The organism is Nocardia sp. NPDC055002 (genome assembly GCF_053608825.1).
In genome coordinates this window covers 625,205-674,128 of sequence record NZ_JBSGWE010000001.1, presented here as the reverse complement: position 1 = coordinate 674,128, position 48,924 = coordinate 625,205, and the positions used below count along the sequence as shown (strand labels likewise).

Sequence of the window (48,924 nt, the reverse complement as noted above, 5' to 3'; positions counted from 1 at the left end):
CCACCCGCGGGCGTCAGCACTTCTTCGCCCGTCTCCTTCAGGGCCTTTCTGTTGTTGTGGGGGCGGGGGGGGCGGGCGCCGCGGGCGCCCCCCCCCCGCGACTCCGGACCTAGTGCGCGTTCGGCTCCGCGGCGATCGCCGCTTCCAGGGTGGCGTAGACGGCGAGCAGCTTGTCCAGCCCGGTCAATTCGATCGGTCGAGCCACCTCGTGGGAGGCGACCACGCGCAGCTGATAGGGCGCGGCCTTGGACACGACCAGCAACGCGCTGAGACCGGCCGAGCCGAGGAAGCCGACCTGGGTCATATCGACCACCAGTGTCCTGCCGCCCTGCTGTGCCTTCTCCAGCGCCGCTTGCAACTGGGGCGCCGAGGCCATGTCAACTTCACCGCGTACGGAAAGGATTTCGAAGTCGTCTTGTGCTCGTGTCTGCACGTCGAGGTCTCGGAAGCCGCCTTCTACACTCACCGAAGGTCTCCTCGGTTGCGATTCGCCACTTTTCTACCTCTTGCCTCTAGCTTCGCCGGGTCGGCGAATGTGCGAGCGATTCTTGCCCAAGCAACCTACCCCATCAGCTCGGGCCGCAAACCGTTGCGCCGCATCGGGGTACCCTGGCTCGGACGTATCCGCAGGGCTGCGGCGAGAGGGTTTTGTCACGCCCGGACGCGGCATATCCGGATACCGCAGGGGTACTGCCAATGGCGCGGGTGTTCTCGCGGATTCGTTGGACGTCGAGATGGAGAGGGAGGCATCAGGTGACGACGCACCCATCTCGGCAGCACAGCGCCGTGAAACCGTTCGAGATCGATTTCTCGGCAGAGGCCGCGCGGTTGGCCGAAGTACGCCACGCGCTGCAGGCCTGGCTGACCGAGGTGCCGGTCGACCCGGACCAGGCATACGACATTGTGCTCGCCGTCGGCGAGGCGTGTACCAACGCCGTCGAGCACGGTCACCGTGGCGGCGGCGGCACAATACGCGTCACTGCGGCGCTCACCGAGACTCACGTCCACACCGTCGTGATCGACGAGGGACGCTGGTCGACCCCTGACCCCGACGCCGATCAGTCACGTGGGCGTGGGATGGGCATCATGCGCGCTCTCAGCAGTGAGTTCGAGGTCAGCACATCGTCGGCGGGCACCGTGGTGGACATGCGGTTCGCTCGGGCGTGAGACGGCCCCGACCTCCTCGGTCGCGCTGAGCTCGCACTGCGTTCGCGACGTAATGCAGCAGCGCTCATTCGCGCAGGGTCTGGCTCGGTGGCTGACCGTAGCGTTGGCGGTAGGCCGTGGCGAAGCGGCCCGGATGGGTGAAGCCCCATCGGTAGGCGATGGTCGAGACCGTCTGACCGTCACCGGGCAGCGCGGCGCCGAGTTGCTCGTGCGCCGCGGCAAGGCGCAGTCGCTGCAGGTACTCGAGCGGCGTCGTGTTCAGGTGACGGCGAAAGGCGAGCTGCAGGGCGCGCGGCGTGACAAAGGTCGCCGCTGCGACGTCGCTGATCGCGATCCTGTCACCCAGATGCGACTCCAGATACGCGATGGCGCGGCGCACGGTGTGGGGGTGAGCGTCATGACGATCGGTGGCGCTGGGCTCGTGCTCGGCGGTCGTCGGCATGGTGGCCAGCACGGTCGCGGCGAGATAATCCGAGGCGGTCGTGACAGTGAGCGGGCTGCTCGCCGCGTCGGGGTCCGCGGCGATCTGCTGCAGATGAATGATCACCCGCCGCAGCCGCTGTCCGGCCGCGACAGTGACAGGTCGGTGCCCGTCCACGCGCACTCGGTTCCCGCCCGCGGCAGTGGCCATACGGTTCAAGATCGCGGGGTCGAACATGGTGATGTCGTAGCGGCTGGTTCGGATGACCCCCGAGTAGGGCAGGTCGTGGGGGGTGAGCAGACCTGTCTGCCCGGGGGTGAAGGTGTCGGTGCCGCTGTCGTGATAGTTCTCCTCGATCCGGCCACTGTGCACGGTGACCAGGCAGACCCGGCCGAGCGGGTCGGCATCGTAGGTCATGTCGAAACCCATCTCGAGCTGGTCGAAGTTGATCGAACCGAGCATCTCGCGACGGATCCGGGCGCGTACCTGATGCGGGCCGTGGTTGCCGATCTGCACCCGGGTGTAGGCGTTGTTGAGGAACTCCTCGGTCGCGGCGAGGTCGTCGCTCTCGAAATTCAGACCTTGCACGACGCTCCCTCCGTGGACACGCGATGAAGGGCACGGCGGCGAAGGCGGGGCGCCGGACGACCGCGCCCGTATGGTTACCGGCTCCATTTTACCGGCTCGGCAACAGGCGACGCACCCGTTGTCTCGCCCTCGGCACACCGCGTGTCGTCTCTGCGGCGCCCGGGCGCGGAGACGAAATGCGAAGGCCGATCACCGTGAATCAGGACCGATAGCGAACAACTGGATGCCAGGGCGGCGACGGGGCAAGGCAGTTGCCGGGCCGCGTGCTGGAATGGGGTTGTCAGCCCGATCTTGAGCACACAGGACAGTTGGCAGCGCACTGCTCTCCGGTGCTGAAGAATTGAGTCCGTTGAACAATCGTCCCGACGAAACCCGCTCGCCCGCAGTCGGCGACCCGGCTGCCGATCCCTGCCGCCGCTTGGGTGCCGAAGCGGAATCCGCAGGACAGGTCATCGTGCTGCATGCTCGTGGGGAGATCGACGCCTACACCCTGCCGCGCTGGCGGGGCCTGCTCGAGTCGGCTGTCCCGGCGTCCGCCGGCGACGGTCATCTCGTCGTCGATCTGGCCGAGGTCACGTTCCTGTCGGTACGTGCCATCATGGTCGTCGCCGACCTGGCGCAGCAGCTGGACCGCCGCGGCATCGGGACGCATCTCGCCGGCGGGCGGGCCGCCGCGACCGTCGCGCGCGTGATCGACCTCGCCGGGATGACCGAGTGGATTTCGATCCACCGGGACCTCGCCACGGCTCTGACCGCTACGACCGGTCCGCGCTCCGACGCCTGACGTAGGCGGGCCGCTGGCTGTTGGACCTACCGAATGCATCAAATGGAATTGATGGGTTCGGTGTATCCTTGGCGTATGACGTCGGCTCGTCACACTGTTCCATCGTTTGTTCTCCTGGCCGCTCATCCGCTGCGGTGGCGACTGCTGACCGAGCTGTCCGCCGGCGACTATCGCGTGCGCGAACTGGTAGCCCGTGTGGGCGAGCCACAGAATCTGGTCTCCTATCACCTGCGACTGTTGCGTGATGGTGGCGTCGTCACTACCACGCGCAGCAGCCACGATGGTCGCGACACCTACTACCACCTGGATCTCGACAGCGCCGCGCAACTGCTCACCACCGCAGGCGCGGCACTGCATCCAGCGCTTCACATGGCATCCACGCCACTACGATTCGCGCCCTCGGCGCGGCCGACGGTGCTGTTCGTGTGTACCGGGAACAGCGCCCGCTCCGTGATCGCCGAGTCCCTGTTGCGACTCCGTGCCGGTGGCGGAATCGATGTGTTCAGCGCCGGTACCCGTCCGAAGCCGGCCATGCATACCAATACGGTTCGGGTACTGCGTGCGGAATTCGGCATCGACCTCATCGACCGACGTCCTCGCCGTCTCGACACACTCACCGGCCGTCGCTTCGACGCGGTGATCACCTTGTGCGACAAGGCTCGTGAGAGCTGCCCCGACTTCGGCGACGACCCCCGGTGGATCCACTGGAGCATCCCCGATCCGGCGGCCTCGAGCGGTAGCGACGACGACAGCTACCCGAATTTCCTGGCCACCGCCGCCGAGATCGACACCCGCATCCGCTATTTGCTGCCGACCCTCACCGACCTCGGTCCCACGAAAAGGAGCGCATGATGCCAACATCCACCGAATACGCCAGCGTCCGTTACCTCGTCGCGGACGTGCAGGCAGCCGTCGACTTCTACACCGATCGTCTCGGCTTCACCCTGCACACCAGCGCTGCCCCCGCCTTTGCCGACGTGGTCCGCGGCTCGCTGCGACTGTTGCTGTCCGGTCCAGCCAGCTCCGGCGCTCGCGCCACCCCCGTCGAATGCGCCGGACCGGGCGCGAACCGCATCCACTTGATCGTCGCCGACCTCGACGCCGAGATCGGACGCCTTCGCGCGACAGAGACCGAATTCCGCAGCGGTGTCGTCAGCGGTCCGGGCGGCCGCCAGATCCTGCTCGCCGACCCGAGCGGCAATCTGATCGAACTGTTCCAGCCCGCTGGTTGATTCGGCGATGTCGATCCGCCGATCGGCGAGCTGTCGGAGGCGGGTGAGAAACGGCGACGCCGGCTACCTGGGCTGTTTCCGCAGCACCTCGGTCATTTGCTCGCCGATCGCCGGTGTCAACCTGCCCGTCAGCTCGAACCCGAGCTGGTTGGCGACGTCTCGGGCGTACAGGTCGATCGAGGCTTCCACGAGGTCCGCGTAGACACCCACCGCACGGCGGATCCGACGGCGTGACACCAGCAATGCCCACACTCCCGGCACGAGCGCCGGCCACCAGTACACACCGACTGCCAGGTAGGCCAAGCCCCACACCGGGGTGCGGGCGGCGGAGCCACATCGTTCCTGGACCGCTGTCACCTCGGTGCGCGCCGCGTCGGGCAGCACCAGCCACAATCGCGGCCACGTCGTGGTCAGGTCGAGACCGGTGCCGCGGCTGACGCGCTCGTCCACGCTCCGCAGCCGGTCGCCTGCCCACGTGGGGCAGGCCGGTTCGATCTCGGAGATCGCGTTGCGTCGCAGTACAGCTCGCTGCGCGGTGCTCTTCGCCCGGCGGTCCGATCGGTCAGCCAGCACCGCCTTGACCGCGGCGTCCGCCTTGACCGTGGCACGCCGCCAACGGCGGTGGCGCAGTGCGGCGAACGGTCTGCCGGCACCGGTGCCCGTGGCAGCCCACGCGGCGATCACGACGCCGCCGAGCGCGGTGACCGCCAACCCCACCACCGCGGTCGCGGCGAGGAACGCCGCGGCGGCCCACACCAGCGCGGGACCGGTCGACACCGTCGTCACCCGGGTCCACAACAGCTTGAAGTCGAGTGCGTGCTGATCGACGCCGCCGCCGACTTCGATGCCATCAAGCGGGGGCTGCACGAGCACGCGATCGCCCATTTCGCCTGCCACGGCCGGGCGGTCAGCTCGGCGAAGCATCCCGACCAGGGGGGACTGGTGCTCAGCGACGGGATGTTCGTGCCCTCGTTCGTGCACGACCTGCGCACCACGCGGGCACAGCTGGCGTTCCTGTCCGCCTGCGACACCGCGGGCCCCGACCCGGCTCTGCTCGACGAGCCGCTGAACTTGGCGTCGGCGTTCCACCTCGCGGGCTTCCGCGGGGTCATCGGCACGCTGTGGCACACCGCCGACAGCTCCCAGACCGCCGAGGCGGTCTACGCCGCGCTCACCGCGCACGGCACCCGGGCGCCCGACACGGCCGAGGCGGCGACCGCGCTCACCGAAACGTTGCGCAGCATGCGCAACGCCTATCCGGCCGTGCCGGCCAGGTGGGCCGCACACGTCCACGTCGGTGATTGACCTACCCACAGTTGGTGCAACACCTCGATTTCGGCTCGTGTCCCGGCTACGCGCATCCTCGTCGTCGACTCCTGGCCGCGTCCGCTGCGTCCAGACTCGGGTAAGTCACTGTGGCACAACACTATTCGATCAAGTATCCGAAGGCACGCACGGGCGTGGGACGTCGAAGGTGCCCTCTGGAACGAGGCCCCGGTCCGGTCATGGCCGGGAAACTGGGCAGAAACCCACAAGATCGGAGATCGGCGCCGTGGAGTCTCACGAAGCGCCGAATGTCCTGTGCGGCAACGTGATCGACGCCGTAGAATTGTCGGCAGAGCGACGTCGCTCCCTTCGACGACCGATCGCCGGACAATGGCGTTTTCGTGAACGGTCCGAGTGCAGGTGTTTGCCGACCGTACCCACATCGTCCCGGTCCCGTCGACGTGACCATCCACGGATCGTGACGTCCGAATCTCACTGTTTCAGCGCGATACCAGATCTACGGGCCACGACGCTACGTCTCTGTCGTTGCGGCAGACAGTAGCTGTGGCAGGACGCCGACGACTCCGCCTGAATCGTGCCAGCCCCCAGCGAACCATCAGCGGATCTCACCGCCCTATGGCCGCACCAAAGGAGTTCAGCGTTATGGACAATCCCGCGCTACCCGAAGTCCGCCGTCACGACGCTCGTCCGGCAGGTAACCCGCAGCACCAGGGCGAACCGGTCGCGCTGATGCTCAGACATCCGAGTGTGACTCAGCCGGTTGCCGAGCACCAGGGCTCCGCAACGCGCGAACTTCTTACGCTGGTCAACGCGCGCCTGTACGAAATCCTCATCAGCGGTAAAGGTTTCGACGACATCGGCAGGCACGTCCTCGCCACTCCTGGCAAGCGTGTGCGCGCACGTCTGGTTCTCGCGAGCGCAGGACTGCTTGCCCCCGTCGGGTCCGAACCCAGTCGCGCCGCCCTCGATCTGGCCTGCGCGATGGAGATGCTGCACGAGTCCTCGCTGGTGCACGACGATATCTGTGACGGATCGTTGCTACGCCGCGGCGCGACGTCGGTACCCGCCGCGTTCGGCGTGCGCATCGCGGCCAGAGCGGGGTTCCACATGGCAGGTGCCGCGGTGCAGGTGATCGCTGAGGTGCTTGCCGACAACCCGAGAATGTCCGCGTGCCTGGGGGAGGTGCCCGGTGTGACGTATTCCGACGGGCTGTCGGATCTGTCCTTCGGTCAGCTCATCGAAATGCTGCCGCCCGCGGTCGATGCGACCGCGCTGCGCCGTCATTACCGACTCGTCGCCGGCGCCAAGACCGGCACCTTGTTCCGATTGTCGTGCTCCTACGGCGGCACCGCCGGCGGTGCCGATCACGATCGCCTGCGGGCGCTGATGACATACGCCGATGAGCTCGCACTCGCGTTCCAGATCATGGACGACGTCCGTGATGTCGAGGGCGGTCCCGAGCTGGGCAAGGACGCAGGGGGTGACCTGGAACGACGGGTTCCGACCTGGCCGGTGATCGAATGGCTCGACATGCGCGCCGGCGCGCGGGAGATGTGGCTGTCCGCGGACACCCCGAGCGCGATCCTGCAAAGCGACCTGATCGACAGCGGGGCCACCGCAGCCGCGCGGGCGGTTGCCCTCGACGCCACACAGAAGGCGAGCGCAGCACTGGACATCTTCCCGCCATCGCCTGCTCGCGACGACCTCCGTGCACTGCTACAGGAAGTGATCACCCGATGAGGCAGAACAGAATCGGATCGCTCGCCCATGGATTTCGACACCTGCGACGCGCACCGGACATGGCCGCGCTACGGGCCGCCTCCTCACCTGAGGAGCTGGCCCGGCTGGCACTGATCCCAGCCGGTCGTAACCTCGGTATCGCGGTGAGCTTTTTGCCCACCCACCTGCAGGCAGAGGCCACCGCCGCCCTGCTGGCCTGCCGAGTTCTGGACGCCTTCGAGGATCTCAGCGATCGCGCGATCGCGAGCTGTTCCGTCCTGGACGCCGCGGACTACCTCACCGGCAACATCGACACCAAGCCCGCCGCACTGCCTTCGGTCAGCACAGAAGCCCGCGACAGCGAAGCGGTCGACCGGCTCCTGGCCGAGCGTATCGGCGACATCCGCGCTCTGCTCGTCGCGCTGTCGCCGGCCGGGCGCAAGCGTGTGGGCGCGGTGGTCATCGATGTCGCAGCGGTGATGGCCCGCAATATCGACTCACCGCTGTCGCGGGTCGCCTACAGCAAAGGTGTGCTCGGCCGGGTCACCTACTACGCGTGTGAACTCGCCTCCGAAGCCGTTGTGCCCGAGGCGGATCTGCGCGAACTGGCCAGCTGTCTCGCCATCATCGCTCAGTCCGCCAACGACCTGCGCGACAACGAGCTCGAGATCTACGGCGTTGCCGACCGCGACGAACTGAAGCGGAAGGTCATGCTCCAGCTCCTCGTGCCGGCACTGGGCGGCTTCGCCCTGCTGGCCAGGCTCGGTCCCGCCACCCCGAGTTTCGGTGCGCGGGTGGCGATGGCGCACATGACCATCACCACGACGGCTTTCCTGTGCGGGGCCGTCGACGCGCCCCCGCCCTTTCGGCGCAAGGTCGGCGCCGCGCTCCTTGCGGCGTCCTCGGCGAGGCACTGGACCACGATGCTGGATCGGGTGCGGCGAAGTGTCGACGTGGCGGTCCACCGAATGCTGGACGTCTCACCGGAGCTCGCCGACGCGACGAACAAGGCGACCGAGGCGCTCGTTGTGGGCGACCCGCTGTCGATGCCGACCTCGCTGGTGCCGCTGATCGTCGACACCACCTTCGCCATGGTGCAGACCCTGCCCGAAGGTGCGCTGACCGGCGAGCTCACCGACGCCGAGGTGCGCACCATGTTGATCGCCGACCACCTGGCTTTCAGCGCGATGGAACGGGTGCCACCACACGACCCCGAAGCGCTACAGGCCCTCGCCACACAACTCCAACTCGGCGCGCTCGATACCAGCGTGGGCGGGCACAACCGGTAGACAGCGCACCCGCCACGCGCGCGCCGGATCGGGTAGGACCGCACGGAGGGAGAGATTCACCGGCGTCGCTGGATCACTCTCTACGGCAGTGTTTTTCGCTATACAGCCAGGGTGGCGGGCGGTACTCGAGCAGCGCGACACGGCGGGGGAGCGGCTCCGGTCGGAAACGACTGACGTTGCCGGCCGCGCGGCGCGGTCGAACTACTGATCAGACGCTGACGGGCACCTGGCCAGGATATCGTCGCGCCACTGTGTCGAATCGCGTACGTACCACGCGGCGCTGTCATCGTCGAAGTTCACACGGACCAGCGGGCGACCGATCGATTTGCCGGCGTGGGACTGCACGAGATCCACGGCGGTGATCGATGCGAGCGCAACCTCGAGTGCGTCCTCCGATCCCGCTCGGCGAAACCACAGTCGCGTATCGGTCAGCACGAGCGCGCCGTTGCCGCGCACCTGCCTCCCGCCCTTCGAGGCGCTGCCGAAGTAGTTGGCGACGGGGTCACTGCGCACGATTTCCCCGGGTGCAAAGTTCGCCGCGATGGCCGCCTCGGCTGTCCGGCGGATTGCGCGCAGGATGAATCCGGTGATGAGTGCGATGGCCGCGAGCGCTACGACCACGATGACGATGATCGCGAAGACGATCGAGCCGACAGCCATGGGCGCAGTGTAATACTCGACGGCACTCGTGTCGGGAAGAGCGATATTCGGCAATCAGCTTGCCGTAGCCGCACGTTAGTACATTCCTGTCGGTGCGGGGACGGGCTCCGACTTCAACGTCTTCGCGAAGGCTCGGTTGAAATCAGGTCGACCTGGCACATAGGGCGGGATCGGTGTGTATCCGGCCGAGGCGTAGAGGCGCATAGCGGCCCGGTTGTACGAGCCGGTCTCCAGGATGATCCGGGCGACGCCGTGCTCGAACGCGAACTGTTCTAGACCAGAGAGGACGAGTCGGGCCACCCCGCGTGCGCGATGGTTCGGCACCACGAACATCTTCCGGATCTCGGCTGCCCGCTCGACAAGCGATGACGTGCGGAGTCCGCCGCAGGCGACCGGCTCGCCTGCGATGTAGGCGACGATGAACAACCCTCGATGAGGTTCGTACTGCGCTGGTCGATCGAGATTCGGGGGATCGTCGAAGCCGACTATCGACCGACGTTCTTTGGCGTACTCCGTCATCAGCTGGACGGAATCCGGATGGTCGAACCGACTTGGGATGAGCGTTGTAGTTCCAGCGGTCTCGGAGACTTGCCGAGCGCGCTTCACGGGTGCAGTAAAGGAATTGGGTGGCGATGCCCCGGTACCGGGCTCAGGGTGCGACGGCATATCGATGTTTATCCCACATTCGAGGTCGTCGCCCGAAGTGATTGGACTTGGTCGGTCTGCCGAACGCAGGTCGTGGCTACGGCACGTCCCAGCTGGCAGGGTCCTCGACCGGGCTTCCAAGGCCGACGAAGCACCAACCTGGACGAGACGCTCGTGGCGACCCCGCGTTCTGCCGTGGTTGTGCCTCATCAGGACGAATGCATCACTCGCGTTCGCAGCCGATTCCGTCCCCGTCGCGGTCGAGGTCGTAGACGTCGGGCCCGACCACCCGCACACGCCCCGTGTATTCAGGTCCGTTGCCGCTGCCGCTCGCGCAATCGACGTCGCTGGCCATGGGCACGCAGGGTTCGTAGGAAGGGTGGCAATTGGCTGCGGATTCTGGCGCCCAGTTCGGGATTGGACTCGATGGTGTCCGGGAAGGAACCGTGGGCAGCGGAGGAGGAAGCGGCAGGGGTGCCGGTCCGGGCGGGACGGCCACTGTGGTCGATGGCAAGGGTGCCGGGGAGCGCGGAGCCGAGGAGACGGGGGAGCTGCTCGTCACCGGGCTGGTGGTGCTGAAGCCGGGTGGCACGCCGCGCTCGGCAGGATCGCTGCTGCTTCCGCATCCGACTAGAACGATCGCACTCAGCAGCGATACCGCGGTCGCGGTGGGGCTGGTGAGGTGATCCATGGCGAATCCTACGGTGAAGAAGTCTGTACCCGGGATATCGGTCGCTGACCAAGCGCTGCTACATCTGGAGCGGATCTGAGGTTCGCCGGCCGAAATGGCATTCCTCGGGGTTCCTGCCTTGTTCGTCTCGCCGGACGTGGAGCTGTTCGACCGCGCCGACTGTCAGGGCGCTCGGTTCACCACGGCTAGTGCGAGTTCGGTGCAGAGGGCGGCTACTTCGGTGGTCGGCCGACCGGGGTCGGCCAGCCAGGTCGCCACCAGCTGGTTGATTCCGCCGACGACGAAAAGTGCTTCCTGGCGCCGGATCTCCGGATTCGCGGGGGTATCGAGGAATTCCGCGCTGTACTGCATCACGAGGTCGGTAACGATCCCGACGGCACGGGAGCGCAACTCTTCGAGCCCTGCGACGCTGCTGGTATCGCTGGTCATGATGCGGTGGATGCTGGGGTCGTCGGCGATCGTGTCGAGGTAGGTCGTCAGTGCCCGCAGGAGTTTGCGTTTCAAGGTCCCCGGCTCGGCCTGGCTCGCGTCGACGAGGGTGGTGAACAGCTCCTCCTGCACCTGCTCGGCGACGGCGAGGACCAGTGCGTCTCGGGTGGTGAAATGTTCGTAGAAGTAGCGCGGGGTCAACCCCGACGCGGCGCACACGCGGCGCACGGTGACTTCGCTCGGGCCGGCCTCGCCCCAGATCTGGCGACCCGCGGCGAGGAGTTTGTCGCGGCGCTCGTCACGTCGATTCGCCGCGCTGATTCCCCGGTAGGACCGGACCACCTCTGCGCGCGCCATTGACAGGACTTTAGCAGCCGACCTATTTTGGATATCAGTCGTTATCCACAATGGAGCGCTCAACGAGGAGTGTCGATGACCACCGTTCCCACCCGTCACCCGGATCGTCCCCACCGCGTCCCGCCCCTCGTCGGTGGCTTCGCGGCGATGCTGGGGGTTCACCGCCCCGACTCGGCGCAATGGCAGCGTCTCGGCGAGGGCCTGCTCGTCGGTGACGACGCGATGGATCGGCTGGTGGACTGGATGGTCGCCACGGACTCGAAGCGCATACGCCCGCTGTTCGATCGAGCGCTCACCGACGGCATCGCTGCGGTGCCGGAGGCGCCGGATCCGCTGCGGGAGTTCTTCCTCGCGATCGAGACTGTTCCGGCGTGGGTCGATCACGACAAGCTCGTGCGCGGGGCCAAGGTCCTGCTCACCGGCGGTTCCGACGGCATGTACGTCGCGCGCGACGTCGCCATGCTCGGCGGCTACCAGTTCTCCGGCTTCAACAAGACCCTGTTGCGCACGGGAGCGCTGGAAAAAGGCTCCAATCAGCGGTGGGCCGAGACGATGCAGTGGGCGATGGATGTCCTGTCCGAGGACGGCTTGTCCCCGCTGGGTCTGGGATACCGATCCACGATCCGGGTGCGGCTCATCCACGCCTTCGTCCGCAGGCACGTGGCTGCCATGCCGGACTGGCGGACCGAGGACTGGGGCCTGCCCATCAACCAGACGGATATGGCGGCCACGCTCGTCGGCGCCTTCATCGCCCCGGCGATCGGTGGGATGGGCCTGGGCCTGCTGCTGACCCCTGCCGAAACTGACGCTGCCGCGCACCTGGTCCGCTACGTCGGCTGGCTGCTCGGTGTCGAGGAACAGTGGCTGCCGCACTCCTTCCGAGACGGCGTGCGCGTCCTGGTGCACACGCTGTCCGCCTTGGCCGACCCCGACGAGTCGACCCGTCAACTCGCGGTGCCGATGTCACGAGACCCGTTGTCTTGGAACTATGACCGGCTGCCCACGATCCGGCGCCGCCTTGCCTATGCCCAGCATCTGTCGGTGACGGGGACTTTCCTCGGCCGCCACACGATGCGTGCGCTCGGGCTGCCGACGGCGATCGTTCCGTGGTACCCGGCGATCCGAATCCCGGTCAACGTCGCGCGCTCGGTCACCCGGCTGTTGCCCGGCGGACTCGACCGTGCGGCGACTCGCGGTGCGCGAGAACAGGATCGGTTCATGGGGACACTGGTCAGCGCGGGACCGACCGTCGGCGCGGCGGCCGCGCGACTCACCCACGCGGCCTAGCGCTGCAACGCGGTGGCGGCCGGTGTCAGGTTGCCTTCGGCTCGATGGAGGGGCCAGGGTGAGGCGACCAGCCGGCGTCGCGGGCGGCGGTGTACAGCGCGTCCAGACCGAACGCGTCGACCGGGCCGAGCGCGCCGGAGCCGAGGAGACCGCCGCCCAGTGCGGTGTCGGCGGCCCAGGCCAGAATCGCCGCGGTGAAATCGTAGGGATCGCCGCCCTTCAGGGTGACGGTGGCCAGCGTCGTGCCGGTCGCGTCCTGAGCTTCGGCGACCACCCAGGTGCGGTTGCGGCGGCGAGCTTCGGCGTCGGGGCCTCCGGTCGACCCCTTGACGGTTCGGGCCAAAGCCTCGTCGAGTCCGCGCTTGAGTGCAGGCACCTGTGCGACGACCGAGGTCAGTCGTGAGCCGACGCGCAGCGTCTGTGCCGCGAGCGGCGGCAAGCCGAGGAACACATCGACTTCTCGCAGGTGCGGGTGCGAGCGCGTCAGCGCGAAATGCTCCGACCCGGGAATCGATGTCCCCGTCCGGCTTTCGCCGGCGACATCGAAGGAACGCAGACGCGCCCCGGTGCGCTCGGTGACCACCTGTCCGGAGCGCAGGGCGAAGCCGGGCTCGAACAGCATCCCCGCCATGGACGCGCGGGTACCACCGCTGGTGCCGGGACTTTTCATGAAGTAGCCGACGTCGGCACGCACCGCGGTGGGAGCCTCGCGCAAGGCCAGCCCGGCCGCGAGATTGCCCGGCACGTAGTCGAACCCGAACGCGGTGAGCAGCCCCGCACCGGCGGCACGGGCCTGGTCGTCGTGCTCGAACACGGTGCGGATGAAGGGCCCTTCGCCAGTGGAATCGATGTAATGCGCGCCCGCGGCGATCGTTGCGGCCAGTGCGGGGCCCCCATGCCGCAGGAACGGCCCGACCGTCGTCACCAGAACATCGCCGCGACCGAGCAGGGCCCGCACCGACGCGGGGTCGGTGACGTCGGCGACGGCCGTCCGGCAGCCGCCGAGTTCGGCGCCGAGCTTCTCGAGGGCTGCCCCGTTGCGTCCCGCCAGCACGGGCGATGCGCCGCGTGCGGTGAGGGCTTCGGCCGTCAGGCGTCCGGTGTAGCCGGTTGCCCCGAACAGTACAATTTTCGGCATCGCCGCGTCTCCTCATGGTTGGCCACTTGCCAACGCTACCGGTGCGGGCCGTGCGGGGTTGGTCCACGAGCTAGGGGAGATCGCGACCTCCACATCGCCGCGGTAATCGGCGGTGTGTACCCACCGGCCGATGGTTGCGAAGCCGATGAATCCGTCGGCCAGCGCAGTGCCATCGGCATAACGCTGCGATATTGCGATATATGCATCTAAATATGTGCCAGCCGCAACTCAGATGCCGGGATCGGCATAGATGGTGGGGGAAGAGAGCTGTGGAGAAGGCTCACCTCTACCGGTTGGCTGACCTGTCGAAAGGTGCCGAACACGGCGGTCGCCGAGGCGGCGATCCCGTCAGGTCCCGTGAGCCCATCAGCGAGGTGCCGATGCACGGCGAGTGGATCATCGACCTGACGGGAAACAGCCGTCACATCATCGTGTATCGGCTCACGGCTTCGGGCTCGATGGTGATGCGCAGCCAGTCGGCGGCCCGCATCTCGGTGAGGTCGTCGGCTCGGCGTTCGTCATCGAGGTCCCAGTATCGCGCGGCCAGGCGGGAGAGCAGGTCATGCGCTCCATCGGGTGAGATGGTGGTGTGGCCGGCGACGGAAACCCAGCGCTCGCGCTCACCCACCGGGGCGGACACGACGATCGAGGCGCGAGGGTCGCTTCGCAATCGCGAGACCTTCACCGAATCCGGGGCCGTGAACAATTGGATCGTGCCCTCGGCGGTGACCTCGAACCAGACCGGCCGGGGCTGGGGTGGTGTGGGTCCGCCGGCTACGGACAGAAACCCGTAGAGGGGGCGTCCGAGGAACTCGATATCCTTGGCGGTCAGCGACTGTGCTTCCGTGCTCATCGTGGTCCTTTCCGAAGAGTCAGGGCAGGACCCTGGCCGTACTGGCGGAGGAGACCGCCGGGCGCCCGTAGCCCTTCCCGCGCGATGACGAGGCTACCGATCAACTTCCGCCGTCGGCGCCTCAATTCGTGCCCTGGATCGCCCAGACGAAGGGTAGGTTTGTACCGGGCGGGTGAAACTGGCTGCGGCACTGTCGATTACGGGCGTAGACCCTGGTGGAGGAGATTTTTCATGGAACCCATCGTGCTGGATACGACCGGTGCCGACATCCAAGGTGAGTCGGCACGCATTCAGCAGCGTGGCCCGGTGGCGCTGGTCGAACTGCCCGGTGGCGTGCCCGCCTGGTCGGTCACCGATCAGGCAGTGCTGCGGAGTCTGCTCGCCGATCCTCGGGTGTCGAAGGACCCCAGACAGCACTGGATGTCGTTCATCAACGGCGAGATCACCGAGGCGTGGCCGTTGTTGCCGTGGGTAGCGGTCGACAACATGTTCACCGCCTACGGCGCCGATCACCGCAGGCTGCGCCGACTGGTCTCCCCGGCCTTCGGTCATCGCCGCAGTACCGCGCTGCGTCCGCGGATCGCCGAGATCACCGAGAACCTGCTCGACGCGCTGGCGGCCACTCCTGCCGGCGAACCGGTCGATCTGCGAAGCGGCTTCGCCTATCCGGTGCCGATCCGGGTCATCACCGAACTGGTCGGCGTGCCCGAAGGGCTGGGGCCTGCGCTGCACAAGTGCGTGGACGGCTTCTTCGACGGCTCGTTCACCGCCGAGCAGGCTCAGGCCAACTATCTCGAAATGTATGGATTGGTCGGCGAACTCGTCGCCTACCGTCGTGCGCATCCTGGTGACGACGTCACCAGCGCGCTGATCGCCACGCGCGACGAGGACGACTCCGCGCTGTCGGAGAAGGAACTCGTCGACACCTTGATGCTGATCATCAATGCCGGTCACGAGACCACGGTCAATTTGCTCGACCAAGCGATCGTCGCCCTGCTCACCCATCCTGAGCAGCGCGCCGCGGTGGCCGCAGGGCAGGTGTCGTGGGCAGACGTGGTCGAGGAGACGCTGCGCTTCCAGGCACCGGTGGCACACCTGCCCCTCCGATACGCGGTCGAGGACATCGACATCGCCGGGAAGTACCGAATCGGCAAGGGCGAGGCCATCTTGGCCTCCTACGCAGGCGCCAGCCGCGACCCGAAAGTGCACGGCGCCAACACCGCCGAGTTCGATCCCACCCGTGCCACCCGCGATCAGCACCTCGCCTTCGGCCACGGCGCACACCACTGCATCGGCGCATCACTGGCCCGGCTCGAAGCGGCTGTCGCGTTGCCTGCGCTGTTCGATCGGTTCCCTTGGATGAGCCTGGCCACGAGCCTGACCGAACTGGCGCCCGTGCCGAGTTTCATCTCCAACGGGCACGCCACTGTTCCGGTGTATCTGCACGCGGCGTGAGCGCAGCGGGGTGATTCGGGCGGGTCAGTGGGCGAACGGCTTCAGCCGGTCGAAGTATCCGTTGGGCTTGAGCGCGTCGAGGTGCCCGAGCGCGGCGGTGATGTCGTCGCTCAACGCCCTGGCCATGTCCGCCGAGAACCCTTCCCGCACCACGACGCGCAGCACCGCGATATCGGTGGCGTTGTCCGGCATGGTGTACGCGGGCACCTGCCAGCCGTAGGAGCGCAGCGCGTGCGAGACGTCGAACTCGGTGTATTGAGGGTCGCCCGACAGCCGGAAGCTGATCACCGGGATCGCCGAGCCGTCGGTGATCACCTCGAAGTGTCCGCTCTCGCGCAGCTGGTCGCCGAGCCAGCGCGCGGTCTGCGAGAGCGATCGCATGACCAGGCTGTAGCCGAATCGCCCGAGCCTGAGGAAGTTGTAGTACTGGCCGATGACCTGATTGCCGGGGCGGGAGAAGTTGAGCGTGAAAGTGGGCATGTCGCCGCCCAGATAGTTGACCCGGAAGACCAGGTCGTCGGGCAGGAATTCGGGGCCGCGCCACACCACGAACCCGATGCCGGGATACGTCAGCCCATATTTGTGGCCACTGACGTTGATCGACACCACGCGCGGCAGCCGGAAGTCCCACACCAGATCGGGATGCAGGAAGGGCACCACGAAGCCGCCACTGGCCGCGTCGACGTGCACGGGGATGTCCAGTCCGGTATCGGCAGCGAGCTTGTCGAGCGCCGCGCAGATGTCGCTGATCGGTTCGAGTTCGCCGGTGAATGTCGTGCCCAAGATGGCCACGACGCCGATGGTGTCCTCGTCGACGTTGGCCAGCACCTGCTCGGGTGTTATGACGTAGCGGCCCTTCTCCATCGGCAGATACCGCGGTTCGACGTCGAAATAGCGGCAGAACTTCTCCCACACCACCTGCACGTTGGAACCCATCACCATGTTCGGTGTGCGGCCTTTCCACCCGTCGCCGATCTTCTCGCGCCACAGCCACTTCATCGCCAGCCCGGCCAGCATCACCGCCTCGCTGGATCCGATCGTCGATACCCCGGTAGCGCTGGACGGGTCGTCGTCGCGCAGACCCTCGGCATGGAACAGGTCGGCGACCATGCACACACACCGTTGCTCGATCGCCGCGGTCGCGGGGTACTCATCCTTGTCGATCATGTTCTTGTCGAACGTTTCCGCCATCAGCTTCTCGGCCTGTGGATCCATCCACGTCGACACGAAGGTGGCCAGATTCAGTCTGCTGCTCCCGTCGAGCATCAGTTCGTCGTGGATGAATCGATAGGCGACGTCAGGATCCATCGATTCCTCGGGCATCCGCAGCGCGGGTACCGGCGCCATCGACAGCCGCCCGGTATACGCCGGGGAGACCTGAGGAACGTGAGTGCGCTTGCGCGACATGGATATCCCTTCGATTCAGTTCTGCCGACAGCAGTTCGGACATGAGTCAGGACGCGCGGTGGGAGAGGTCGGCGCCGAGCGGGATCACGTCGTCGCTCTCGGCGCCGGCCTGCTCACTGATCAAGACCTGTGAGGTGGTGGCCATGGTTTCGACGGTAGAGCCGGCGTCGATGGGTCCGTATCCCCCGTAACGGGTGAATCTCACCGAAGACAGGGCCTGTCGCTGTCCGGCACCAGCGCCACATCGATACCGGAATCGGCATGGTCGACGACGTACAGAAATGCGGCGATCACTGATACGGATACCATGATCCGTTGCAGCGTCGGATCGAATCAGCGGCTGATAGCCCGGGCTACCGCGTCGCCGACCTGCTCGTCGGTGAGGCTGCTGCGTTTGATCAGCACATGCGAGAGCACGGTGCGGACGGCGATCTCCGCCGCCTGTGCCGGTGTGACCGCCAGCGATGCGCTGTCGTCGCGGGCCGCCAGCAGTGGTGCGATGAAGGCGCCGACGGTTTCGATCAGGTTGAGCTTCGACCCCTCGTGCTCGATCGCGACATTGAGCAACCATCCTGGTTCCTGGTCGCGCAGTCGAGCGATCACCGGGTGTCGGCGCAGGTAGGGGATGGCAAAGACCACGGCATCTTTCGCCAGCTGCCGCACCGGCGTGAAGATGTCGATCTCCAGGTAGGCGGCGCTCATCATGCGGGCTACCTCGATTTTGCTGACGGACGCGATGAGACCGTTCTTGTCTCCGAACTCACGGTAGGCGGTCGCGCGTGAGACGCCCGCCCGGCGAGCGACCGCGGTCAGCGTCAGATCATCCAGGCCGGTCTCGGCCATCATCGCCAAGGCCGTGTCCACGAGCACGGAGGACGACTGCGTCGCGTTGGTCATGCCGGTCATTCTTCCTGTTCCCGATCCGGGAAGACACGACCGGTTGTGGCCACATCAGCACTGAGACTATATTGGAATTCAGTCTCAGTGATGGATCCCGGACTCGATCCATGAACAGGACTCGGAACAACGACGTTCGGAGGTATGGCATGCGGAGAATCGGCGATCACGCGGTCGTGTTGGGCGCGGGCATCGGCGGGCTACTGGCCGCTCGGGTGCTCAGTGAGGCCTACTCGACCGTGACGGTGATCGAGCGGGATGCCCTGCTCCCGGTTTCCGAGGCGCGAAAAGGTGTCCCGCAGGGGCGTCATGTACACGGGCTGCTGCCGCGGGGCAAGGACATCCTCGAGGAATTGTTCCCAGGGTTCGGGCAGGACATGCGAACAAGCGGTGTCGTCGAATGCGACGCGCTGCGCGAAGTCCGCTTCACCATGGCCGGCCGGACCCTCAAGCGAGTATCGACCGGACACAGAGCCTTTCAGGCGAGTCGCCCGCACCTCGAGCAGCACCTTCGCACGCGGGTCGCGGCGCTGCCCAACGTCACCATTCGGGACAGGTGCGATGCCGCGTCGCTCGTTGTCAGCGCCGATGGAACGCGGATATGCGGGGTCGCGATCGTGGACCGTGCGGACGGTGCGCGTGAAACCGTCGACGCGGACCTGGTCGTGGCATCGATGGGTCGAGCAGGCGTCGTCCCCTCATGGCTGGACAAGCTCGGCTACGACCGCCCAGCCGAAGAAGGCACCGCGATCGACATCATCTACCGCAGCGCCTTCATCCAGCTGCCGCCGAACGCACTGCCCCACGACAAACTGGTCACGATCGGTGTACGCGATCTCCCCCCGCGTGCCCTCGCCCTGTTCGCCGTCGAGGGCAACCGGCACATCCTGACGCTGATCGGCCACGACGGTGAGGAGCCGCCGAGGGACCAGGAAGGATTCGTCGACTTCGCCGCAGCCATCGCCCCGCCCGACGTGCTCGATGCCATCAAGAACGGTGAACTGCTCGGCGACATCTCGACCTTCCGCTACAAGGCCAACCTGCGCCGCCGCTACGAGCGCCTCGATCGTTTTCCCGAGGGACTGCTCGCGGTCGGTGACAGCCTGTGCAGCTTCAGCCCCGTCTACGGGCAGGGGATGACCGTCGCCGCGATCCAGATGGCCGTGCTGCGCGAGTGCCTCGCACGGGGTGCAGAGAATCTCGCCACCAGGTTTTACACGGCGGTCACGCCGGAGATCGACAACGCCTGGCAACTCACCGTGATCGCCGACGGCGCCATGCCACACGTCAGCGCCAGTGTCTCGTTGCCGGTCCGAGCCGCCGTGGCGGCGCTCGAGCCGGTGCTGATCGCCGCCGAGCGTGACACCGCGGTCGCGACAACTCTGTACCGGGTGATGGGACTCGTCGACAAGCCCCGCGCACTGCTCTCGCCCGACATCGCCGCCCGCATCGCCGTTGCCAACGCCCGTGCGGCACTGGAAACCCTTGTCGGCACAGCGCTTTCGTCGCACAGTCGCCCCTGAGCGAGGGCGCCGAGGATCGATTCGTCCACCAGGGCACGTTCGGCAGTCGAATCCAACGGCTCGGGCCTCGCGACACGGCTGAGCATCGTGACACGATCGAGCGCTTGACCCTGACACAGTGACAACGTCTTCACTGGAGGCAGGAGGTGGTTCCCATGAACTCGACACCAGCACACTCGGTAGACCCGCGGCTGCTTGCCGCATTGAGCGCGGAGACCGCGTCGATCAGGCTGCGGGCCGCCCTGGCCGCGGGCACACATTCTGACCCGGCGCTGCTCGGAGTCCTGATCGACCGCTGCGCCGTGGAGCCGGACTTCTTCGTCCGCGACATGCTCACCTGGGCACTGACCAGGCTCCCCCGCGAGCAGACCGTGCCGCGGCTGCGCGCCGAGCTGGAATCGGGGGGTGCCCAGGCCCGCAGCCAAGCGCTGCACACCCTGTCCAAGATCGGCGATCCGGCACTCTGGCCGGCGATCACCCCCGCGCTGCTGCGCGATCCCGACGACGACGTGGCCCGCAGTGCGTGGCGAGCCGCGGTTGTTCTCGTGCCCGATGCCGAGCGAGCGGCGCTGGCCACCGAACTGGCCACCCAATTCGGGCGCGGTGATCGTGACGTCCGGCGCAGCCTGAGCCGGGCGCTGGCCACACTGGGTGAGGTGATCACCACCGTGCTCCACCGGGCGGCCGTCAGTACCGACCCGCACGTGCGAGGCCACGCACAGGCCACCGAGCAGCTGCTGCGCGACCCAGAGGCGGCCTTCGATCCCGACATCGACGCGGCGAAAAGAGTCGCGGCGCTCGACGGCGCACCGTGCTGATCGGCGAGGTGGCGCGGCGCTCGGGAGTCAGCACCCGAATGCTGCGCCACTACGACTCGCTCGGACTGGTGCGGCCCACCGGGCGCACCGTCGGCGGCTACCGCCAGTACTCCGATGCCGACATCCGCGGCATCTTCCACGTGGAAAGCCTACGCTCCCTGGGCCTTTCGCTGCGCGAAATCGCCCGGGTACTGGCAGATCGATCGTTCACGCCGCAGACCTTGGTGAGCGATCTGATCGCACGCACCGAGGAACGGTTGGTGCGCGAGCGCGAACTACTCGAACGTCTGCGCGCTGTCGAGAACGCCGAGCCCGGCGACTGGCACGACGCGCTACGCATCGTCGAACTCGTGCGCACACTCGGCTCGACCGACCCGCACCGCCGCCTGCAGGCAGTGCTGAACCCGGCCGACAACGCGCCGGTGCCGGCCGAGATGCTGGCCGCGGCCGTGCTCACCGAGTCCGAACCCAACATGGCAGGCGCCCTGCGCTGGGCGCTGTCGCGGGCGGGCGAGGACGGACTGGCCGGGCTCGCGCCCGGGCTGGCCGCCGCCGATGTCGAGGTCCGGCGCCGGGCTGTGCTGGCAGTGGCGGAAATTCCGGGCGAGGCCGCGACCGCGCTGCTCACCGCCGCACTCGACGACCCGAACCCGACTGTCCGCGGGCCCGCCGCCCTGGCCGCCGGAAGCCGCGGGATGAGAGCGGCCGAGCCGATCCTGGTGGCCATGGTGATCGCGGGCACCAACGATGTCGACGCAGGCGAAGTGCTCGGCGCGCTGTCGCAGGACCCGGAATCCGCAGATCGAATTCTGGGCGCGCTGACCGCCGCGCTGACCGCACACGAAGACGACGCCGCCATCCGTATCCGGCTCGTTCAAGCACTGGTGGAGCTGCCCGGCACCCGCGCACTGGCGACCTTGCGGGCGCTGAGCGCGGACACCGATCACTCCGTCGCGCTCGTCGCCACCGCCTTCACCGAACTGGTGGCTGCTCGGGCGACGAACCCGGATCGCTGATCACAACCGATGGTCTTCGGTGGTCCACCGGCCACCGTTGTCACCGAACCCGCGGGCCGGCCTGCGGAACAGGCTCAGCGCAGGACGCGGGCGAACAAGCCGGTCAGCTCGGTCCAGTGGCGGGCATCGGCCCCGGCGTCATAGACATCGGTGTCGGATTGGGTGAAGCCGTGGCCGGCACCGGGATACACCTCGGTGCGGAAGACGGTGCCTGCGGCGGTGAAGGCGGCGTCGAGCTGTTCGATCTGTTCCGGCGGGAGGCCGGGGTCGGCGTTGGCGTGCGCGAGGTACACCTCGGCGGTGATTCGGTCGACTACGGCGTGCGGACTGGCGGAGTCTTCGGTAGCCAGTCGGCCGCCGTGAAAGCCGGCCACCGCGGCCACGCGGTCGGGGTAGGCGGCGGCGGTGTGTAGTGCGTGGCGCACGCCCATGCAATATCCGGACAGGCCCACCGGATTGCCCGTGGTCAGCGGGGACTCCGCCAGCCACGACAGATACGCGGCGGCGTCGGCGACGACGAGCTCGGGTGTCAACGCGGTCAGCAGCGGGCGCAGGACACCGAAGATCTCACCGCGCCGATCGCCCCCGATGAAATCGGGAAGGTCGACCACCGGTGCGGAACCGTGGCGGTAGAACAGATTCGGAACGAGGACCGTGAAGCCATGGGCGGCGAGCCGTTCGGCGTCACGGCGCACCACCGGCCGCAGACCGAACGCGTCGGAGAACACCAGAACCGCGGGGTGGGGCGCGTTGTCGTCGGGGTAGGCGAGGAAGGAATCGGCCTTGCCGTCGGCAGTAGCCACGGAGAGGGTGTGCGTGTGTACCGCCACGGCGGAACCTCCTGAGGGCGTCGAGTTGCCCACAATCTACTGATCGCGCAGCGGTGATCCGGCGCTCGAACCGGCCGGGACCGGCATTTGTGCACGCACCGAATTCGACGCAGCGCAAGCTGATCCGGGTACCGGCACCACCTGGATACCAGGATCGGCATGGACGACGATGATGGGATGAGTGAAGTGGTCGACATGCGCTCGGTGAGCACCGAGCGCCGAGCCCAACTCGGTGCGTTCCTGAAGTCCCGTCGCGCCAAGATCACCCCGGGGGATGTGGGTCTGCCATCAGGGTCGCGGCGGCGAACGCCGGGTCTGCGCCGCGAAGAAGTCGCGCAGCTGTCCGGCATCGGCGTCACCTGGTACACGTGGCTGGAGCAGGGCAGACCGATCAACGCCAGTGTGCAGGTGCTCGACGCGGTGGCGCGCACCCTCGGCCTGGATCACGCGGAGAAGGTGCATCTCTATCGCCTCGCGGATGTGCCGTCGGTGCCCGCTGCCGCGGTGGAGCCGGCGATGCCGCCGGGTCTGCCGATGATCCTGGACCAGCTCGCACCCTTGCCCGCGGTGCTTCTCGATTCCCGATACAACGTCCTGGCCTATAACGACGCCTATCGCGCATTGTTTCCCGGCCTCGCCCGCCCCGACGCCAATGTGCTGCGCACCGTGTTCGTGACACCGGAGTGCTGCAATCCCTATCGGCACAACGTCGACGATCTGCGCCGCATGGTCGCCTACCTGCGCGGTGCGTCGGTCCGTCACCTCGATGACCCGGCGTGGCAGGAACTGATCGACGAGTTGTGTGCGGCCAGTGCCGAATTCGCCGGGATGTGGGCCCGCAACGACGTGGCGGTGCCGGTGAACCTGGTCAAGGTGATCCAGCATCTCGCGGTGGGTGACCTCGCGATGCACCTGACGATCATGAGCCTGCCCGCCACCGACGGCGAGTGGATCCAGATCTTCACCCCCGTCGACGATGCCGAGGCCGCGAAGTTCGCCGTGCTGCTGGCGATGTCGGACGGCGAGCGGCGGCGCCCGGCCGACGATCATCGACGGCGGTTCCATGTACCGGGATGACCTGGGGTAACGCCGTCTCGCCCCGGGGTTCGGATACCCGTAATCGATAGCGCGACGAGACATCTCGCAAATCGAATTCCTCGGGTACTATCGCCGACGGGGGAGCACGAGATGAACGATGGTCTTCGGCTGCCCTATACCGATATACGACCATCTCCAGGGGATGAAACTTGATCCACATGACACCGAACCCCACCTCGCGTCGGCGCTTCGCGCGACGCTCCGGCATCACTTCGGTCGTCGCGGCGGCGGCGGTCTGCGCGGCCCTCGTATCCGGCTGCACCAAAGACGATTCGGCCACCACGGCGGGTCCGGCGCCCACCGGCCAGCTGCCCGAGGGCGCACAGATCGTGAAGGAGTCGGCGAAGACCACGCAGACCCTGCACAACGTGCACCTGAAGATCAACGTCAAGAACCTGCCCGACCTGCCGGTGGAAACCGTGTCGGCCGATGTCACCAACGAGACCCAGGGCTCGGGCGCGGCGATGGGCGAGGCGAAGGTCAAGCTCACCCCCGAAGCCGCATTCACCGAGGCGAAGTTCCTTGTGGTGGACAAGGTCCTCTACACCCAGGCCGGTGGCCGCTACGTGCCGTCGGGTCCGGCGGAGAAGGTCTACGATCCGGGCGTCATCCTGGACAAGGACAAGGGCATCGCGAATGTGATCGCCAATATCCAGAACGCGAAGACCGAGGGCCGTGAGGTGATCGACGGCATCAACACCGTCAAGGTCTCCGGCACCATCGACTCCGCGGTGATCGACCCGATCGTGCCGCGCATCGGTCAGAACGCGGGCACCATGCCGATCACCGTGTGGATCCAGGACACCGCCCCGCCCGCCTCCGATTCGACCAAGCCCTCGGACGCCGCGTCCACCGGCGACGGCCCGAATCTTGTTCGCGCCGTGGTGAAGAAGGATCAGGGCGAGGTCACCGTCGGTCTGTCGAACTGGGCCAAGCCGGTCAACATCATCAAGCCCGCCGGCTGATATTCGCCGGTAATACCGGATCAACCCACACCGGTCCGGGGTCAGCGGAGCCTGGCACGCAGTGCCCTCCGCAGCCCCGGGCCGGTGTGTCGTCTGGGTGTCGCCCGCGGTAAACGAATCACGAACGCACGAGTGCGCATCCAATAAGAGAATGTTCAGCGAGATGCAAGGCGCCACAAGGACTATACGTGTCGGGACGCTGGTCGGCAGGCAACACGCATCGGACGCCGATCGGACACGGAGGAAGAACTAATGACGATCGATGATCGACCTGATGAAGCGGAGCGCGAGCTCCCGCCACCGCCCGGCCCGGGGGGTCGGCCTCCCGTCAACAACGTATGGGTTTATAACGGCAGAGCCTACGACCTGAGTGACTGGATCTCCAAGCATCCAGGCGGTGAATTCTTCATCGGCCGCACGAAAAATCGCGACATCACCTCGATCATCGGTTCCTACCACCGTGACCCGGAAAAAATCGCGCGGATGATCGAGCGTTACAGTCTCGGTCGCGATGCCACGCCCGAGGACATCCATCCGAAGAACAACGCCCCCGACTTCCTGTTCAAGGACGGCTTCAACAGCTGGGACGACACCCCGAAGTACAAGTTCGACAACAAGGCCGATCTGCTGCACCAGGTGAAGGCCCGGCTCAAGGAACCCGAGCTGGCGGCCCGGCTGAAGCGGATGGACCGCGCGTTCAACATCGTCGTCGGCGTGCTGATCTTCGCCTACATCGCCGTGCAGGCGCTGCGTCTCTACGACACGAGCTGGATGCCGTTGCCCGCCTTCGTGATCGCGATGGTGCTGCTGCGCAGCTCGCTGGCCGGGTTCGGTCACTACGCGATCCACCGCGCGCAGAAGGGCTTGAACAAGTACGCGGTCAACGCCTTCGACATGAACTATGTCGCGCTGTCTTTCGTCACCGCCGACGGGCACGCACTTCTGCACCACCCGCACACCCAGAGTGAAGTCGACATCAAGAAGAACGTCTTCACGATGATGATGCAGATCCCGCGCCTGTACCGGGTGCCGGTGCACACCGTACACAAGTTCGGACATCTGCTGACGGGCATGATCATTCGCCTCCTCGATGTCTGCAGGCTCACCCGCAAGGTGGGCATCAAGGACATGTACGGCAGCTGGCGTGGCGCGCTGCCACACTTCATCGGCTCGTTCGGGATGCGGTTCCTGCTGGTGGCCGAGTTCGTGGCCTTCGCCATCGCGGGTGACCTGCTCGCCTGGGGCCTGCAATTCGTGATCACGCTGTGGATCAGCACCTTCATGGTGGTGGCCAGCCACGACTTCGAGATCCCGACCGAGGAACTGCACACCGAGACCGAGGACTGGGCGGTGAACCAGCTCGAGCAGGCCTACGACCTGACCGTGGTCGGCAACAAGTACGTCGACTGCTTCCTCTCGGCGGGCCTGAGCTCGCACCGTGCCCATCACGTACTTCCGTTCCAGCGCAGCGGTTTTGCCAATATCGCCTCGGAGAACGTGGTGCGTGAGGAAGCCGCGAAGTTCGGCGTGGAGTGGCTGCCCGCCAAGAGCTTCTTCGGAGATCGTTTCCCCAAGCTGTGCCGGACCTATCTGCTCGCGCCCTCCCGTGAGGCCGAGGAGAACCGGTGGGGTTTCGTGCGCGAACACTGCGCACCATCAGCGCTGAAGACCTGTGTCGTCTACACCGCGCAGGGCTTCTCCGGCATCGGAACCGTCTGACCCGGCCGTTGCCACCTCTGATCTGTCTCGAAAGGATTTGTGCCCGTGTCTGTTTCCTTTGACCTGCTCCGCACGCCCGACGTCGAGCGCGGGCACGACCTGCTACCACCCACGCCGCCGACGACCGTCGGCGTGATCGAAGCGGTCGCCACCGGTTCGCCCTCGCTGGTCGTCGAGCAGTCCGTGAACGCGGGCCGGGTCGCCGAACTGTTCTCCGATCCCGCTCAGCGCCAGCGCATTCCGCGGATCTACGCCAAGACCAGGATCGACACCCGGCACCTGGCCATCGACCCACTCGACCCCGAGTTCCTCGAGTTCAGCCGCAAGCCCGGCACCATCCGGGAGCGGATGAACCTGTTCTTCGAACACGCCGTGCCGCTCGCCGTCGACGTCGCCCAGCGCGCCGTCGCGGGGCTGGCGAACCCGGCCGAGGACATCGGCCAGCTGATCTTCGTGACCAGCACCGGCTTCATCGCCCCCGGCGTCGACGTCGCGGTGGTCAAGCAGCTGGGTCTGTCGCCGAAGGTCGGCCGGATGGTCATCAATTTCATGGGTTGCGCCGCGGCCATGAACGGCATCCGCGCCGCCGTCGACTACGTCCGGGCCCACCCGGACAAGAAGGCGATGGTGCTGTGCATCGAATTGAGTTCGGTCAACGCCGTTTTCGACGATGACGTCAACGACGTGATCACCCACAGCCTGTTCGGTGACGGCTGCGGGGCGGTGGTGATCGGCGCCAACCAGGTGCACAAGCCGCTCGCGGCCGGCAGCGTCGTGATCCGCGACAGCTTCAGCCACCTGTTCGACGACGCCGAGGACGGCATCGTGCTCGGTGTGAAGGACGCGGGCATCACCTGCGAACTGGCGACCAGCCTGCCCGACTACATCTACCGCGGTGTCGACCCGGTGGTGTCGGAAGTGCTGGCGCGCAACGGACTCTGCAAGTCCGATATCGAGTTGTGGGCGATCCACCCCGGTGGTCCCCGCATCATCGAGGAGTCGGCGCATTCGCTCGGCATTCCCGCCGAGCTGGCGGCGCCGAGCTGGGCGGTGCTCGCCGAGCACGGCAACATGCTCAGTGTCTCGCTGATCTTCGTGCTGGAGCGGATGATCCGCGACGCACAGACAGCGGCACCGATCTCTACCGGTGTGGCGTTCTCGTTCGCACCCGGTGTCACCCTCGAGGGCATCGTGTTCGATGTCATCCGAAGCTGAGAGCCGAAGGTTATGCATCTGCTCCGTTTTCTCGCGGCGCTGTCGCCGGCCAGGATCGCGGCCGTCGTCGCCGCCGGCCTGATCTGCGGCGCCGCCAACACCTATCTGGTGACGCTGATCAACGCGGTCGTCTCGCCGCGCCCACAGCCGGACAACCTGCTGCTGCGCTTCGGTGGCACGGGTCTGGTGATCCTCGTCAGCGGTGTGCTGTCGCAGGTTCTGCTGATCCGGCTGTCCCAGGACGCGATCTACCGGTTGCGCAGCGACCTGAGCTCCGGAATCGTCTCCGCCCCACTGGAACACCTCGAACGGCTCGGCATGCACCGCCTGATGGCGACGCTCACCGAGGACGTGCGTTCGCTGTCGCAGGCCGTCACCGCCATTCCCTCGATCTGCGTGGATGTGGCGACCATCGTCGGCTGCTTCGTGTTCCTCGCCGTGGTCTCGGGACCGATTTTCGCGGTCACGGTCGGCGGCACATTGGTCGGCATCGCGTGTGTCGAACTGGTTCTCAAGCGCGTCCGCGGTATCTACCGGGAAGCTCGGGAGAACGAGGACGCGTTGTTGCGATCGTTCCAGGCCGTCACCCTCGGCATCAAGGAACTGAAGCTGCACCGCGGTCGTCGTCGTGACTTCATGGACCGGCACCTGCTCGGTTCGGCGGGTACGCTGCGCGACCAGAACACCGACGCGGGCTCGAAGTTCTCCTACGCCCAAGGCTTCGGCCAGGCGCTGCAGCTGGCCACGATGGCGCTGATCCTGTTCGTCATCGCGGCCGCACTGGATCTGCCGCGCGAGACGATGGTCGGCTACGTGCTGGTCACCACGTTCCTGGCGATGCCGATGCAGAACTTCATGCACCGCATCCCCGATCTGCTGCGTGGTGATGTGGCGCTGGCCAAGATCCGGGCGATGAACCTGTCGATGACGACGTTGCACGACGAGGAGTCGCTGCCGTATTCGGAGCGTCCAGCGGCAGGGGAGGCCAAGCTGGAACTGACCAACGTCAGCTACATCTATCGCTCGGAGGCGCCCTCGCAGGTGCCACCTCCGCCGGGATCGCACGGGCCGGGTGGGCATCCGCCGCGTCCCGGGATGCCGCCGCGCGAGGGCGACGGCAGGCCGCGGCATCCGCATCCCGCCCACCCCGGCGCACATCCGGGTGGTGGTCCGGTGGATGTCAACGGCAAGAACTGGGTCGACCACGGTGGCGTCGATGTGCGCCCGCTGGCTCCGCCGCCCGGGCTCGACGAGTCCGAGGATGCCGGTTTCCGCCTCGGCCCGATCGACCTGGTTTTCGAACCGGGCCAGATCACGTTCATCGTCGGTGGCAACGGCAGCGGGAAGTCGACGCTGGCCAAGCTCATCACCGGTCTGTATGTGCCACGCTCGGGGTCGTTGTCGCTCAACGGGGAGAGGATCGACCACGACAACATCGAGTGGTACCGGCAGAATTCGTCGGCGGTGTTCACCGATTTCCATCTGTTCGAGGACTACCTGGGTTTCGACCGCCCCGGTATCGACGCCGAAGTCCAGCGTTATCTCGATGAGTTGCAGATCGCGCACAAGGTGACGGTGCGGGACGGCCGGTTGTCGACCGTCGACCTGTCGCAAGGGCAGCGCAAGCGGTTGGCCCTGCTCACCGCCCTGCTCGAAGACCGCCAGATCTATGTCTTCGACGAATGGGCCGCCGATCAGGAGCCTCGGTTCCGCGACGTGTTCTACCACGAGATCCTCACCGATCTGAAGCGCCGCGGTAAGACGGTCATCGTGATCACCCATGACGACCGGTACTTCGATTGCGCCGACCAATTGGTGAAGCTCGACTTCGGTCTCGTCGCTGTGTGACGCGTGAACGCCGGTCCCTCGCGGGGCCGGCGTTCACGTGTGTCAGGCGATGTCGCGGTACTCGGCGATGCGGCGCGACATCGGTGGCCGGTCGGCCAGGCTGACCTCGGAAGGTGTTCGCCGCCAACCGGTTTCCCCGGGCAGGAACTGCACCAGGCCGATCCCGGAATCCCGGATGCCGAGCCGGTCGAGCAGAGTCGCCACGACCTGGCGGCTCATCACCGCGAGTTCGTGTGTCGGCCGGTTGCGATGCACGCGGATCCCGAGGTCGACCTGGGCGATGGCCGACAAACCGCGCCGCTGCCAACAATCGAGCAGGATCCCGATCTCCGCGCCGTACCCGCCGGCGATGGAGATCTGCTCGAGAAACGCACGCGTGGCGCCACATTCGCCGCCGAGCGGCTGGATGATCTCGGCCAGCGCGGGTGCGAGCGCGGTGAGCAGCGGGCGCGCCACGAGCTGTGTGACCCGGCCACCCCCGTCGGCGTCATCGGTCATCGGCCTGCGATAGTAGCCCTTCACCAGGGCGATGTGGGGGTCGGCGAGCAGCGGTGCGAGCAAGGTGGGCACGAACATCGGATCGGGTTCGACGAGATCCGCGTCCAGGAAAACGATCAGATCACCGGTACACACCGCCATCGACCGCCACAGCACCTCGCCCTTGCCCGGCCGCACCGCCACCCCCGGCAACGCCTCCTCCCGGGTCAAGACCTCGGCCCCGGCGGCGCGCGCCCGCGCGATGGTGCGATCAGCGGACCCGGCATCGAGCACGATCAACTCGTCGACCAGCCCATCGGGCAGCGACTTCACCGAAGCAACCACCCCGGCGACGGTGTCCTCGTCATCCAGCGCGGGCACCACCACCGAGACCCGACGACCCGCCTTGCGGTCGATCAGTTCACGGACGTCCATCCAGCCAGTCAACGACACACTCGCCACTCCCGCTACCGCTGCGCCTCGATCTGTGACCGAACCCAACGGTTTTCCGCCCGTGCTTGGACATACCTACAGGTCCGTGCCGGTCATCGAACGCAGACCCGATGGCAGGCTCGGCGGGTACCGTGGGGCTCAGCCGACCGGTGGAGGGCATAAATCATGAGTGGGAGTGCGGCAACGATGGTCGAGGTGTCCAAAGGGTCCAAGACCGATCTCGTCGACGGGCGGTACACGGTGCGCCTGGATCTCGACAGCCCGGCCGGGGCGGTGGACATCGCGGCGGTGCTGTTGACCGCCGACGGCAAGGTGCGTTCCGATGCCGACTTCGTGTTCTTCAACAATCCGGCAGCGTCGGGTGTTCGGTTGGAGTCCGATGCTGTTGTCGCGGTCGATCTTTCGGCATTGCCCGCCGAGATTCATCGGGTGGTGATCACGGGGAGTACGGAGGCGCAGGGGATCGAGTTCGGGGCGGTCGCCGGGTTGCGGGTCTCCGCTGTCGGTTCCAGTCAATCGGTGAGTTTCGTGCCGCCGGGTCTGGATTCGGAAACGGTGCTGCAAGCTGTGGCGCTGTATCGGCGGGGGAGTGGGTGGCGGCTCGACGCGATCGGTCAGGGATACAGCGCCGGGCTGGCGGCGTTCGCGACCGATCACGGCATCGTCGTCGACGCGGACGAAGAACCGGCCGATGTGTCCTCGCACGTGGCCGAAGTGCCTGCGCCCCAGAGTGTTACACTCCCGGCGCCCTCGGTCGATCTACGCAAAGTCGATGTCGTGCTGACCAAGGATTCGCCGGATCGCCGCGCCACGATCGACCTGCGCAAGGGCGATCCGGGCTACGTCCTGACCGTCGGCCTCGAGTGGGACGGCCGCGGTGCGAAATACGACGCGAACGGTCGTGTCACCGAGTTCGGTACGGGCGACCTGGACGTGTACTTCTTCTGCCGCAACGAGATCACCGGCGACTACGTGGTCCTCAGCGGCGAGAAGGGCCACCAGGGCGACATCACGCGGTGGCCGTTCATCCATCACCAGGGCGACACCCGCGGCCCCGGGGCCGACAACCTCCCCGCCACCGAACAGGTCACCGTCCGCCCCACCGAGAACGGCGATCTGCTCCTCAACGTCTACCAATCCGTGGACAACGGCGCGGGCGCCATCGACAAATTCGGCAACCCCCGCGTCCGCGTCCGCTACGGCCGTCCCGGCCCCGACGGCCTCCCCGACAAGGATGCCGACCAGATCACCGTCGTCATCGGCAACGGCAAGAGCTCCTTCTGGGCCACCGTCGCCCATATCGATGTGCGTGACGGCATCCTCACTGTCGACGGCACCATCCACTACAGCCGAGCCTTCAGCGAACGCATGCCCGTCCTCGACACCGACGGCACCTGGGTCCGCTCCGCCAAGAACGGCCCCGTAGGCCGCAGCAAGAAGGCCAACGGTCTCGGCTTGAGCCGCTACGAAGGCCAGTGCCCCACCCCTCGCTGAGGCGAAAACCACCGGATAGACGGCACTGTGCGGGGTTACGCTCGCCGTGACGTTTCGAACGACGAGGGGCACGAAACACGATGAGCGGCACAGTGATCGCGGTGAACAGCAACGGTGAGTACTCGTTCACCAAGCCGACCAGACCGAGCATTCGGCTCTTGACAGGACTCGGTGTGGAGGGCGATGTCCACGCCGGAACAACGGTCAAACACCGCTCTCGTGTCGCCCAGGACCCGACCCAGCCGAACCTGCGGCAGGTTCATCTCATGCACGAGGAGCTCTTCACCGAGGTCGCCGAACACGGATTCGCCGTATTCCCCGGCGATCTCGGTGAGAACATCACCACCAGCGGCCTGGATCTACTCGCACTTCCGGTGGGGGCGCTGCTGCGGATCGGTTCCGCCGCGGTCGTGGAGATCACCGGCCTGCGCAACCCGTGCGTCCAGATCGACAGGTTCCAAGACGGGCTGTTGAAGCAGCTCGTCCACCACGACGCGGCAGGCACCCTTGTGCGTAAGGCCGGAATCATGGGCGTGGTCGTCACCGGTGGCGAGGTCCGACCCGGCGACAGCATCGTCGCCGAACTTCCGCCGCAGCCGTGGAAGGCGCTGGATCGGGTCTAGCGATGTGGTGACCTCTGGATTCGGCGGGCGTATTCGGGCTTGCACCTGACGTAACGTCAGGTTCTACCGTCGGTGACACCGGCGCACAGTGCGCCGGTGGAAGTGGGATGAAGCGGATGGACCAGCGCGGAACCGAGCGTGTGTGGAAAGTCGGTGAGCTCGCGGCCGAGGCCGGATTGACGGTGCGGACGTTGCATCATTACGACCGGATCGGGCTGGTACACCCGGCGCAACGCTCCGGCACCGGCCACCGGCTCTACACCGCGAGCGATGTCGAGCGGCTGTATCAAGTGCTGGCCCTGCGTCAACTGGGCCTGGGGCTCGACCAGATCGCCGATCTGCTCGCGGGCTCCGTGGCGATGACGAAGGTACTGGCCGCTCACCGCGACTATCTTGCGGCGCAACTGGCCGCGACCCGGGATCTGCATGCCTTGGTCGCGGCACTGACCGCCACCGCGCAAAGCCGGTCGGACGCATCCACGGATCACTTCCTGGAATTGATCAGGAGGACCGTCATGGTCGACGACACCATCAAGCAATACTTCACCGAAGAGCAGTTGACCCAGCTCGCACTGCGCCGGGAACAACTCGGTGAACAGCGCATTCAGCAAGCCGAAGCGGACTGGGCCGTGCTGATCCCCCAGGTCGACGCGGCGATCGTGGCGGGCATGGACCCGACCTCACCCGAGGCGCAGGAGATGGCGGCTCGGTGGATGGGACTGCTGGAAGCGTTCCACGGTGGCGACGACGGTCTGCGCGACAGCATGTACCGGATGCAGGCCGAGGAGTCCGACCGGATCGAGAGCGAGTTCTGCGGACCCTCACCCGCGCAGATCGAGTTCATCACGACCGCGAACGCCGCACGCGAGTAGCGGATTCGGCAGGAGCCACGCTTCGAAATCGGGGCGCGAGCAACGGCAACCAGTGGGGCGCGGGAATGCTTCCCGCGCCCCGCGACAATATCGGTGGCCGAGGCCAAGGCAACGCAGCGCCGTTGCTCGGCATTCACGGTAGTAGCAGGGCTTTGACGGCTCGGCGTTCGTTCATCGCGCGGTAGCCCTCGGCGATCCGGTCCAAGGGGAGCGTGAGGTCGAAGACTCGGCCGGGGTCGATACGGTCGGTGCGGACGCGATCGATGAGATCGGGAAGGAACCGGCGCACGGGGGCCGCGCCGCCGCGCACCCCCACCGCGGATGCGAGGATCTCGGCGCTGTCGAGTTCGACATCATGGGGAATGCCGACGACGCCCAGATTCCCGCCCGCGCGGGTCGATCGGAGAGCCTGGGTCACCGATTCGCCGGTGCCGACGCATTCCATCACCGAGTCCGCGCCGATGCCGCCGGTGAGCTCCAGGACTACCGCGACGCCCTCCGTGCCACGCTCGGTGACGATATCGGTAGCACCGAACGCCAGTGCGAGCTTCTGTCGCGCGGGCTGCCTGCTCATCGCGATGATCCGTTCGGCGCCCAGTTCCCGGGCGGCGAGCACCGCGCACAGCCCGACCGCGCCGTCGCCGACCACTACGGTGGTCGCACCTGGGCGTACCTCGGCGGCGATGGCGGCGTACCAGCCGGTGCCCATCACATCGGAGAGGGCGAGCAGGCTGGGGAGGTGGCGGCGATCGGGGGTCTCGTCGAGCGCGACGAGGGTGCCCGCGGCGTTCGGGATACGGATGTATTCGGCCTGGCAGGTGCTCAGGAATGCGCGGTGCACACAGCGGGATTGGTAGCCGTGGCGACAGTTCGGGCAGGTGTTGTCGGAGGTGGCGAACGAGCCGACGACGAACTGGCCGGGCCGGAGCGTGCGCACCTCGGTACCGACCTCTTCGATGACACCGATGTATTCGTGGCCCATCGGTTGCGGTTCGTGGACGGCCTCGATGCCGCGGTAGACCCACAGGTCCGTGCCGCACACGCAGGTCGCGACGGTGCGGATGATCGCATCGGTCGGTGCCTCGATCCGGGGGTCGGGCAGCTGTTCGACGCGGACGTCGCCGGGAGCGTAAATGACGGTGCCGCGCATGAGATCGCTCCTGCCGTTGATCGACCGATTACCCACCTGTGCGTAATGCGATTGATTCGATCCAAACACAGTGTGGCGCAGAGCAAGACAGGAACGAGAGCTGCGTCGCTCATGTCCCGTTCGGCGCGCGCCCGCGCCCGGTGATCCCCTGATTCCGCAGCGCATCTGCTGGCCGGGTACCTCGTCGCCGGCACCCCCTCGACTGTGTCCGATACTCGACCCGGCGTCACATCACGACTCGCCCTGTGAACGCAATATTGAAACCTGTTGAGTTGCAACATCATTGGATAACAGCGTGTTACGGTGACTGGACCGTCGGGTTCGGCAGATGTTCCGAAATAGCGTGTAGGACAACATCGTTCACAACTCGAGCCATCCACTCGTGATGGTTCTCGACCACTTCTTCTCAGGGGGCCTGAGTGATGCGTGCGTTGGTGACCGGAGGAGCCGGATTTGTCGGTTCGCATGTGACGGATGCGCTCGTGGCACGCGGCGCCGAAGTGCTCGTGGTGGACGACCTCAGCCACGGCAATGTTCGAAATCTCGAGTCGGCGTTGCATCGCGGCGCGGACTTGGTCAGTGCGGATGTCCGATCGGCGGACACCGTTCGCGAGATCATGCAGCGGTTTCATCCGGATGTGGTGTTCCATCTCGCCGCGCAGGTCAGCGTCCATTATTCGATCGCGGATCCGGTGACTGACGCCGAGCAGAACGTGGTCGGTGTGGTCAGTGTGCTGGCCGCCGCAGCGGCCGCCGGGGTGCGGCGCGTGGTGTTGAGTTCGACCGGCGGTGCGATCTACGGCGAGTCCGCGCACTACCCGACACCCGAGGCGACCGCGCCCGATCCACCGTCGGCCTACGGTTTAGCGAAATGGGCGGGCGAACGATACGGGCGCTGGTTCGCCGACACCACGAATATCGATGTCGTGGCCCTGCGATACAGCAATGTCTACGGTCCGCGGCAATCCCTCGACGGTGATGCCGGTGTCGTGCTGCGTTTCTGCGCGGCCGCGCTGGAACGTCGTCCGCCGATCATCTACGGCGACGGAATGCAGACCCGGGATTTCGTCTACGTCGACGATGTGGTCGAAGCCAATATCGCTGCCGCGCAATGTGGTCAGCACAGTTTCGGTGAATACAACGTGGGCACCGGGGTCGAGATCACCGTCAACGGACTGGTCGACGCGATTCGCACCGCCGCGGGCCTGCAACCGACCGCGTGGCTGCCGCATTATGCCGCCGCTCGCGACGGTGAAGTGCGCCGCAGCTGCCTCGATGTCGCCCGCGCCCGCGCCGAGCGAATCCTCGAGGCGACCACCGCCCTGCCGAATGGCATCGAACGCACCCTGAATTGGCTGCGGGACGCGCAAGCGTCCCTGGTTCCCACCGTGTAACCGCTTGTTGTCGAAGGGAGGGGCGGGCTGATGCGGCCTGTTCTCGATGATGATCACACCGGAATTCTCGCGGCGAGACAATTCGCCGAATCGGGCTATCTGATCGTGCCGGGACTGATTCCGGACGAACTGTGCGCACGGCTGTTGCCGGAAGTGGACCACTGGGTGGACAAGGGATTACGTGCCCGGTCGATCGACAGCTGCCGCGATCCCGCGACCTATGGGATACCGCCGGTGATGGAACTGGAATTGCCCGCGCACGGGGAAATCCTGACGTATCGGCCGCTGATGGCGATCCTGTCCCAGCTGCTCGGACCCGACTTCGTCTACCACCATCTGCACAGTGACCGCCATGACGCGACGATCGCGGCGAAATCGTGGCATCACGACTATGAACCCAACGATCTGGCGGATTTTTCCCTGGCGATGGTGCACACGCTGCATTACCTCACCGGACTCGATGACACCATGGCCGCGCTGGTGATTCTGCCGGGGTCGCATCATCAGTCGCGCGAAAAGTCGGCGATGGCGCATGTCGGCACCGACCATCTCGATGGTGAGGTGGTGATCGATTCGCTACCACCGGGTTCGACGGTGCTCTTGCATTCGGCGTTACTGCACGCGCGACGACTGTCGACGACGGCATCGGAGCGGCATCGCTACTTCGTCGACGCGTCCTATTGCCAGACCGGCGCGGCGCGCTGGCGACCGGTGAAACCGTATTGGCGCCATATGTTGGCACGTGCGCGTGAGCTGGGCCTCGGCACCGGGCTTTCGCCGGAGTTGTTCGCCGACAAGCATTTCCGAGACGATATCGCACAAGGATAGGGGCGCCCGATCATGAGAATCGTCGGAGACAGCGATCTCGCCGAGGTATTGGCGATCTACCGGGATGAGCATTGCGCGCACGGGGCGGAAGAGGGTGTGCGGTTTCGCGAAGGGGAGGACAACCTTCGCCGGGGTGACGAATTGTCGGGCACCTGGACCCGGGTGCTGTTGTCGCGGGCTGATCTGGCCGCGGTGACCCTGCCCTGGCATCTGAGCGAGGGCGGCGACCGGGAACTGGTGCCGCGCACCGGGCTGACAGTCGAACAGGCGGCCGCACGGCTGCGCACCGAACGGGCCGATCTGGCTGCCGCCAACCCGGTGTGCACGGGGCTGATCACCGCCCTCACCGGAGCGCCGTTCACCACGGTGTTTCTCAGCGCCGCTCCGGCCGGGCACAGCGACTATGCCGATCTGCGGGCCGAGGAAGGACTGTTCCACCTCGACGGGCTGCACCGCATGATCGCGTGGGAACTCGCGGGCAGGCTTCCCGAGGGGGATCTGATCGACGGTGTCGTGGCCGGTGAGCTGCGCGGCGAAGGTGTGCGGCGATGAAGGCGGACACGCTGATCGACCTGTTGCGGCGTAACGCGCGCGAACACCCACAGCGACCCGCACTGGCCGACGCCGACCGTGTGTTCACCTATCGCGAGGTCGAGCGAATAGCCGAGGCGACCGCGGACCGACTGCGTGCGTCGGGGGTCGGCCGGGCCGATCGTGTCGCTGTTCTCGGCGAACGAGACGCCCGGCAATGCGCGCTGATGTTCGGGGTGTGGTGCCGCGGCGCGGTCGCGGTTCCGGTCGAATCCTCGTGGAGTGCGGGTCAATTGCGTCGCCGGCTCGGCGCTGTCGGGGCACGCTGTGCGGTGTCGGCGACGGTCTCCGACTACGGGTCGATCGTCATCGATCCGGTCGAGGCGATCGAGAGCGACGCACGGGACGGTGCGTGCCCTGTCGATGCCGGTGACCTCGCCTATCTCTCGTTCACGTCCGGGTCCTCGGGCGAGCCGAAGGCGGTCGCGGTCACGCACGGTAACGCGACCCACTATGCGCGGTCACTGTGCGAACGACTGGGTTTCGATGCGGGCAACGCGCCCTGCGTCGGGCATGTCACGACCTTGGCGGCCGATCTCGGCCACACGGCGTGGTTGCTCGCACTGGCCAGCGCCGGGTCGGTGCACGTTGTCGCCGATCGCGACACCCGCGACCCAGCGGCCTTCTGGCCCGCGGTACGCCGGGCGGGTATCTCGGTCCTGAAGACGACGCCGTCTCACCTGGGCGCGCTCGAACAGGACACGGACCGTGGGCCTTTGGACGCAGTGCTGCTCGGTGGCGAACCGCTCTCCCGTGCCTTCGCCGCGAGCTTGCTCACCCGCGGTATCGCGCACCGGGTGGTCAATCACTACGGTCCCACCGAGACGACCGTCGGCGCGACGTGCTTCGTGGCGACCACCGCGGACGAACTGCCCGAGGAGGAGATCGTTCCCATCGGAACGGCCATCGGCGCGACAACGACGCTGTGCTTGCTCGACGACGGGGGCGATCCGGTCCCCGACGGATCGGAGGGCGAGCTGTACATCGGCGGAAAGGGGGTCACCGCAGGATACTTCGGGTCGCCGGGTGACACCGCGAGAAAGTTCGTGCCGCGCGACGGTGACCGGGTCTACCGCACCGGTGACATCTGCCGGCGGCGCGCGGACGGAGCGCTCGTGTTCGTGCGCCGCGTCGACCGTCAGGTGAAGGTCCGTGGTTTCCGGGTCGATCCCGCCGAGGTCGAACGAGCCGCCGAGTGCGTGCCCGGCGTCGAGCGGGCAGCCGTCGTCGTCCAGCCGACGGCGACGGGCCATCGGCTCCGTGCGGCTGTTCGGCTGACACCGCGCACCGACGATGCGGCGACAGTGGCGGCACTGCGTGCCTACTTGCACGAGGTGCTGCCGGATTACGCGGTGCCACAGCCGATCTTCGTGCTGCCGGAGCTGCCGCTGGGGTCCACGGGCAAGCTGGATCGCCCCCGCGTCGGCGCGATGGTGACCGCACTGCTCGACTCCCGTGCGGGCGGTGCCGCCGGCGCGACTCGTCGAGGCGAGGACCCGGCAGGCGGCCTGGCGCACAGTATCGCCGCATTGTGGGCAGGTGCGCTGGGAGTGCCGTCGGTTGATCCCGAGGCCGACATCATCGACCTCGGTGGCGATTCGATTCTGGCCATGCGCACGATCGCCTACCTCTACCGGCGTGGTCAGCGCGTGACGTTCGACGACTTCTACCAGCATCCGACCCCGCGGCGGCTGGCGGCGGCCGCACGACCGATCGATGCCGGCGCGACGAGGGCCGCCGGGGGACAGCAGCAGCCCGGGCGCCGGCCCGGGCCTGCCCAGCGGTGGATGTTCGCACAGCCGGTCGGTGATCACCGGCAGTGGAATCAGTCGGTGGTGCTGCGCTGCGGTCACGCTGTCGACGCCGGTGTCCTGTCGCGCGCGGTGACCGATCTCGCCGAGCGACATGCTGTGCTGCGTACCGAGATCGGGCCGACCGGACCGGGTGCCTGTCGCGACGTCGACGAAATGGCGGCGGTCTCGTTCTCCCGGCTGCCGCGATCGGCCGCGCGGATCGCCGAGTTCGTCGAGGGCACCTGCACCGACCTGCACCTCGGCCTGGATCCGGCGGCGGGGCGGCTGCTGCGCGTGCACCTGTTCAGCGGCGGCGGCGATCACGACGATCGCCTCGCCATCGTCGTCCACCACCTTGCCGTCGACGGGTTCTCCTGGCACATCCTGCTCGACGATCTCGCTTACGCGTATCGAACGGCCTTGCACGGCAAGAAGTTCGACCTTCCCGGGACCGGTGACTACTACCGCTGGGCGGCTGATCGTGGCGCCTCCGTGGCCGCGCCGGTGCGGCGCCCGGCTCGCACGATCGGGCCCGCGCCACGACCGGCGAGCCTGGTGTGGACGTTGGACCGGACCGCGACGGCCGCGCTCGTTCACGAGTACGGCGGTGCGCAAGGCCTCGAGGCTCTGCTGCTGTCGGCATTCGCCGCGGCGGTGCGGCGCGGTGAGGAGCAGTCGCGGATCGCGGTCGAGGTGGAGACCCACGGTCGTGACGTCGGTGACGGCGGCGGCGAGTACCTCGATACGGTCGGCTGGTTCACCGCCGCCAAATGGATACTGCTGGAACGACGTTCACCGTCGGAGCCCACCCACTCCGCCGCGGAGATCGAGCATCTCCTCGCGGGCACGCCCGAGCAGCCGATGGACACCGTGGGCGCGCGCCCCGACATCGGGTTCAATTTTCTCGGCACGTTCGAATTGCCGGACAAGCAGACCCTGGATTGGTCGGTCGCGCCGGAACAGGCGGGTACCGCGCGCAATCCCCACTGCGACCTGCTCTATCGGCTCAAGCTCACCGCTCGCATCGTCGAGGGCCGCCTCGTCACCGACCTCGTGCACCCGGGGTCCCCGGACTCCGACGACCGGGCGCGCCAGATCATGACCCGTTTCGCCGCTGCCGTCGCCGAGTACGCGGGCACGGCGGCCGCCCCTGCCACGACATCGGCGCTGTCGACATCGGGGCAGGTCCTGCTCGCGGGCGCGCGCGCACCGCGGGCCGGGGTTCGGGTGGTCGAGGAAGCGCCGCGCGTGCTGGTGACCGGCGCGACGGGTTATCTGGGCGGGCACCTGCTCTCGGCGCTGCTCGCACGCAACGCGCAGGTGACGTGTCTGGTGCGCGGGGACCGCGACATCGAGGCCCGCCAGCGGCTGCGCCACGTGCGGGGTATCCGGGTGCTCGCCGGTGACATCACCCGGACGGACCTCGGGATGTCGGCCGATGCGACGCGCGCGGCGGGACGGGCGCAGGTGATCATCCACGCCGCCGCCGACACCCGACTGGTCGCCGCACCCGCCGAACTCGAACGAACCAACCACACCGCGGTGTCCGGGCTCCTCGCCTGGATCGACGCGCACGCACCCGACGCCCGGTTCCACCACCTGTCGACCCTCGGCGTCGCCGGCGGTGTCGAGGGCACCGCGCGACGATTCAGCGAAGCCGACCTGCGGATCGGTCAGTACTTCCGAACGCCCTACGAGCGGGCCAAATTCGGGGCAGAGCTGACAGTGCGACGGTGGGCGGCTCAGGGTCGGCAGTGCTATATCCATCGCAGCGGGCACATCGCGGCCGACAGCCGGACCGGCGCGTTCCAACGCAATATCGGGGACAACCGCGTGTACCAGATGATCCGCGGCTACCTGCTCGCCGGCGCCGCGCCACGTCGGCCCGCGGTGAGTTTCGGGTTCTCCCACGTCGACACCGTCGCCGCGGCGATCGCCACACTGGCAGGCCGACCCGCCTGCGCGCCCGGGGTCTATCACATCGAAACCCCGCACCTGGTGGCCCACGACGAGCTCGTGGCCTGGAGCGCCGCGGCGGGCTATCCGGTCGCGCTCACCGACGACACGGCGTTCACGGCAGCACTCGCCCGGGTCGAGGGGTCGCATTCGGCGGCGGTGCGGCAGGCCATGGCGTGGTCGCACCACGACGCGGACCGCAACGTGCGGATCGACAGTTCCTGGACCGTCGCCGCGCTCGACCGGCTCGGCATCCATTTCGCCGCGCCGACCCCGAGATGGTGGTCGACCGCGCTGGCGTGGGGGGCCGAGACCGGATACTTCCCGGCCGTCGCGACCGCCGACCGCACCGCCTGACCCACATCCCATCGATAGGAGGTCGAATGTCCGAGCTTTCCCCGGTTCTCGCCCAGGCCACTCCCGTCACCGCATGCCGCGGTGAGGGAATGTATCTGTTCGACGCGGCAGGCGAGCAGTATCTCGATTTCACCGCCGGTGTCGGGGTGACCAGCACCGGCCACTGCCATCCCCGCGTGGTGGAGGCCGCGCAACAGCAGGTCGCTCGCTTGATCCACGGCCAGTACACGACGGTCCTGCACGAGCCGCTGCTCGAACTGACCGCGCAGCTCGGCTCGGTGCTGCCGCCGGGTCTGGATTCGCTGTTCTACAGCAACTCCGGCAGTGAGGCGATCGAGGCCGCGGTACGCCTGGCCCGGCACGCCACGGGCAGACCCAACATCGTCGTCTTCGACGGGTCCTTCCACGGCCGCACGATGGGGGCGGCCGCCCTGACCACCGCCTCGACCCGCTACCGGGCCGGTATCGGGCCGCTGATGCCCGGTGTGGCGGTGGCGCCGTTCCCGGCGGCGTTCCGGCTCGGCCTGAGCGAGGAGGCCGCCGTCGACCACGCGCTGCGCGGTCTCGATCATGTCCTGGCCACCGTGACCGCACCCGCCGAGACCGCCGCGTTGCTCGTCGAACCCGTGCTCGGTGAGGGTGGTTATGTGCCCGCACCGCCGGGATTCCTTGCCGGACTGCGTGCACGGGCCGATCGCCACGGCATGCTGCTGATCCTCGACGAGGTGCAGACCGGGTTCGGCCGGACCGGGAAATTCTGGGCGCATCAGCACGAACCGGATGCGCGCGCCGACATCCTGGTCACCGCCAAGGGGTTGGCGAGCGGGTTCCCGCTCTCGGCCATCGCCGCGTCCACCGAGCTGATGCGCCGGGCCTGGCCGTCCTCGCAGGGCGGAACCTATGGCGGCAATGCGGTGGCCTGCGCGGCCGCCCTGGCGACCTTGGCGGTGATCCGGGACGAGAAGCTGGTCGAGAACGCCGCGGTCCAGGGCGAACGACTGCTCGCCGCGATTCGTGCCGACGCGCTGGCCGTCCCCGGTATCGCGGACGTCCGCGGGCTCGGTCTGATGATCGGCATCGAGTTCTGCACGCCCGAGGGCGCGCCGGATCCCGACACCGCCAAGCGCGCGCAGCAGGCCGCCGCGGCGCTGGGGCTGTTGCTGCTGACCTGTGGACCCTACGGAAATGTCGTCCGGATGATTCCGGCGCTGGTGGTGACGGGCGACCAGATCGACACCGCGGTCGCGCTGTGGTCGAAGGCCGTCGGCCTCGCGATCGGTGACGGCGCAGAAAGGAACGGGACCAACCATGTCGAACTCCGTTGAGATCAGCTGGGACGCAGCCGAGATCGCCCGCGACCCCGCGGTGTGGTCGCTGCGACTGCCCGGCGACGACCGCGACACCCTCGCCGCGACCGACGACGACGCGGGCAAGGTGCGGACCGCCGTGCACGCCTTCGTCGACGGCGCTATCGAACGGGTGGGGTTCGCCCACGTCGCCGATTTCGTCGATCCCGCCGCCTCGGAAGACGACATCACCCGCACGCTGCTGTTCGTGCTCGACGGGATCGGCGTGGTCGTTCCGCAGAACGGCGCGGGCGACCTGCGCCAGGTCCTGCGGGATCGCGAGGGAGACGGCGCCACCGCACTCGGATTCCACTGCGACACCTGCGATCTGCTGGTCCTGGTGTGTCTGCAACCGGCTGCGGACGGGCAGGGATTCACTCGGCTCGCCGGCGCCCGGCGGGTCAACGACATCCTGGAAGCCGAAGACCGCGAGACTCTTTCGCTGCTGCGTGGCGACTGGACCTACGACCGCACCGGGCGTGCCGGACCGCAGATCGTGGTGTCGCCCATTCTGTTCACCCAGCCCGACGGCAGCATCGGCTGCTACTACCAGACCCGAACCGTGCGTGCCTCGCTGAATGCGGACGACCCCGCCGACGCGCCCCGGCTCGCCGCGCTCGACGTACTCGACGAGGTGCTGCACCGCCCCGGCGTCGGCTTCGATCTGATGCTGGCTGCGGGCGATCTGCTGATCATCCGCAACAGCCGGGCACTGCACGGCCGGTCGCCCTACATCGACCAACCGGGACCGAAAGCGCGCCGCGTGCTGCGGCTGTGGGTGGACAAGGAGAACCGATGAGCACCGAAGATCGCATCGCCCTGGTCACCGGTGGGGGTAGTGGGCTGGGCCGCGCGGCGGCCCTCGCGCTGCTCGCGCAGGGCTGGTCGGTGGCGCTGACCGGCCGTCGCGAAACGTTGCTGAAGGAGACCGCCGACCTCGCGAACGTTCCCGCGAGCCGAGTCCTGGTGGCACCCGCCGACATCACCGATCCCGCCGCGGTCGCCGACCTGTTCACCGGAGTGCAGCGGCATTTCGGCCGCCTGGATCTGCTGTTCAACAACGCCGGGGCGGCGGTACCGCGCTGTCCCATCGAGGACATCCGCGTCGAGGACTGGAATCGCGCACTCGACACCCTCGTCACCGGGGCGTTCCTGTGCGCGCAGCAGGCCTTCCGTGTGATGCGCGCCCAGTCGCCCGGTGGTGGCCGGATCATCAATATGGGCGCGCCGTCCGCGCACGCGCCCAGACCCAATGCCATCGCCTACACGACGGCCAAACACGCGCTGCTCGGCTTGACCAGGGCGCTGTCACTGGACGGGCGCGCGCACGGAATCGCCTGCGGGCAAATAGATGTCGGCAATGTGACGCCGCCCGACGGCAGTGGGCAACCGGCGGCGCGGCAGGCCGACGGCACACTGGCGGTCGAACAGACCATCCCGGCCGAGCGGTTCACCGAGGCGCTGGTGCTGATGGCCTCGATGCCGCTGGACACGAATATCCAATTCCTCGGCGTCTTCCCGACGACGATGCCGTTCGTGGGCAGGGGCTGAGACCATGGGCAGTGCGGGCATTCCGCTGGAACGCCGGATCGAGATCCTGTGCGAGCGCGACGCGCAGGCCAGGGCCGCGCTGCGCGACCCAGAACTCTCGGCGAAGGTTCGACAACCCGCACTGCCGCTGGCTCATCTCGCCGAGACGGTGATGACCGGCTACGGTGATCGTCCCGCCGTCGGGCGGCGGGTCACCGAACTCGCTGTCGACCGTGAGACCGGCTGCCGGACCACACGATTGCTGCCACGATTCGGCACCGTCACCTATCGCGAGCTGTGGGATCGCGTCGGCGCGGTCGCGGCATCCTGGTGGGGCGGGGACTTCGGGCTGCGCCCCGGTGACTTCGTGGCGATCGTCGGGGTCACCGGTGGTGATTACGCGACCCTCGACCTCGCGTGTGTGCATCTGGGCGCGGTGGCAGTTCCGTTGCAGGCCAACGCATCCGGTGGCGAGCTGGCCGCGGTTCTGGCCGAGACCGTGCCGCGCGTCCTCGCGGTGGGAGTGGAGTTCCTCGACCGGGTAGTGGGAAGCGTTCCGGCACAGCGGGTTCCGCGGGCTCTGATCGTCTTCGATGTGAACCCCGGAGACGACGAGCACGCCCGCATTCTCGCCGACGCCCGACGCCGACTGCCCACCGTCGCCGTGCGCACACTCGACGAGATCGTCAGCGCGGGGCGGGCCGAGCCGCCCGCCCCGTTGTTCGGCGGCGACGCCGACTCGATGAGCCTGCTCATCTACACCTCGGGCAGCACCGGAACGCCCAAAGGCGCGATCTACACCCAGCGGCTGGTCGCCAGGATGTGGCTCAACGCCAGTCCGGTGCCCGCCCTCACCCTCGCGTATATGCCGATGAGCCATGTGGCGGCGCGGCTCTCGCTCTACGGCACACTCGGTCGTGGCGGCACCACCTATTGCACGGGGCGTCCCGATCGTTCGACTCTGCTCGACGACCTCGCGCTGGTACGTCCGACGGAGATCGCTTTCGCGCCGAGGGTCTGTGAACTGCTGCTGCACCGATTCCGCGACGACGTGGACCGGCGCCGAGCAGCGGGCGCGGACCCGGAGCCCGCGCGCGAGGCCGCCCTCGACACCCTGCGTCGCGAGGTGCTCGGCGGACGCGCGGTGTACGCCATCTTCGGCAGCGCCCCGATGGCCGCCGAGGCGAAACTGTTCGCCCAGGCCCTGCTCGGCTTCGACCTGCACGACGGGTACGGCGCCACCGAAGCCCTCGACATCCTGCTCGACCACCGCATCCAGCGTCCGCCGGTCTCCGGCTACAAGCTGCTCGACGTGCCCGAGCTCGGCTACTTCACCACCGACCGGCCGCATCCGCGCGGTGAACTGCTGGTGCGCACGTCCACCGCGATCCCGGGCTACTACCGTCAGCCCGAGCTGTCCGCGGCGATCTTCGACGCCGAGGGCTACTACCGCACCGGCGATGTCATGACCGAGATCGCACCCGACCACCTGGTGTATCTCGACCGGCGCAACAACGTGCTCAAGCTGTCCAACGGCGAGTTCGTGACAGTGGCCCGGCTGGAGGCCGTCTACGGGACGAGCCCGCTGATCCGGCAGATCTTCGTCTACGGCTCCAGCGAACGCGCCTACCTTCTCGCGGTGATCGTGCCGACCGACGAAGCCCTGGCCGCCGGGTCGCTGGAGTCGGCGCTCGCGGCGGCCCTGCGCGAGGTGGCGTCGGCGACGGGGCTCGCCGCCCACGAGATCCCGCGTGACTTCCTCGTCGAAACACAACCTTTCACCGCCGACAACGGTCTGCTGTCGGGTCTGGGCAAGCTCCTTCGCCCGAAGGTCCGGGAGCGCTACGAGGCGAGGTTGGAGCGGATCTATCGGGACCACGCCGACGACCGGGCGGCCGAACTGCGTGAACTGCGTGCGCGCGCGGCCCAGCTCCCGCTGCTCGAGGTGGTCGTGCGGGCTGCCAGGGCGGTCGTCGGCAGCGCCGAGAAGGATCTGCCCGTCGGGGCGAGTTTCACCGATCTGGGCGGTGATTCGCTGGCTGTCGTGACGTACTCGAGCCTGCTGAGCGAACTGCTCGACGTGGAGTTGCCCGCCGGGCTGCTCACCGGCCCGGGCACGGACTTCGCCGCGATCGCGGAATACGTTCGGCGACAACGACAGCCGGAGTCCGCGCGCCCGAGCTTCGCTGCCGTCCACGGGGACGACACTGTCCAGGTGCGTGCCGAGGATGTGACGCTGGAGGCGTTCCTCGACCCCGCGACGGTCGCGCGGGCCTGCGCGCTCCCTTCGGTCGCCGACGTCGCCCACACCGTCCTGCTGACCGGTGCGACCGGCTACATCGGGCGTTTCCTGTGTCTGGAATGGCTGCGCCGACTGGCCGATATCGGTGGCACGCTGATCTGCCTGGTGCGTGGTGCGGACCCGGCGGCGGCGCGATGCCGGCTCGACGACGCCTTCGACAGCGATGCCGATCTACGTGCGGAGTTCCGGGCGCTGGCGTCCCGGCATCTCGAGATCGTTGTCGGCGATATCGCGCAACCCGCTCTCGGCGTGCGCCGTTCGGCCTGGGAGCAGCTCGCTGCGCGGGTCGACCATGTCGTGCATGCCGCAGCCCACGTCAATCATGTTCTCCCGTACCGGCATCTGTTCGACGCGAATGTGGTGGGGACCGCCGAGATCATCCGGCTGGCGTTGACCACCCGCGTCAAGTCGGTCGACTTCCTGTCCACGATCGCGGTCGCCGACTCCTCGGCGCTCGACGAGGACGCCGACATCCGGGTCGCCGCACCCGGTCGCCGCATCGACGACAGCTACGCCAACGGCTACGAGGCAGGAAAGTGGGCGGGGGAGATACTGCTGCGCACGGCCCACGACCGCTGCGGACTCCCGGTGACGGTGTTCCGCTCGAACATGGCCCTGGCACACCGCCACTACGCCGGTCAGCTCAATGTCGCGGACACCTTCACCCGGCTGCTGGTGAGCCTGGGCGCCACCGGGGTCGCGCCGCGGTCGTTCGTGCGCGGTGGACCCGCACACGATCATTACGACGGGCTTCCGGTCGACTTCACTGCGGCGGCGATCACGGCGCTCGGGGGTGATCCCCGGCCGGATCACCGGATCTTCCATGTCGCCAATCCCCACGACGACGGCGTCTCACTGGACCGGCTGGTGGACTGGCTGATCGAGGCAGGGCTGCCCGTGCGGCGGATCGACAGCTACCCGGAGTGGCTCGCCCGGTTCGAAGCGGCACTGACCCGCCTACCCGAACCGCAACGCCGCCGCTCGGTGCTCCCGCTGTTGCAGGCCTATCGGCAACCCGCCGAGCCGCGAAGCGTACTGCCCACCAAGCGGTTTCAGGACGCGCTCCGCGCCGTCGACCTGGCCGTCCCGCACCTCGATCGCGCCCTCATCGGCAAGTATCTCGCCGACTTCCGGACGCTGAACCTGCTGGGGGAGAGCGACAGCGTCCGAGCTACGTCGTGATGTCGCCGAACGGTGGGACGTGGTGTCCCCACCGCGTACAGGTCCAGCCGAGGAACTGCGCTGCCGGACTGTAGCGCGGCGTCAGCTCGATCGTCTGGGTGAAGTCGAGGCGTGTGCTCGCGGCGAACGCTGTGGGCACACCGCCGATCGCGCCGGCCGCCAGCCGCATCGCCATACCGTGGCTGACCAGCACCACGTCGGTGCCCGCACCCGGCGTCAGGTACCGCGCGCGCAGGTCCTCGAGCACGGGCAGGAACCGGTCGAGCACGTCGTTGCCCGCTTCGCCGCCAGGAACCGCCAGGTCGAGTTCCCCACCGTGCCACCGTTGATAGGTCTGGTGGAATGCCTGGTGCGCGACATCGGTGCCGACCCCCTCGAAGTCGCCGGCCTGCACTTCGTGCACACCGTCCAGCACGGTCACCGGACCTCCGGTGAGCGACTCGATCTGCTCGGCGGTCTGGCGGGCCCGCAACGCCGCCGAGCAGAACAGTCGTGGCGAACCGGCGACGGCAGCTCCGAACCGTGCGGCCTGCGCCGTGCCGCGTTCGGTGAGAGGAGGTCCGGGAACACGAGTTTCGAGCCGCTTGCCGACATTGCCGTGCGACTCGCCATGGCGCACCATGACCAGCTTCCCCGTCGAACCCTGTCCACCGTTGTCCATGCCTCTATGTTCGGGCACGCGCGGTCTCGACCGGAGCTGTTGGATCAACCAGACTGCTCGCCGACGACCAGAGGCAGCGTGGGGTCGGCGGTCCACGCCGTCAGGGATCCGTCGTAGACGGAGACATCCTCGCGCCCGACGAGGGCCAACGCGTGGGCCACCCCCGTTGCCGCGACGCCTCCGCCGCAGTAGGTGACGGGCGTGATCGCTGGATCGAGCAGACCGGTGGCAGCGAACAAGGCCCGCAGTTGCTCGAGCGGGCGCAGTGCGCCGGTCGCCGGGTCGCGGATCTGGTCGACCGGGAGGTTGATGCTTCCAGGGATGTGGCCGGGTCGAGCGAAAACGTCTGTCTCACCGCGATAGGTCGCGGCGTCGAGAACGCCCACGAGCAGGAACTCGTCATCGGCTATCGCCGCCTCGACCTCGCTGGTGGATCGGATGAGGCCGGGCCGGCGGCGGGCGGTGAATGTGGCCGGTACGGGTGTCACCGGGGAGTTCGAAACCTCGGCGCCCGCCGCCCGCCATGCGGGAAGGCCGCCGTCGAGGACCGCGACGTCGTCGAAACCCTCCAGGCGCA

The 48,924-nt window shown here is 67.4% G+C and carries 45 protein-coding genes (1 of these 45 running past the window's edge); 29 read left to right on the top strand and 16 right to left on the bottom strand.

The window, feature by feature from the left end; genetic code table 11:
* Window positions 1-109: 109 nt before the first annotated feature.
* A complete protein-coding gene (locus ACWF99_RS03220; RefSeq protein WP_378629621.1) occupies window positions 110-466 on the bottom strand; it encodes an STAS domain-containing protein in 357 nt (118 codons plus the stop codon).
* A 287-nt stretch (window positions 467-753) separates the two neighbouring features.
* Here ACWF99_RS03220 and ACWF99_RS03215 point away from each other — a divergent pair, with 287 nt between their 5' ends.
* Window positions 754-1,167: an ATP-binding protein gene (locus ACWF99_RS03215; RefSeq protein ID WP_378629620.1), complete on the top strand. Its 414-nt coding sequence runs from the start codon at window positions 754-756 to the stop codon at window positions 1,165-1,167.
* A 64-nt stretch (window positions 1,168-1,231) separates the two neighbouring features.
* On the opposite strand, the gene ACWF99_RS03210 is transcribed toward ACWF99_RS03215, so the two are convergent.
* Entirely contained in the window at window positions 1,232-2,176 is a 945-nt protein-coding gene (locus ACWF99_RS03210; RefSeq protein WP_378629618.1) for a helix-turn-helix transcriptional regulator, read from the bottom strand.
* A 349-nt stretch (window positions 2,177-2,525) separates the two neighbouring features.
* Here ACWF99_RS03210 and ACWF99_RS03205 point away from each other — a divergent pair, with 349 nt between their 5' ends.
* The 3 genes from ACWF99_RS03205 (at window position 2,526) to ACWF99_RS03195 (ending at window position 4,192) form a co-directional block, all read left to right on the top strand.
* Window positions 2,526-2,960 (top strand): STAS domain-containing protein, encoded by a 435-nt coding sequence (locus ACWF99_RS03205; protein ID WP_452534373.1) that lies wholly within the window; start codon window positions 2,526-2,528, stop codon window positions 2,958-2,960.
* Window positions 2,961-3,035: 75 nt separating this feature from the next.
* The gene (locus ACWF99_RS03200) at window positions 3,036-3,812 is read left to right on the top strand and encodes an arsenate reductase/protein-tyrosine-phosphatase family protein (RefSeq protein WP_452534371.1); all 777 of its coding nucleotides are present in this window, start codon (window positions 3,036-3,038) and stop codon (window positions 3,810-3,812) included.
* The gene (locus ACWF99_RS03195; protein ID WP_378629614.1) at window positions 3,812-4,192 is read left to right on the top strand and encodes a VOC family protein; all 381 of its coding nucleotides are present in this window, start codon (window positions 3,812-3,814) and stop codon (window positions 4,190-4,192) included. Before ACWF99_RS03200 ends, ACWF99_RS03195 begins: the two co-directional genes overlap by 1 nt.
* Window positions 4,193-4,255: 63 nt before the next feature.
* Here the strand turns inward: ACWF99_RS03195 and ACWF99_RS03190 are convergent, their stop codons facing one another.
* Window positions 4,256-4,969, bottom strand: coding sequence for a hypothetical protein (locus tag ACWF99_RS03190; protein WP_452534369.1), 714 nt, complete (start codon window positions 4,967-4,969; stop codon window positions 4,256-4,258).
* Window positions 4,970-5,008: 39 nt separating this feature from the next.
* On the opposite strand from ACWF99_RS03190, the gene ACWF99_RS03185 reads away from it, so the two are divergent.
* The 3 genes from ACWF99_RS03185 (at window position 5,009) to ACWF99_RS03175 (ending at window position 8,487) form a co-directional block, all read left to right on the top strand.
* Complete coding sequence (locus tag ACWF99_RS03185) at window positions 5,009-5,497, top strand: CHAT domain-containing protein (RefSeq protein ID WP_452534367.1); 489 nt, start codon at window positions 5,009-5,011, stop codon at window positions 5,495-5,497.
* Window positions 5,498-6,121: 624 nt separating this feature from the next.
* Window positions 6,122-7,219 carry a polyprenyl synthetase family protein gene (locus ACWF99_RS03180; protein ID WP_452534365.1) on the top strand — a complete coding sequence of 366 codons (1,098 nt, stop codon included), beginning with the start codon at window positions 6,122-6,124 and terminating at the stop codon, window positions 7,217-7,219.
* Window positions 7,216-8,487 (top strand): hypothetical protein, encoded by a 1,272-nt coding sequence (locus ACWF99_RS03175; protein ID WP_452534364.1) that lies wholly within the window; start codon window positions 7,216-7,218, stop codon window positions 8,485-8,487. Before ACWF99_RS03180 ends, ACWF99_RS03175 begins: the two co-directional genes overlap by 4 nt.
* Window positions 8,488-8,688: 201 nt before the next feature.
* Here ACWF99_RS03175 and ACWF99_RS03170 read toward each other — a convergent pair whose 3' ends face one another.
* From ACWF99_RS03170 to ACWF99_RS03160, 3 genes are all read right to left on the bottom strand, one after another.
* Window positions 8,689-9,108: a hypothetical protein gene (locus ACWF99_RS03170; protein WP_452534362.1), complete on the bottom strand. Its 420-nt coding sequence runs from the start codon at window positions 9,106-9,108 to the stop codon at window positions 8,689-8,691.
* 114 nt (window positions 9,109-9,222) lie between these two features.
* Window positions 9,223-9,666 (bottom strand): GNAT family N-acetyltransferase, encoded by a 444-nt coding sequence (locus ACWF99_RS03165; RefSeq protein ID WP_378629598.1) that lies wholly within the window; start codon window positions 9,664-9,666, stop codon window positions 9,223-9,225.
* 349 nt (window positions 9,667-10,015) lie between these two features.
* On the bottom strand, window positions 10,016-10,147 hold the full coding sequence (locus tag ACWF99_RS03160) for a hypothetical protein (RefSeq protein ID WP_378658830.1): 132 nt from the start codon (window positions 10,145-10,147) through the stop codon (window positions 10,016-10,018).
* Between the two features lie 145 nt (window positions 10,148-10,292).
* Between ACWF99_RS03160 and ACWF99_RS03155 the strand changes: the two genes are divergently transcribed.
* Window positions 10,293-10,478 (top strand): hypothetical protein, encoded by a 186-nt coding sequence (locus ACWF99_RS03155; protein WP_452534359.1) that lies wholly within the window; start codon window positions 10,293-10,295, stop codon window positions 10,476-10,478.
* Window positions 10,479-10,645: 167 nt separating this feature from the next.
* Here ACWF99_RS03155 and ACWF99_RS03150 read toward each other — a convergent pair whose 3' ends face one another.
* A complete protein-coding gene (locus ACWF99_RS03150; RefSeq protein WP_378629591.1) occupies window positions 10,646-11,269 on the bottom strand; it encodes a TetR/AcrR family transcriptional regulator in 624 nt (207 codons plus the stop codon).
* A 75-nt stretch (window positions 11,270-11,344) separates the two neighbouring features.
* Between ACWF99_RS03150 and ACWF99_RS03145 the strand changes: the two genes are divergently transcribed.
* Complete coding sequence (locus ACWF99_RS03145; protein WP_452534358.1) at window positions 11,345-12,556, top strand: oxygenase MpaB family protein; 1,212 nt, start codon at window positions 11,345-11,347, stop codon at window positions 12,554-12,556.
* Between the two features lie 25 nt (window positions 12,557-12,581).
* Here the strand turns inward: ACWF99_RS03145 and ACWF99_RS03140 are convergent, their stop codons facing one another.
* Together ACWF99_RS03140 and ACWF99_RS03135 are read right to left on the bottom strand one after the other, a co-directional pair.
* On the bottom strand, window positions 12,582-13,694 hold the full coding sequence (locus tag ACWF99_RS03140) for a saccharopine dehydrogenase family protein (protein ID WP_452534356.1): 1,113 nt from the start codon (window positions 13,692-13,694) through the stop codon (window positions 12,582-12,584).
* Between the two features lie 421 nt (window positions 13,695-14,115).
* On the bottom strand, window positions 14,116-14,547 hold the full coding sequence (locus tag ACWF99_RS03135; RefSeq protein ID WP_378658843.1) for a pyridoxamine 5'-phosphate oxidase family protein: 432 nt from the start codon (window positions 14,545-14,547) through the stop codon (window positions 14,116-14,118).
* Between the two features lie 231 nt (window positions 14,548-14,778).
* Here ACWF99_RS03135 and ACWF99_RS03130 point away from each other — a divergent pair, with 231 nt between their 5' ends.
* The gene (locus ACWF99_RS03130) at window positions 14,779-16,002 is read left to right on the top strand and encodes a cytochrome P450 family protein (protein WP_452534354.1); all 1,224 of its coding nucleotides are present in this window, start codon (window positions 14,779-14,781) and stop codon (window positions 16,000-16,002) included.
* Window positions 16,003-16,026: 24 nt separating this feature from the next.
* Here ACWF99_RS03130 and ACWF99_RS03125 read toward each other — a convergent pair whose 3' ends face one another.
* A complete protein-coding gene (locus tag ACWF99_RS03125) occupies window positions 16,027-17,409 on the bottom strand; it encodes a glutamate decarboxylase (RefSeq protein ID WP_452534353.1) in 1,383 nt (460 codons plus the stop codon).
* 333 nt (window positions 17,410-17,742) lie between these two features.
* The gene (locus ACWF99_RS03120; RefSeq protein ID WP_452534352.1) at window positions 17,743-18,306 is read right to left on the bottom strand and encodes a TetR/AcrR family transcriptional regulator; all 564 of its coding nucleotides are present in this window, start codon (window positions 18,304-18,306) and stop codon (window positions 17,743-17,745) included.
* A gap of 149 nt (window positions 18,307-18,455) precedes the next feature.
* Here ACWF99_RS03120 and ACWF99_RS03115 point away from each other — a divergent pair, with 149 nt between their 5' ends.
* The 3 genes from ACWF99_RS03115 to ACWF99_RS03105 all read left to right on the top strand — a co-directional run bounded on the left by ACWF99_RS03115 (window position 18,456) and on the right by ACWF99_RS03105 (window position 21,663).
* Window positions 18,456-19,829 carry an FAD-dependent oxidoreductase gene (locus tag ACWF99_RS03115; protein ID WP_452534350.1) on the top strand — a complete coding sequence of 458 codons (1,374 nt, stop codon included), beginning with the start codon at window positions 18,456-18,458 and terminating at the stop codon, window positions 19,827-19,829.
* A gap of 155 nt (window positions 19,830-19,984) precedes the next feature.
* On the top strand, window positions 19,985-20,647 hold the full coding sequence (locus ACWF99_RS03110) for a HEAT repeat domain-containing protein (RefSeq protein ID WP_452534349.1): 663 nt from the start codon (window positions 19,985-19,987) through the stop codon (window positions 20,645-20,647).
* Window positions 20,641-21,663: a MerR family transcriptional regulator gene (locus ACWF99_RS03105; RefSeq protein WP_452534348.1), complete on the top strand. Its 1,023-nt coding sequence runs from the start codon at window positions 20,641-20,643 to the stop codon at window positions 21,661-21,663. Before ACWF99_RS03110 ends, ACWF99_RS03105 begins: the two co-directional genes overlap by 7 nt.
* 74 nt (window positions 21,664-21,737) lie before the next feature.
* Here the strand turns inward: ACWF99_RS03105 and ACWF99_RS03100 are convergent, their stop codons facing one another.
* A complete protein-coding gene (locus ACWF99_RS03100; protein WP_452534347.1) occupies window positions 21,738-22,493 on the bottom strand; it encodes a dienelactone hydrolase family protein in 756 nt (251 codons plus the stop codon).
* Window positions 22,494-22,670: 177 nt separating this feature from the next.
* Between ACWF99_RS03100 and ACWF99_RS03095 the strand changes: the two genes are divergently transcribed.
* The 5 genes from ACWF99_RS03095 to ACWF99_RS03075 all read left to right on the top strand — a co-directional run bounded on the left by ACWF99_RS03095 (window position 22,671) and on the right by ACWF99_RS03075 (window position 29,338).
* On the top strand, window positions 22,671-23,570 hold the full coding sequence (locus ACWF99_RS03095) for a helix-turn-helix transcriptional regulator (protein ID WP_452534345.1): 900 nt from the start codon (window positions 22,671-22,673) through the stop codon (window positions 23,568-23,570).
* A 179-nt stretch (window positions 23,571-23,749) separates the two neighbouring features.
* Complete coding sequence (locus ACWF99_RS03090; protein WP_378629559.1) at window positions 23,750-24,556, top strand: LppX_LprAFG lipoprotein; 807 nt, start codon at window positions 23,750-23,752, stop codon at window positions 24,554-24,556.
* Between the two features lie 252 nt (window positions 24,557-24,808).
* Window positions 24,809-26,275 (top strand): fatty acid desaturase, encoded by a 1,467-nt coding sequence (locus tag ACWF99_RS03085; protein WP_378629556.1) that lies wholly within the window; start codon window positions 24,809-24,811, stop codon window positions 26,273-26,275.
* 45 nt (window positions 26,276-26,320) lie between these two features.
* Entirely contained in the window at window positions 26,321-27,490 is a 1,170-nt protein-coding gene (locus tag ACWF99_RS03080) for a type III polyketide synthase (protein ID WP_452534343.1), read from the top strand.
* A gap of 12 nt (window positions 27,491-27,502) precedes the next feature.
* A complete protein-coding gene (locus ACWF99_RS03075) occupies window positions 27,503-29,338 on the top strand; it encodes an ATP-binding cassette domain-containing protein (RefSeq protein WP_378658869.1) in 1,836 nt (611 codons plus the stop codon).
* Window positions 29,339-29,380: 42 nt separating this feature from the next.
* Here ACWF99_RS03075 and ACWF99_RS03070 read toward each other — a convergent pair whose 3' ends face one another.
* On the bottom strand, window positions 29,381-30,277 hold the full coding sequence (locus tag ACWF99_RS03070; protein WP_378629549.1) for a glucosyl-3-phosphoglycerate synthase: 897 nt from the start codon (window positions 30,275-30,277) through the stop codon (window positions 29,381-29,383).
* A 156-nt stretch (window positions 30,278-30,433) separates the two neighbouring features.
* On the opposite strand from ACWF99_RS03070, the gene ACWF99_RS03065 reads away from it, so the two are divergent.
* The 3 genes from ACWF99_RS03065 (at window position 30,434) to ACWF99_RS03055 (ending at window position 33,257) form a co-directional block, all read left to right on the top strand.
* On the top strand, window positions 30,434-31,762 hold the full coding sequence (locus ACWF99_RS03065) for a TerD family protein (RefSeq protein ID WP_452534341.1): 1,329 nt from the start codon (window positions 30,434-30,436) through the stop codon (window positions 31,760-31,762).
* 80 nt (window positions 31,763-31,842) lie between these two features.
* On the top strand, window positions 31,843-32,385 hold the full coding sequence (locus tag ACWF99_RS03060) for an MOSC domain-containing protein (protein ID WP_452534339.1): 543 nt from the start codon (window positions 31,843-31,845) through the stop codon (window positions 32,383-32,385).
* A gap of 116 nt (window positions 32,386-32,501) precedes the next feature.
* On the top strand, window positions 32,502-33,257 hold the full coding sequence (locus ACWF99_RS03055) for a MerR family transcriptional regulator (protein WP_378629543.1): 756 nt from the start codon (window positions 32,502-32,504) through the stop codon (window positions 33,255-33,257).
* 133 nt (window positions 33,258-33,390) lie between these two features.
* Here ACWF99_RS03055 and ACWF99_RS03050 read toward each other — a convergent pair whose 3' ends face one another.
* A complete protein-coding gene (locus ACWF99_RS03050; RefSeq protein WP_452534337.1) occupies window positions 33,391-34,407 on the bottom strand; it encodes a zinc-dependent alcohol dehydrogenase family protein in 1,017 nt (338 codons plus the stop codon).
* 422 nt (window positions 34,408-34,829) lie between these two features.
* Between ACWF99_RS03050 and ACWF99_RS03045 the strand changes: the two genes are divergently transcribed.
* From ACWF99_RS03045 to car, 8 genes are read left to right on the top strand one after another with little or no spacing between them, the layout of a single operon-like run.
* Window positions 34,830-35,801 carry an NAD-dependent epimerase/dehydratase family protein gene (locus ACWF99_RS03045; RefSeq protein ID WP_378629538.1) on the top strand — a complete coding sequence of 324 codons (972 nt, stop codon included), beginning with the start codon at window positions 34,830-34,832 and terminating at the stop codon, window positions 35,799-35,801.
* 30 nt (window positions 35,802-35,831) lie between these two features.
* Window positions 35,832-36,629 (top strand): phytanoyl-CoA dioxygenase family protein, encoded by a 798-nt coding sequence (locus ACWF99_RS03040; protein WP_452534335.1) that lies wholly within the window; start codon window positions 35,832-35,834, stop codon window positions 36,627-36,629.
* Window positions 36,630-36,641: 12 nt separating this feature from the next.
* On the top strand, window positions 36,642-37,181 hold the full coding sequence (locus ACWF99_RS03035; protein WP_378629534.1) for a DUF6309 family protein: 540 nt from the start codon (window positions 36,642-36,644) through the stop codon (window positions 37,179-37,181).
* Entirely contained in the window at window positions 37,178-41,326 is a 4,149-nt protein-coding gene (locus ACWF99_RS03030) for an AMP-binding protein (protein ID WP_452534334.1), read from the top strand. The genes ACWF99_RS03035 and ACWF99_RS03030 overlap by 4 nt, the downstream gene beginning before the upstream one ends.
* A 26-nt stretch (window positions 41,327-41,352) precedes the next feature.
* On the top strand, window positions 41,353-42,651 hold the full coding sequence (locus ACWF99_RS03025) for an aspartate aminotransferase family protein (RefSeq protein ID WP_452534332.1): 1,299 nt from the start codon (window positions 41,353-41,355) through the stop codon (window positions 42,649-42,651).
* Window positions 42,635-43,471 (top strand): TauD/TfdA family dioxygenase, encoded by an 837-nt coding sequence (locus ACWF99_RS03020; RefSeq protein ID WP_378629527.1) that lies wholly within the window; start codon window positions 42,635-42,637, stop codon window positions 43,469-43,471. The genes ACWF99_RS03025 and ACWF99_RS03020 overlap by 17 nt, the downstream gene beginning before the upstream one ends.
* Window positions 43,468-44,223, top strand: a complete 756-nt coding sequence (locus tag ACWF99_RS03015; RefSeq protein ID WP_378629525.1) for an SDR family oxidoreductase — start codon at window positions 43,468-43,470, stop codon at window positions 44,221-44,223. The genes ACWF99_RS03020 and ACWF99_RS03015 overlap by 4 nt, the downstream gene beginning before the upstream one ends.
* Before the next feature lie 4 nt (window positions 44,224-44,227).
* Window positions 44,228-47,686, top strand: coding sequence for a carboxylic acid reductase (gene car, locus ACWF99_RS03010; protein WP_452534330.1), 3,459 nt, complete (start codon window positions 44,228-44,230; stop codon window positions 47,684-47,686).
* On the opposite strand, the gene ACWF99_RS03005 is transcribed toward car, so the two are convergent.
* The gene (locus tag ACWF99_RS03005; protein WP_452534329.1) at window positions 47,676-48,347 is read right to left on the bottom strand and encodes a histidine phosphatase family protein; all 672 of its coding nucleotides are present in this window, start codon (window positions 48,345-48,347) and stop codon (window positions 47,676-47,678) included. The two genes, car and ACWF99_RS03005, sit on opposite strands and share 11 nt — an antisense overlap.
* Before the next feature lie 44 nt (window positions 48,348-48,391).
* Window positions 48,392-48,924: the 3' portion of a sulfurtransferase gene (locus ACWF99_RS03000; RefSeq protein WP_452534327.1), read on the bottom strand. The gene runs 346 nt beyond the window's last position; only the last 533 of its 879 coding nucleotides appear in the window; its start codon lies beyond the right edge, outside the window; the stop codon is at window positions 48,392-48,394.

What these genes read in the sequence shown, in the direction of transcription:
- ACWF99_RS03200 (WP_452534371.1), top strand. Translation starts at nt 3,036, where the DNA reads ATGACGTCGGCTCGTCACACTGTTCCATCGTTTGTTCTCCTGGCCGCT.
- ACWF99_RS03195 (WP_378629614.1), top strand. Translation starts at nt 3,812, where the DNA reads ATGCCAACATCCACCGAATACGCCAGCGTCCGTTACCTCGTCGCGGAC.
- ACWF99_RS03180 (WP_452534365.1), top strand. Translation starts at nt 6,122, where the DNA reads ATGGACAATCCCGCGCTACCCGAAGTCCGCCGTCACGACGCTCGTCCG.
- ACWF99_RS03175 (WP_452534364.1), top strand. Translation starts at nt 7,216, where the DNA reads ATGAGGCAGAACAGAATCGGATCGCTCGCCCATGGATTTCGACACCTG.
- ACWF99_RS03165 (WP_378629598.1), bottom strand. Translation starts at nt 9,666, where the DNA reads ATGACGGAGTACGCCAAAGAACGTCGGTCGATAGTCGGCTTCGACGAT.
- ACWF99_RS03160 (WP_378658830.1), bottom strand. Translation starts at nt 10,147, where the DNA reads ATGGCCAGCGACGTCGATTGCGCGAGCGGCAGCGGCAACGGACCTGAA.
- ACWF99_RS03150 (WP_378629591.1), bottom strand. Translation starts at nt 11,269, where the DNA reads ATGGCGCGCGCAGAGGTGGTCCGGTCCTACCGGGGAATCAGCGCGGCG.
- ACWF99_RS03145 (WP_452534358.1), top strand. Translation starts at nt 11,345, where the DNA reads ATGACCACCGTTCCCACCCGTCACCCGGATCGTCCCCACCGCGTCCCG.
- ACWF99_RS03140 (WP_452534356.1), bottom strand. Translation starts at nt 13,694, where the DNA reads ATGCCGAAAATTGTACTGTTCGGGGCAACCGGCTACACCGGACGCCTG.
- ACWF99_RS03135 (WP_378658843.1), bottom strand. Translation starts at nt 14,547, where the DNA reads ATGAGCACGGAAGCACAGTCGCTGACCGCCAAGGATATCGAGTTCCTC.
- ACWF99_RS03130 (WP_452534354.1), top strand. Translation starts at nt 14,779, where the DNA reads ATGGAACCCATCGTGCTGGATACGACCGGTGCCGACATCCAAGGTGAG.
- ACWF99_RS03125 (WP_452534353.1), bottom strand. Translation starts at nt 17,409, where the DNA reads ATGTCGCGCAAGCGCACTCACGTTCCTCAGGTCTCCCCGGCGTATACC.
- ACWF99_RS03120 (WP_452534352.1), bottom strand. Translation starts at nt 18,306, where the DNA reads ATGACCAACGCGACGCAGTCGTCCTCCGTGCTCGTGGACACGGCCTTG.
- ACWF99_RS03115 (WP_452534350.1), top strand. Translation starts at nt 18,456, where the DNA reads ATGCGGAGAATCGGCGATCACGCGGTCGTGTTGGGCGCGGGCATCGGC.
- ACWF99_RS03110 (WP_452534349.1), top strand. Translation starts at nt 19,985, where the DNA reads ATGAACTCGACACCAGCACACTCGGTAGACCCGCGGCTGCTTGCCGCA.
- ACWF99_RS03095 (WP_452534345.1), top strand. Translation starts at nt 22,671, where the DNA reads ATGAGTGAAGTGGTCGACATGCGCTCGGTGAGCACCGAGCGCCGAGCC.
- ACWF99_RS03090 (WP_378629559.1), top strand. Translation starts at nt 23,750, where the DNA reads ATGACACCGAACCCCACCTCGCGTCGGCGCTTCGCGCGACGCTCCGGC.
- ACWF99_RS03085 (WP_378629556.1), top strand. Translation starts at nt 24,809, where the DNA reads ATGACGATCGATGATCGACCTGATGAAGCGGAGCGCGAGCTCCCGCCA.
- ACWF99_RS03075 (WP_378658869.1), top strand. Translation starts at nt 27,503, where the DNA reads ATGCATCTGCTCCGTTTTCTCGCGGCGCTGTCGCCGGCCAGGATCGCG.
- ACWF99_RS03065 (WP_452534341.1), top strand. Translation starts at nt 30,434, where the DNA reads ATGAGTGGGAGTGCGGCAACGATGGTCGAGGTGTCCAAAGGGTCCAAG.
- ACWF99_RS03060 (WP_452534339.1), top strand. Translation starts at nt 31,843, where the DNA reads ATGAGCGGCACAGTGATCGCGGTGAACAGCAACGGTGAGTACTCGTTC.
- ACWF99_RS03055 (WP_378629543.1), top strand. Translation starts at nt 32,502, where the DNA reads ATGGACCAGCGCGGAACCGAGCGTGTGTGGAAAGTCGGTGAGCTCGCG.
- ACWF99_RS03050 (WP_452534337.1), bottom strand. Translation starts at nt 34,407, where the DNA reads ATGCGCGGCACCGTCATTTACGCTCCCGGCGACGTCCGCGTCGAACAG.
- ACWF99_RS03045 (WP_378629538.1), top strand. Translation starts at nt 34,830, where the DNA reads ATGCGTGCGTTGGTGACCGGAGGAGCCGGATTTGTCGGTTCGCATGTG.
- ACWF99_RS03040 (WP_452534335.1), top strand. Translation starts at nt 35,832, where the DNA reads ATGCGGCCTGTTCTCGATGATGATCACACCGGAATTCTCGCGGCGAGA.
- ACWF99_RS03035 (WP_378629534.1), top strand. Translation starts at nt 36,642, where the DNA reads ATGAGAATCGTCGGAGACAGCGATCTCGCCGAGGTATTGGCGATCTAC.
- ACWF99_RS03030 (WP_452534334.1), top strand. Translation starts at nt 37,178, where the DNA reads ATGAAGGCGGACACGCTGATCGACCTGTTGCGGCGTAACGCGCGCGAA.
- ACWF99_RS03025 (WP_452534332.1), top strand. Translation starts at nt 41,353, where the DNA reads ATGTCCGAGCTTTCCCCGGTTCTCGCCCAGGCCACTCCCGTCACCGCA.
- ACWF99_RS03020 (WP_378629527.1), top strand. Translation starts at nt 42,635, where the DNA reads ATGTCGAACTCCGTTGAGATCAGCTGGGACGCAGCCGAGATCGCCCGC.
- ACWF99_RS03015 (WP_378629525.1), top strand. Translation starts at nt 43,468, where the DNA reads ATGAGCACCGAAGATCGCATCGCCCTGGTCACCGGTGGGGGTAGTGGG.
- car (WP_452534330.1), top strand. Translation starts at nt 44,228, where the DNA reads ATGGGCAGTGCGGGCATTCCGCTGGAACGCCGGATCGAGATCCTGTGC.
- ACWF99_RS03005 (WP_452534329.1), bottom strand. Translation starts at nt 48,347, where the DNA reads ATGGACAACGGTGGACAGGGTTCGACGGGGAAGCTGGTCATGGTGCGC.